This is a genomic window from Mariniradius saccharolyticus AK6, assembly GCF_000330725.2.
GTDB lineage: Bacteria > Bacteroidota > Bacteroidia > Cytophagales > Cyclobacteriaceae > Mariniradius > Mariniradius saccharolyticus.
Genome location: NZ_AMZY02000001.1, coordinates 173,015 through 228,093, shown reverse-complemented (window position 1 = coordinate 228,093; position 55,079 = coordinate 173,015). Strand labels below are relative to the sequence as shown.

Annotated in this window: 49 protein-coding genes (1 of these 49 cut by a window edge); 18 read left to right on the top strand and 31 right to left on the bottom strand. The window is 47.0% G+C overall.

Annotation, left to right across the window (positions count from 1 at the left end):
• Positions 1-229: 229 nt before the first annotated feature.
• The 5 genes from C943_RS01005 to C943_RS21220 all read left to right on the top strand — a co-directional run bounded on the left by C943_RS01005 (position 230) and on the right by C943_RS21220 (position 4,272).
• Positions 230-973, top strand: coding sequence for a hypothetical protein (locus tag C943_RS01005; RefSeq protein WP_040478422.1), 744 nt, complete (start codon positions 230-232; stop codon positions 971-973).
• A 4-nt stretch (positions 974-977) separates the two neighbouring features.
• Positions 978-1,418 (top strand): DUF5675 family protein, encoded by a 441-nt coding sequence (locus C943_RS01000; RefSeq protein WP_008623449.1) that lies wholly within the window; start codon positions 978-980, stop codon positions 1,416-1,418.
• Complete coding sequence (locus C943_RS00995) at positions 1,406-1,633, top strand: hypothetical protein (protein ID WP_008623447.1); 228 nt, start codon at positions 1,406-1,408, stop codon at positions 1,631-1,633. Before C943_RS01000 ends, C943_RS00995 begins: the two co-directional genes overlap by 13 nt.
• Positions 1,634-1,964: 331 nt before the next feature.
• A complete protein-coding gene (locus tag C943_RS21900; protein ID WP_157198373.1) occupies positions 1,965-2,159 on the top strand; it encodes a hypothetical protein in 195 nt (64 codons plus the stop codon).
• A gap of 1,348 nt (positions 2,160-3,507) precedes the next feature.
• Positions 3,508-4,272, top strand: coding sequence for a hypothetical protein (locus tag C943_RS21220; protein WP_008623443.1), 765 nt, complete (start codon positions 3,508-3,510; stop codon positions 4,270-4,272).
• Positions 4,273-4,285: 13 nt separating this feature from the next.
• Here the strand turns inward: C943_RS21220 and C943_RS00980 are convergent, their stop codons facing one another.
• From C943_RS00980 to C943_RS00965, 3 genes are all read right to left on the bottom strand, one after another.
• Entirely contained in the window at positions 4,286-5,230 is a 945-nt protein-coding gene (locus C943_RS00980) for an ATP-grasp domain-containing protein (protein ID WP_245545492.1), read from the bottom strand.
• 575 nt (positions 5,231-5,805) lie between these two features.
• A complete protein-coding gene (locus C943_RS00975) occupies positions 5,806-6,960 on the bottom strand; it encodes an ATP-grasp domain-containing protein (RefSeq protein WP_008623441.1) in 1,155 nt (384 codons plus the stop codon).
• Between the two features lie 830 nt (positions 6,961-7,790).
• Entirely contained in the window at positions 7,791-9,182 is a 1,392-nt protein-coding gene (locus tag C943_RS00965) for an exopolysaccharide biosynthesis polyprenyl glycosylphosphotransferase (protein WP_040478409.1), read from the bottom strand.
• 387 nt (positions 9,183-9,569) lie between these two features.
• On the opposite strand from C943_RS00965, the gene C943_RS00960 reads away from it, so the two are divergent.
• Positions 9,570-10,916 carry an MptA/MptB family glycosyltransferase gene (locus tag C943_RS00960; protein WP_051069456.1) on the top strand — a complete coding sequence of 449 codons (1,347 nt, stop codon included), beginning with the start codon at positions 9,570-9,572 and terminating at the stop codon, positions 10,914-10,916.
• Positions 10,917-11,031: 115 nt separating this feature from the next.
• Here the strand turns inward: C943_RS00960 and C943_RS00955 are convergent, their stop codons facing one another.
• The 4 genes from C943_RS00955 to C943_RS00940 form a co-directional block, all read right to left on the bottom strand.
• Positions 11,032-12,249, bottom strand: coding sequence for an ATP-grasp domain-containing protein (locus tag C943_RS00955; protein ID WP_008623436.1), 1,218 nt, complete (start codon positions 12,247-12,249; stop codon positions 11,032-11,034).
• A gap of 2 nt (positions 12,250-12,251) precedes the next feature.
• Positions 12,252-13,676, bottom strand: coding sequence for a leucyl aminopeptidase family protein (locus tag C943_RS00950; RefSeq protein WP_008623435.1), 1,425 nt, complete (start codon positions 13,674-13,676; stop codon positions 12,252-12,254).
• A gap of 166 nt (positions 13,677-13,842) precedes the next feature.
• Entirely contained in the window at positions 13,843-15,021 is a 1,179-nt protein-coding gene (locus tag C943_RS00945; protein WP_008623434.1) for an alpha/beta hydrolase, read from the bottom strand.
• A 176-nt stretch (positions 15,022-15,197) separates the two neighbouring features.
• Positions 15,198-15,914 carry a 16S rRNA (uracil(1498)-N(3))-methyltransferase gene (locus C943_RS00940; protein WP_008623431.1) on the bottom strand — a complete coding sequence of 239 codons (717 nt, stop codon included), beginning with the start codon at positions 15,912-15,914 and terminating at the stop codon, positions 15,198-15,200.
• Between the two features lie 174 nt (positions 15,915-16,088).
• Between C943_RS00940 and C943_RS00935 the strand changes: the two genes are divergently transcribed.
• Positions 16,089-16,385, top strand: a complete 297-nt coding sequence (locus C943_RS00935) for a hypothetical protein (protein WP_008623430.1) — start codon at positions 16,089-16,091, stop codon at positions 16,383-16,385.
• Here the strand turns inward: C943_RS00935 and moaCB are convergent.
• From moaCB to C943_RS00910, 5 genes are all read right to left on the bottom strand, one after another.
• Entirely contained in the window at positions 16,382-17,299 is a 918-nt protein-coding gene (gene moaCB / locus C943_RS00930) for a bifunctional molybdenum cofactor biosynthesis protein MoaC/MoaB (protein ID WP_008623429.1), read from the bottom strand. The genes C943_RS00935 and moaCB overlap by 4 nt on opposite strands.
• 249 nt (positions 17,300-17,548) lie before the next feature.
• Positions 17,549-17,995, bottom strand: coding sequence for a molybdenum cofactor biosynthesis protein MoaE (locus C943_RS00925; protein WP_008623427.1), 447 nt, complete (start codon positions 17,993-17,995; stop codon positions 17,549-17,551).
• 2 nt (positions 17,996-17,997) lie between these two features.
• On the bottom strand, positions 17,998-19,089 hold the full coding sequence (locus C943_RS00920; RefSeq protein WP_008623426.1) for a HesA/MoeB/ThiF family protein: 1,092 nt from the start codon (positions 19,087-19,089) through the stop codon (positions 17,998-18,000).
• A 170-nt stretch (positions 19,090-19,259) separates the two neighbouring features.
• Positions 19,260-20,978, bottom strand: a complete 1,719-nt coding sequence (gene lysS, locus C943_RS00915) for a lysine--tRNA ligase (RefSeq protein ID WP_008623425.1) — start codon at positions 20,976-20,978, stop codon at positions 19,260-19,262.
• A 212-nt stretch (positions 20,979-21,190) separates the two neighbouring features.
• Positions 21,191-22,381 (bottom strand): proline dehydrogenase family protein, encoded by a 1,191-nt coding sequence (locus tag C943_RS00910; protein WP_008623424.1) that lies wholly within the window; start codon positions 22,379-22,381, stop codon positions 21,191-21,193.
• A 149-nt stretch (positions 22,382-22,530) separates the two neighbouring features.
• Here C943_RS00910 and C943_RS00905 point away from each other — a divergent pair, with 149 nt between their 5' ends.
• From C943_RS00905 to C943_RS00870, 8 genes are all read left to right on the top strand, one after another.
• Positions 22,531-23,607 carry a bifunctional 3-deoxy-7-phosphoheptulonate synthase/chorismate mutase type II gene (locus C943_RS00905; protein WP_008623423.1) on the top strand — a complete coding sequence of 359 codons (1,077 nt, stop codon included), beginning with the start codon at positions 22,531-22,533 and terminating at the stop codon, positions 23,605-23,607.
• Positions 23,608-23,932: 325 nt separating this feature from the next.
• Positions 23,933-25,030 (top strand): chorismate mutase, encoded by a 1,098-nt coding sequence (locus C943_RS00900; RefSeq protein ID WP_040478500.1) that lies wholly within the window; start codon positions 23,933-23,935, stop codon positions 25,028-25,030.
• Between the two features lie 86 nt (positions 25,031-25,116).
• The gene (gene aroB / locus C943_RS00895) at positions 25,117-26,169 is read left to right on the top strand and encodes a 3-dehydroquinate synthase (protein WP_008623419.1); all 1,053 of its coding nucleotides are present in this window, start codon (positions 25,117-25,119) and stop codon (positions 26,167-26,169) included.
• Positions 26,169-27,395 carry a 3-phosphoshikimate 1-carboxyvinyltransferase gene (locus C943_RS00890; RefSeq protein WP_008623418.1) on the top strand — a complete coding sequence of 409 codons (1,227 nt, stop codon included), beginning with the start codon at positions 26,169-26,171 and terminating at the stop codon, positions 27,393-27,395. The genes aroB and C943_RS00890 overlap by 1 nt, the downstream gene beginning before the upstream one ends.
• Before the next feature lie 157 nt (positions 27,396-27,552).
• Positions 27,553-27,921: a DMT family protein gene (locus tag C943_RS00885; RefSeq protein WP_008623417.1), complete on the top strand. Its 369-nt coding sequence runs from the start codon at positions 27,553-27,555 to the stop codon at positions 27,919-27,921.
• Positions 27,918-28,781 (top strand): prephenate dehydratase, encoded by an 864-nt coding sequence (locus C943_RS00880; RefSeq protein ID WP_008623416.1) that lies wholly within the window; start codon positions 27,918-27,920, stop codon positions 28,779-28,781. Before C943_RS00885 ends, C943_RS00880 begins: the two co-directional genes overlap by 4 nt.
• The gene (locus C943_RS00875) at positions 28,778-29,920 is read left to right on the top strand and encodes a pyridoxal phosphate-dependent aminotransferase (protein WP_008623415.1); all 1,143 of its coding nucleotides are present in this window, start codon (positions 28,778-28,780) and stop codon (positions 29,918-29,920) included. The genes C943_RS00880 and C943_RS00875 overlap by 4 nt, the downstream gene beginning before the upstream one ends.
• Positions 29,921-30,288: 368 nt before the next feature.
• Complete coding sequence (locus tag C943_RS00870) at positions 30,289-31,137, top strand: prephenate dehydrogenase (protein WP_008623414.1); 849 nt, start codon at positions 30,289-30,291, stop codon at positions 31,135-31,137.
• Between the two features lie 443 nt (positions 31,138-31,580).
• Here the strand turns inward: C943_RS00870 and C943_RS00865 are convergent, their stop codons facing one another.
• Together C943_RS00865 and C943_RS21215 are read right to left on the bottom strand one after the other, a co-directional pair.
• Positions 31,581-31,940: a hypothetical protein gene (locus tag C943_RS00865; protein WP_040478406.1), complete on the bottom strand. Its 360-nt coding sequence runs from the start codon at positions 31,938-31,940 to the stop codon at positions 31,581-31,583.
• A gap of 171 nt (positions 31,941-32,111) precedes the next feature.
• Positions 32,112-32,846, bottom strand: a complete 735-nt coding sequence (locus tag C943_RS21215; RefSeq protein ID WP_051069455.1) for a hypothetical protein — start codon at positions 32,844-32,846, stop codon at positions 32,112-32,114.
• Positions 32,847-33,214: 368 nt separating this feature from the next.
• Here C943_RS21215 and C943_RS00855 point away from each other — a divergent pair, with 368 nt between their 5' ends.
• Positions 33,215-33,916 (top strand): SIMPL domain-containing protein, encoded by a 702-nt coding sequence (locus C943_RS00855; protein WP_008623412.1) that lies wholly within the window; start codon positions 33,215-33,217, stop codon positions 33,914-33,916.
• A gap of 698 nt (positions 33,917-34,614) precedes the next feature.
• Here C943_RS00855 and C943_RS00850 read toward each other — a convergent pair.
• From C943_RS00850 to pdxA, 17 genes are all read right to left on the bottom strand, one after another.
• A complete protein-coding gene (locus C943_RS00850; RefSeq protein ID WP_008623411.1) occupies positions 34,615-35,883 on the bottom strand; it encodes an MFS transporter in 1,269 nt (422 codons plus the stop codon).
• A complete protein-coding gene (locus C943_RS00845) occupies positions 35,880-36,359 on the bottom strand; it encodes a GNAT family N-acetyltransferase (protein ID WP_008623410.1) in 480 nt (159 codons plus the stop codon). Before C943_RS00845 ends, C943_RS00850 begins: the two co-directional genes overlap by 4 nt.
• A 12-nt stretch (positions 36,360-36,371) precedes the next feature.
• A complete protein-coding gene (locus C943_RS00840; RefSeq protein ID WP_008623408.1) occupies positions 36,372-38,018 on the bottom strand; it encodes a glycoside hydrolase family 10-like protein in 1,647 nt (548 codons plus the stop codon).
• Positions 38,019-38,030: 12 nt separating this feature from the next.
• A complete protein-coding gene (locus C943_RS00835; protein WP_040478404.1) occupies positions 38,031-38,690 on the bottom strand; it encodes an N-acetylmuramoyl-L-alanine amidase in 660 nt (219 codons plus the stop codon).
• A 136-nt stretch (positions 38,691-38,826) separates the two neighbouring features.
• Complete coding sequence (locus C943_RS00830) at positions 38,827-39,273, bottom strand: Hsp20/alpha crystallin family protein (protein ID WP_040478400.1); 447 nt, start codon at positions 39,271-39,273, stop codon at positions 38,827-38,829.
• 115 nt (positions 39,274-39,388) lie between these two features.
• Entirely contained in the window at positions 39,389-40,357 is a 969-nt protein-coding gene (gene hutG, locus C943_RS00825; RefSeq protein WP_008623402.1) for a formimidoylglutamase, read from the bottom strand.
• A gap of 22 nt (positions 40,358-40,379) precedes the next feature.
• On the bottom strand, positions 40,380-41,843 hold the full coding sequence (locus C943_RS00820; RefSeq protein WP_008623401.1) for a Gfo/Idh/MocA family protein: 1,464 nt from the start codon (positions 41,841-41,843) through the stop codon (positions 40,380-40,382).
• 264 nt (positions 41,844-42,107) lie between these two features.
• A complete protein-coding gene (locus C943_RS00815; protein ID WP_040478488.1) occupies positions 42,108-42,719 on the bottom strand; it encodes a hypothetical protein in 612 nt (203 codons plus the stop codon).
• A gap of 298 nt (positions 42,720-43,017) precedes the next feature.
• The gene (locus C943_RS00810; protein WP_040478395.1) at positions 43,018-44,067 is read right to left on the bottom strand and encodes a hypothetical protein; all 1,050 of its coding nucleotides are present in this window, start codon (positions 44,065-44,067) and stop codon (positions 43,018-43,020) included.
• 146 nt (positions 44,068-44,213) lie between these two features.
• Positions 44,214-46,847 carry a valine--tRNA ligase gene (locus C943_RS00805; protein WP_008623397.1) on the bottom strand — a complete coding sequence of 878 codons (2,634 nt, stop codon included), beginning with the start codon at positions 46,845-46,847 and terminating at the stop codon, positions 44,214-44,216.
• A 150-nt stretch (positions 46,848-46,997) separates the two neighbouring features.
• Complete coding sequence (gene accC, locus C943_RS00800; RefSeq protein WP_008623395.1) at positions 46,998-48,347, bottom strand: acetyl-CoA carboxylase biotin carboxylase subunit; 1,350 nt, start codon at positions 48,345-48,347, stop codon at positions 46,998-47,000.
• Between the two features lie 26 nt (positions 48,348-48,373).
• Positions 48,374-48,859, bottom strand: a complete 486-nt coding sequence (gene accB, locus C943_RS00795) for an acetyl-CoA carboxylase biotin carboxyl carrier protein (protein ID WP_008623394.1) — start codon at positions 48,857-48,859, stop codon at positions 48,374-48,376.
• 102 nt (positions 48,860-48,961) lie between these two features.
• Entirely contained in the window at positions 48,962-49,525 is a 564-nt protein-coding gene (gene efp / locus C943_RS00790; protein ID WP_040478393.1) for an elongation factor P, read from the bottom strand.
• Positions 49,526-49,555: 30 nt separating this feature from the next.
• Complete coding sequence (locus C943_RS00785) at positions 49,556-50,554, bottom strand: beta-ketoacyl-ACP synthase III (RefSeq protein ID WP_008623392.1); 999 nt, start codon at positions 50,552-50,554, stop codon at positions 49,556-49,558.
• Positions 50,555-50,871: 317 nt separating this feature from the next.
• A complete protein-coding gene (gene rpmF, locus C943_RS21655) occupies positions 50,872-51,063 on the bottom strand; it encodes a 50S ribosomal protein L32 (RefSeq protein WP_081610429.1) in 192 nt (63 codons plus the stop codon).
• 17 nt (positions 51,064-51,080) lie between these two features.
• Entirely contained in the window at positions 51,081-51,656 is a 576-nt protein-coding gene (locus C943_RS00780) for a YceD family protein (RefSeq protein WP_008623387.1), read from the bottom strand.
• Between the two features lie 376 nt (positions 51,657-52,032).
• Positions 52,033-53,061, bottom strand: coding sequence for a 4-hydroxythreonine-4-phosphate dehydrogenase PdxA (gene pdxA / locus C943_RS00775; protein ID WP_008623386.1), 1,029 nt, complete (start codon positions 53,059-53,061; stop codon positions 52,033-52,035).
• Positions 53,062-53,244: 183 nt separating this feature from the next.
• On the opposite strand from pdxA, the gene rsmA reads away from it, so the two are divergent.
• Both rsmA and mgtE read left to right on the top strand, forming a co-directional pair.
• Positions 53,245-54,027, top strand: a complete 783-nt coding sequence (gene rsmA / locus C943_RS00770; protein ID WP_040478485.1) for a 16S rRNA (adenine(1518)-N(6)/adenine(1519)-N(6))-dimethyltransferase RsmA — start codon at positions 53,245-53,247, stop codon at positions 54,025-54,027.
• On the top strand, positions 54,015-55,079 hold the 5' portion of the coding sequence (mgtE, locus tag C943_RS00765; protein ID WP_008623384.1) for a magnesium transporter. The gene runs 303 nt beyond the window's last position; the window shows 1,065 of its 1,368 coding nt (coding positions 1-1,065); the start codon lies at positions 54,015-54,017; its stop codon lies beyond the right edge, outside the window. Before rsmA ends, mgtE begins: the two co-directional genes overlap by 13 nt.

The following is a 55,079-nucleotide window of genomic DNA, read 5'->3' as shown; positions in this document are numbered from 1 at the left end:
AACCTTTTAACCTTCTAACCCAAAAACCCAAAAACCCAAAAACCCAAAAACCCCAAAACCCCCGAACCCCCTAACTTCCCCCCCCCCCCCCCCCAACCTCCTAACTTCCCAACCTCCCCAACCTCCCCAATTTCCTAATTTTCCCAATTTTCCACATAGTCCACTTTCGTTATGAATATTGGTTCCTTAGGTTCAAATTCGACCATGTTTCATTCTAAACCAATTAAAAATGGCTAGACAAACGAGTTTCATCAAATTGGAAGGGACCATGGGAGATGTGACCTTCTACAAAGGCCAAAACGGATCCTTTGCACGGCAAAAGGGCGGCGTCGACAAAGCGAAGATCCTCAATGATCCCAGTTTCCAAAGGGTCAGGGAAAATTTGGCCGAGTTTGCAAGAGCAGCTGCGGTTTCCAACATCCTCAAAGGAGCCTTCCGGGAAATCACCCTACGTTCCAAGGACCTGCGGACCCACAACCGCCTGTACACTTTGGCTGTTAAAGTCGTAAAATCCGACTTGGTCAGCAAAAGGGGCCAACGCGAGTTCATGCTGGGAGACCATAGCCTCATGGAGGAATTCCAGTTCAACATCAATGCTACATGGAATTCCACGGTATTTGCGAAGTACCTGCCTCAAAATTCGGATACCGAAGTCGGGGTGGCTTTTGAAACCTTCATTCCCGGCGTGAAAATCGCCAAGCCCACCGGGGCAACGGATGCCAGGTTCTTCCTCGTCGCCTGCGCCATCAATCCGGAGGAGAAAATCCAGCCAACGAACTTGGTTTATTCCCAAGTTATCAAGTTGGACCAAGAACCCCTGACTGGGCTGGTGTTCTCAATTCCCAGAATCATCGTAGAGAATGCCATTCAGGTGTATGCTTTGGGGATTGAGTACTTGCAGGAAGTCAACGGTGCGTATTATGCGCTTAACGACAAGTCGCACAATGCTGCCAAAATCATCTTAACCGACTAGGGCGATGTTGTTGCACCTCGAACGTGAATATTGGCCCGGAGGTACCAATGGTACCATCCGCATCGAAGGCTATAAAATCTGCCATACCGTAGAACGTCCTTGGAACAGAAACAGCCCTGATTCCTGTATTCCCGAAGGGATTTACCAACTGCATCGGGAGTACAATGAAACTTGGGGTTGGCACCTCTGTATCGAAAATGTGTCCGGAAGGGGGAAAGTGCGGATTTTGCCTGACAACTGCTCGGTCGACCGGGAACCAAAGATTGCGCCAGTTTCCAGATTGGTGGGGGAGGGCAGGGGTTCCCAGTCCAAACATGCCTTCGAAAAGTTGAAAGAGGTCATTTATTCCATCCTTGACCAAAAGGAGGATGCCTTGTTGGAAATCCGTAGTTTCCCCGACGCAGCACTCAATTTGGTCCAATTCGAACGCGCATGGATGGATTGAACCTGCAGCCGGTCCTCGAGGGATTGATATCGATCCTTTTGACCATCATCACCTACTACCTGAATGGTATTTCCCAAGAAATGAAGCAATTCAAAAAGGATTATGCCGATTTGACTAAGGTGTGCAATTGGTTGGTCGCAGAACAATTGGCCATGCGAAAAACCTTGGATGGGCTCACAACCCCAAAGACACGGCCCACGCTCAAGCCTGATTGATCGCTGACTTGAAGTCGGAACCCGGCCGTAGGGTCGGGTTCCCCTAAACCGCTTCAATACCAACCGAGCCAAACCGATGGAATGCATGGTTACCTGTGGTTTAACATCAAAAGCGATCTGTTAAAGCCACGTTCTTATCGCAACAAAAATTAACTAATCGTACTTGCAAATAAATCAAAATCATTTCTTAACTTTAGTTTAAGTTTTTAATGAACTGCCAGCTCATTTGGTGACTCCTTCTGATTTATTTTTGGGAGAATGTTTGGAAAGGGAGCGGATAGAATGGGAAAGCAGAAAAAAGAACATTTGATCAACCCAAATCTACCTCGCTATGAATAATCCGAAACCATTGTGCGTGCATGCTAAGTTAATTATGCAAATCACGGGGAGAAGCAAGTCTTATGCCTACAACCTGCTGAAAAAGATCAAAATCTACTTCAACAAGGCTCCTCACCAATTGGTCACTGTAGACGAATATGCGGAATTCCACGGGATTTCCAGGGACGTGATCCTGAGTTATCTATAAGACTCAGCCTTCTGCTAGGCGGAATTCGCAATTACGCCTTCCCAAATAAGGGAATTTGTAATTCCTCAGCTAGGCGTTATTTGCAATTACGCCTTCCTATAAAATGGAATTTGTAATTCCGCATCGGATGCCGCTCGTTCGGGGCTCACTGACCTTGATCTGGACAAAATACATTTTTTGCTCGCGCGGAGGGACGAAAGTCCGCCGGGCCGGCCCGGGCCCTGCGCGCTGATAGGATCGGACCTTTTCGACTTTTTAGTTACTTCCTGCCTATCGGCAGACAGGCTTTGTCAAGAAAAAAGTAACAAGAGAAAGAGAGAATGGCAATCCCGTCCAGTTCGGAAAGTGAGGAATGGTGCTGAGCCAATTACAAATTGGCAGAAATGGGAGGGCGGGATTGCAAATCCCACCCAGCCAGGGAAAAACATTAGGTTACACCACCAGCGCTGAATATGATTTTAACAATCCCCAACATCCCTTCCCTGTTTTTGGTGAAAACCCAAATCCATCCTTCAACTTTCCGTCCCCAAAAACCAAAACATCGCCAATTCCTGTTTCCCCGGGTTGAAACCCGGGGCTATTCAAGGTTCCACCCGCTCCGGGGTGGTTTCTCGGACTAGCCGCCTGTCCGCACTTGAAAGTTCCATGTCTGTACCTCAAACTCTACAAAATATTTGTTTAGATTGCGCGGTGGAATGAAAGTCCGCCGATCCGGCGAGGTCCTTGTGCGATAGCCTAGGATAGAACTTTCTTGTACTGTTATCCTGCTTTTCTGAAAGCAGGATTAAACTAAACCTCCGAACCTCCCAACTTCCCGACCCCCTAACATCCCAAACTCCCGACCTCCGAACCTCCCAGCTCCCTAACCGCTCAGCACCCTAACCTCCCAGCACCCAAACATCCTAACCTCCTGTCTTCCCAACTTCAAAACATCCCCCCTTTGATCTGTTTTGTCCCTTGTGGGGTTTTAAATCCAGTGATCCTCCTGTCTATGAGGTATGCGAATGGATTGTGGTATCTTCATCATTGTGAATTTATCATCTCTAGGCCAGATTTTTGGGGTCAGAAATCATTCATCATTGCGCATTGCTCATTCTTAATGCCAACAGTAAGCCACAATTCACGGATTGCCAAATTGTCTTTTCCTTTTCGTAAAGCGTATTGATCAAGCCTTGGTCTTTTTAGGATTCGAAAACCCTTCGCGGACTTTGATGCGAAATAGGAATTTTGGGATAGATGATTTTGAGATTCAATGAATTTTAAAAATTATCCGATTGTTATTTTTTTATTAAATTTTTATTTATAATTGTTCATAGTTTTTTAACTCAATTCTTAACACCCAAAATTTATGGAAAAAACCTTCTCACTTTTAGATGAGATAAGCTTTGTTGCCATTTTCAACAAAGTGAAGGAGAGCACAAACTACTTGGTTCTCGCTCTTATCCTCTCAGCAATCGTTTTGACGCCAGCGATTCTTGCCAGGAGTTTCTACGACATGTCCTATTCAATGCAAATGCGCGACCCGGTGGTGCTCTTGGAAGGGCCCTTGTATACAGGTTGGTTTTCACAATTGGGATGCGCTTTATGGTTTGTTTCCGTTGGCTTTTGCTTTTTGAGTCTGCAGCTGATTTCCAAAGATCATCCCATGCCAAGGATGAGAAGTTTTCTGATCTACTCATTGGCGCTGACCACCTTCTTGGGCGCAGACGATATGTTTCTCTTGCATGACGAGATTCTTCCCTATTTGGGTATAAAGGAAAACTTGATCGCTTTGGGTTATTTCCTGGCTGTTGTTGGGTACCTACTGCTCTATTTCAAGGTAATTTTGAAAACGCAGTATATTGTTTTAGGATTGGCTTTCTTTTTCTTGGGACTGTCCTTGTCTTTGGATAGGTTACCCGGACAAAAGATTTTCACTCCCGGAGCCTGGCAATCTGTACTGATTGAAGATGGGGCGAAAATGATAGGTATAATACTTTGGGCCATTTATTTCTATTCAGTGGCCAAGTTGACTTTAAAGAAGAAGACCATGCTGAAATATTTGGGCCTTAAAAATCGACCTATGTTAATCCCTGAATCCCAAAAAAACGTGAAATCTAAACTCTCTAAATAACCAAAAAATTAGGCTAAACTTTTTTCCGGAAAAAATCCCTGACCTTGAGGAAGGCCTCGTATGCTATCGGCAGGGGGTCATCTAAACGGTATTTTAGAGGTGTGTTATGCCATATAAAACTGGTGTTAAATATCAATCTTTTGTTTTGTTTCAAGAGTATTTTTAATCCATCGAGATTGACATATGGCATAAATTTGTACCGCTGAGGTTCAATTTTTTGCTGCATGGTAATCTGAATCAAAAGATGGGGATAGTTGATGCCCGCCATCAAGGCTGCAGTCAGAGTCGCCCAAAAACGTGGATTAATCTCGATAATGTAAAAGGTATCAGATTCTGGATGATACAGCAAATCCAAGTCTGCGATGCCACTCCATTCAAGCGACTTCATTAGGTTTTTTACGGTTTGAAATAGTTTTTCTTCGTATAGAAAATCCAATCCGATTTGGGCCGAATAAGGCTTGGAAGGATCCCAAAGGTTTCCTTTCTGGATTGTATACGCCAAAATTTCTCCTTTATCGCATAACACATTGCAGCCAAAATCCTCTCCGGTTATAAATTCTTGTAATATATATGTTTCACGTGTTCGAATTTCCTTGAAATAGCCGATCAATGATTCGTAGTCCCCGAATTTCAAGATACCTATTCCACCTCCCCCTCTCAGCGGCTTCGCCAGTAATGGGAATTTGAGCTTAAGCTCTTCTTGGCATTCCAAAAGATGTGGGGTAAAAAATGTGGTTTTTGGCCCCGGGATTCCAAAGCGTTCCAAATGCGCTGCTAATCGTTCTTTATTACGGGCAATCGTAAAATTCTGCAAAGAGGGTAAAGGGACTAGTTTTTTAGGATGTTCCAAACGATCTTTATTTTCAAGTAGTGTCTTGATTGCCACTTCCCAAATTGGCATAACTACATCAATTGGATGTTCGCGGGTAATCTTGTTGATGTTTTCGATCCAATCCAACGGATCGTTTGAGGCTTGGAAATAAAAGAATCGATCTACGTATTTCGAATGCCGTAGAGGTAGATCCTGTTTGGTAGACATGACGTACAACCTAATGTTTTTCATATGGGAAAAACAGTTCAGCAGGCTTCTCAATAAGGATCTCTCCCCGTCGGGAACCAAAACGGAAAAGGATTGGCTTGATTTATTCATACTGCAGTTTTTGTTGGTGGGTATAAGCTTCCAGTTAAGGTAGCAAAAAAGTAATTTTTAAGCAATGCTTCGTGTTTTCGAGGCACTTCTTCCCCGTTGGCGTAATCTAGCGTTTGTTGGAGCTCATGGTCGCCGTTGATTCCTTTTTCCTCTTATATAGGTTGAATCTAGTCGTCTCCCACTTAAAGGGGAATGGTTCGGTGGTGAATTCATTGATTATTGTGAATTCAACATTTTCCATTCGCTTGGGTAAGTCGTTTCATTAACGATAAAAGGAACAAAAATTGACTTGTCTGTGACACAGACCATGGTGTGGGGCTCAAGCCATGGAGATCAAGCAAATTTTGGAAGCGTTTAGGTTCAGAACAGAAAGACAATCCTTTTCACTGCTCGGGCGACTTGAATTTACCCGAGACGGTGTGTTTTAACGACCGAAATATTTGAATAAATATTCGAACAGGGTCATCGAATCTGAATTTCAAGGGGGAATTGTTCCAGATAAACCCAGGTCTGAGCAACAAGGATTTGTCTTTTTTCAGGAGAATCTCAAGACCCCTCAGGGTGACATAGGGGATTTGTTTATAGCTTTGGAGCGGAATGGGTTTTTTCATGGCCAAGAGTACCCAAAGGTGGGGGTAGTTGATGCCTGCCATCAGCGCAGCCAGCAGGGTGCCCCAAACCCGGGGATTGATCTCCACGATATAGAACGTATCGGACGCCCGATGGTACAACAAATCCAAATCGGCAATCCCGTTCCAATGCAGGGATTTCATCAGGGACTTGACTGTTTGGTACAGCTTTTCATGGTACACAAAATCCAATCCGACTTGAAAGGAATAGGGCTTTGCAGGATCCCAAAGATTGCCCTTCTGCATGGTAAAGGCCAAAACTTCACCATCCTGACACAGCACGTTGCAGCCGTAATCCTCACCCGTGATGAATTCCTGCAAGATGTAGGATTGGTTGATCCCCTTGGTTTTGAAATGTGTGGCCAAGCTGTCAAAATCCTGAAACTTGACAATACCTTTACCACCTCCAGATATCAGGGGTTTTGCCAGTAGGGGGAATTGTAGCTTAAACGCGTCCCGGTCGGCCAATGCATCGAAGGATAAAGGAATTGTTTTTGCCCCAGGGATACCATGGCGTTCGAGGTGCTCCGCCAACAAATCCTTACTACCAGCAATCGTGAAATATTGCAGCGTAGGCAAAGGAACTAACTTTTCTCTACTTCGTAAGAAATCTCTGTTTTCGAGTATGGTTTTGATTGCCGTCTCCCAGATCGGCATGATGACATCGATCTGATTTTCTTCGACAACCTTATCTATCCTTGCCAGCCATTCGAGGTCATCGCTTGCTGGAGGAAAATAGAAAAATCCTTTGATAAACCGCGAATAGCGAAATGCATGGTCCTTTTTTTCCGACATGACAAAAAGACCCACATCTTTCACTTGGGAAAGGCAGTTTAGCACGCTTCCGAAAAGTGAACAATCGCCATCAGGGATCAAAACAGAAAAGTATTCACTTGAATCGTTAAACAAGGCAGTGGTGTTTATTGTCCATGATCTTTAGTTTATGCAGTGCAGAAACCGTAACTGTTTTCAAAACTGGATTGGCATTTACAATTTACTGCTTCATAGAATACTATCGTAAAGAAACATGCTGTTGTTTAGATTGTTCTTTGGACTTCTGATGAACGGGGATTTTTTATCCTGTTTTCATAAAATACGAACGATTTTTTGCTGCCACCTTGTCGCATCCCGATTTTATGGGTGAAGAACGAGTCTCTATCTGCCAGGATTTGTAATTGCCTTCGGTGGTCTTTCTCTTCCCAGACCATGCTATTTTGCTATCCTGCTTTTTTGAAGCCAGGATTTTCTAAAAATTCAATCGGACTATTAATAAAGTACCTCGAAAACTACGCAGATTCGAATTCTAAGCAGATTTTGCCCTTTTGGGGCTTCTCACCCACTTTTGATCTCTTTTTTTTCCTTTTGTGGTTTAGATCAGCTAGCTCCCTATCTCGGAGGACGGGGATGGGCTGGTAGATCATTCATCATTGTGAATTCATCATTGTAATTTTTAACGAAGATGGTTGGGTAAGTTAATCTCAGCTGCCTTGTCATAATGCCCCTTTGGGTTCCTTGGTCCACTCTCGATTCCTTTAGTCCCATTTGTGGTTCGCGTCCATTTATCTCTCACCGTGGTCATTTTCTCCCTCTTCTCAAGGATAGGGTCGGGGTGAGTTGCGTGCTGCAGTAGAATGGCACCACTTTGGGACTTTTGGTTTTCCGTCTTAGTTGGTGGAAAAAAGCCTTTCAATGACTTGGATCTTCAAAAAAAAAAGGCCGCTTCGAGAGCGGCCTTGTATTTAGAATGCTGAATTGTGTGTCTTTTTTCCAAAAACCGTCAACCAGACGATTTTGAGGTCCAGCCAAAATGTCCAGTTTTTGAGGTACCAAAGGTCGTGGGCAGTACGTTGTTTTTTCTGTTCCTCGGTGTCCGTCGGACCTCTCCAACCATTTACCTGCGCCCAACCAGTAATCCCCGGCTTGTAGTAGTGACGGATCATGTATTTCTCCTCACTTTCCTGCATCACCTGGTTCAGGAATGTCCGGTGGGGTCTAGGGCCTACCACGCTCATTTCTCCTGTAAGGACGTTGATGAATTGAGGCAGTTCGTCGATGCTGTATTTCCGTATGAACTTGCCGATCTTGGTGATTCGAGGGTCATCCTTGAGGGTTGATTGTACCCCGTTCATTGGATTGTCGCTGTCCTTCATGGACCTGAACTTATATACCTTGAAGGGCTTTCCGCCTTTTCCTATCCTGATAGGCGTGTAGAATACCGGTCCAGGGGAATCCAACTTGATGATGAGGCCAAGTACAAAGAAGAGTGGGGAAAGGAACACCAAAACCAGGGATGCAAAAATCACATCAAATGTGTTCTTGAGCAAGTTTGGGAACCAGTTGTCCAAAGGAAGCTGGCGGACATTGACCACCTCCATGTCTCCATACTGGTAGGTCTTGAAGTTCTCCCCGAAAATCCCATGGTAATCCGGTACAAAACGTATCCTAGTCCCGTGGTAATCCGCGATATCGATGATGGATTTGATTTGGTCTTGTTGGTTGTAGGGAAGCGCAATGATGATCTCGTCCGCATAATTGTACTTGAGGTACTCCTTCAAGCCATCGAGTTTGGTGACGACGCGTTCGTTCTTACTGCCGACATGTCCCTCGCCGCAGTCAATGAATCCCTGCACGGCAAAACGAGCGTAACCGTTAGACTCCATAAAAGAAGCTACTTTCTTTGCCAAAGTTCCCGAACCGGCAATCAGCGTTGTGCTCATCTTCGCCCTGCGCTCCACTATCGGTGTATATAATCTGATTACCAAAGAATTGGTAATGATGCCAAGTGAAGGAATGCCCGCCAATACCGCGATGAACAGGTTCCTGACGTCCTTTGGAAAAGTGAAAAGCAAGTACACGATGCCGATGATTCCGGCCAAGATGAAATAGGTCTTGAAGTATTTGGTCATCCTGGATCTGAAGAAGCTTCCGCCCGTCCAGTCGACATATAATTTATTGGAGTATCCTATGATGAGCCAAGAAGCGATTAACCCCAAGAGGAAGACCACTTCCATGCGCTGGAAATCGACGTCGTTGATTCTGTAGAAGTAAAGGGAAATGAAGAATGCAAGCGATAGACTGATAACGTCCCAAAAGACTAAGATTGGAATGTTTGATTTGTGTAAGTTTGTCATAACCGTTAAAAATAAGTTTACAAGATAGATTAGGTGTTCTCAGGGTTTCTGGTAAAACAAAATTGAAAGTTCAAATGGTTATCTTAGGCTTCTATCGGGTTTCAAATATACAATTATTTGTATTTCAAAACTGTTAATTCGCCTTTAATTAATTGTGACCTTCAATTCCATTGAGTGATTTCCTGATCCAAATGTAGGAACAAAAATGAAAACAAAAAATAAAATGCAAAAAAAATAATGTGAAATACATAAAAAAATATTCAAAAGTAATTAGTTGAATTTTTCAATTAAATAATGAAATGATTCAATTACTGGCATTTTCTATCGACGCAAGCTTATTTTTCCAAGAAATTAAGAAATCAGAACTTACTAAATGTTAAGTATTTTATGAATTTGATATCCAGGAACTTAGCGCCATTTCCCCGTGGTTTGACTCCGGCTTTGCTGGTTCTGGTATATGGGATTTGTCTTTATTTGTTAGCCTATCACGTGATTCGGGAGGAATTTGGGCAATTGCTCATGCTTTATTCAATATGCTTTTTGATTTCTTTGATTTTCTATTTCAAGTATGAAGAGTGGGGATTTTCTTTTGGCAGGCTGCTTTTGGCCGCTCTTTGCTGTCGGTTGCTGTTTTTGTTTTCCATTCCCCAAATGTCCGATGATTATTTCAGGTATTTCTTTGATGGACATCTCATTTCGAATGGTATCAATCCCTACTTTTTTACTCCCAATATTGCCGTGGAGATGCTGCCAATTGATAGGGAGGATTTGTGGGGGGAATTGTTTGCTGGTATGAACTCAAAAAACTACTACACCATATACCCACCCCTTCACGAAGGAATATTCTACTTAACCACGGTTGGGGCAAAATCGGTGATGGACTCGGTTGTTCGCCTGAGGCTTACACTGATGCTGTTTGATTTAGCGAATATCTTGCTACTTCGGAGACTACTCCGAAATTACGGGATCGGTTCCAGGGCTGTGGTGCTGTACGCATTTAGCCCCATGGTGATTTTGGAACTTGTCGGAAATTTACATTTCGAGGGGATTGTATTGACCTGCCTGTTGGTCAACCTTATATCTCTTCAAAAGATGCAGATAGGCAGGGCTGCGTTTTCCTGGGCATGTGCGATCGGATTGAAGTTGGTCCCGCTGATTTTAGCACCACTTTGGGCATTCAACTTGGAGAAAAGAAAGCTTATTCGATTTGTCGCGCTTGCTATCTTGGTTTTGGCGGTATTCTTTTCGCCTTTTCTAAACCTAAGGGTGTTGGATAATTTCCTCGAAAGCTTCCGACTTTTTCAACAAAAATTCGAATTCAACGCATCGGTGTACTACCTCGTCCGAGAGGTTGCGATGTGGTTTGTTCCCTACAATCCAATCAAATATGTGGTTCCGTCCTTGGGTATGATTTCACTCGGTTTGATTATTCTGATCTCGACAAGTGGCAGGGAAAAGGACCCAAGACATCTGCCCCGGAAAATGGTTTGGATTTATATTGTATACCTGATTTTTCAGCCTGTTGTACACCCTTGGTACATTATCCCCGTTTTTGGTTTGGGCATTGTCGCACGGGAATGGACCCCGATCATCTGGTCCGGCTTGGTTATTTTTTCCTATTCTGCCTATCAAACTTCACCGGTGCAGGAACAGCCGGCTTTCCTTTGGTTACAGTACGGGCCGTTGTTTGGCTACATGGCATATCGATTTTTGTACCGGGGCCGACTTTTGTAAACCGGCACATAGGATCAACACATACTGGTTTTCCCAATTGCGTGTGTATACCTGTGCTCCGGTTTTGACTTGGTTCATTTTACTTTGTACTTCGTACATTGGAAAATTCATCCTTTCAGTGAAACTTCTTCACTTTCTCCTGTTCAACTACCGTAGAAAAATCTGTACTGAGTCTGGCAGCATAATTATCGAGCAAATACATCACGCGATCGTGCTGGGGAGACGTGACGACAAGTCCTGCATGATAATCTAAGGGCACACGGAAACAGACCTCGGGATCATCAAATCCGGAAAGGTCAGGATCTTGGAATTTGGACAGCGTAAGCACGATTCCTGCATATCCCTTTCTTACTTTTGGAAGTTCGTATGCCTTTTCTTTGGCTTTGGCATCTTCAATTCTTGCCCATTCCGCCCATAGGTTGATGTCGGTGGCAGCTTCCACCATTTCTGCCAAATGCGCCCCCCCGACGCGGGATGAAGTCTCCAAAAAGTAGATTTTGCCGTCCTCTTTGTTTTTGATAAACTCTGTATGCGCCGCGCCGTCCTTCATTCCAAAGGCTTTCATCACTTGTTTGTTGGCTTCCCTGATTGCTTTATCGTCATGTGTTCCGTAGGGAACATTTGCCGAGCGGAAGATTCCCCCGCCCTGTGAAATTTCCATGGGGGTGGCCAAATAGCGGGAAACAGTACAGAATATGTTTTTCCCGTCCAGATTGAGCGAGTCTGCATGATAAACGTCCCCGGGCTTGAACTGCTCTACCAGATACCGCATGCGGTTGTCGCCCAGTTCGTGGATATTTTGCCAGAGGCTTTCTTTGTCAAACACTTTGATAATGCCATGGGCGGAGGCTTCGGATCGAGGCTTGAGCACCCAAGGGGCGGGTATATTATCGGCAAAATGATTGATTTCGGCATCATTAAAAAGTGCGGAGAAGGCAGGGACAAGTACGCCTGCTTCCTGTGCCCGCATGCGCATCGCGAGTTTGTCACGGAAATACCTGCCGGTTGTCTGTCCCATCCCTGGAATCCTGAGGTTTTCGCGCAGGAAGGTCGCTTTTTCCACATCATAGTCATCCAAGGCAACGATCCTGTCTATTTTTGTGTCCTTCATGATGCCAGCCACTCCCAGTAGCAACTTTTCCAAGTCCCAGTCCAAATCCTGTCCAGGCATGAAAAACATCTCGTCGATGTATTCCCTCGGCCAGTTGCTGTCGCGTAACTTTTCGGAGGTGACTAAATAGACGGTATTGCCTGCTTTCTTGAGCGCAGTGAGAAATGCGTTTCCCTTGAAATAATTGGAAATGCACAAAAAGGTGCGGTGGCTGTCTTTCATGGCTAAAGATTTTCGATGAATTTAAGCATTAATTGTACGCCAAAAGCCGTGGCATGCTTCGTTTTTGCAAACTCCGAGTCCCCAAACGCAGTACCGGCAATATCAATATGTGCCCAAGAGGGATGCTCCATCGTGAAGTATTCGAGGAATTTTGCTGCCGTTATCGCCCCGGCATAGGTCTTGCCATGGAAATTCTTGATATCGGCGATCTCACTGTCCATCTCGCTTTGGTAGGAATCCCACATCGGTAGCGGCCAGAGTTTTTCCCCAATATAGGCACCGGCTTGCTGCAGGTTTTGGGAAAGGGAATCTGATTTGGTAAACAGACCTGCACATTCGTAGCCAAAAGTTCCGATCACACTTCCCGTTAGCGTCGCAAAATCCACGACTGTATCGGGCTTGAAGTTTTTGATCAAATAGGAGAGGCCATCCGCCAAGATCAACCTTCCTTCGGCATCGGTATCGATGATTTCGATCGTCTTTCCACTGTAGCTTTCTATTACATCAGAAGGGAGCAGGGAATGGCTGTCTACCGCATTTTCCACGCAGGGAATCACCGCGGTTACGTCCGCTTCCACGGCCAAATCCGCCACCAAATGAATGAATCCCAATACAGCTGCCGCACCAGCCATATCACTTTTCATATGCACCATGCCTTGGGTTTTGATATTCAATCCGCCCGTATCGAAAGTGACGCCCTTACCCACCAAGCCAAGATGCTTTTTGGCATTTTTGTGCCTGTACTTCATGATGATGAATTGGGGTTCGCGCTGACTTCCTTGGCCAACAGCCAGGAAGGCGTGAAGCTTTTCCTTTTCGGCCTTTGATCTACCCAATACCTTGACTTCCATGCCAAGTTTTTTGCCGCTTTCCTTCGCCCATTCCGCCAAATATTCGGGGGTCACCTTGTTGGGTGGAAGATCAACCAGCGTCATGGTTTTCACTTGGGCATCGGCGATCTTTTCCGCCCGCTCGATGACGTTTTTCGTTCCCTTTAGCGTGCTATGGATCGCTAGCTGAACTTTGCCCCAGTCCACGGTAGGAGCGGTCGATGACTTGAAATGCCCCAGCCTGTATGTTCCGAGGATTAGGCCTGTAAGTGCAGCTTCCAACAGGTCATAGTCGCCAAACTCGGGGGCAAATAGCAGGACTTTTTGATCGAAAAGCTCTGCCTGCTTGGCTGTCAATCTCCGAAAAGATGTTTGGATGGATTTGTAGTTCCGCTCTTTGCCCAATCCGATAAGTGCAAATGTGATCTCTCCTTCTGAGAAGATATGTTGGGAGTCTTTTTTAGCTGAAAATAGGACTTTCGGAACCTGCGTTCCTCCAAAGGCTTCGGGTATTTGGATGGATTCCTCTGATTCGAAAAAGGGTATCAGGACAAGTCCCTTGAAATTGTCAATTGATTTACTGACTGAAATTTTCATAGATAGCAGGAGTGGTAGGTAAATATTTGCCTAAAATATCTATTTGGCCATTAATTCAAAAACGATTTGAAAAGTTGGTTTTGTGAAAACTCCAGCTATTTCGGTCAAAAAATCGATAGGTGCAAAATTGCAGGTCACGGTCTGGTAAGAATACCTGCAATATGTTTCAAGCCGTTTCCTTTGCCGTGTCCTCCAAGTCGTCGGTGCCGGCCCTATCGCTGAAAAACAACCATTCTATGGCTTTTGGGAATTCGTCACTCCAGTAAGTTTCGTTGTGCTTGCCTTCCGGATTGACGCTCACCTGGATTTCAAGGTTCTCTTTGAGCACTTTTCTTTTTAGGAGGCGTTTCTTAAGTTTCTTGACTTCTTTGAGCATGGTTTCGCTTTCGTTGGCACCAGCATATAGATAAATGCGCGTCTGCATCGGATCAAAAATATCCAAGAAGCTGAATTTAATCTTGGGGATCACCCACAGACTGGGTGAAAAAATCATCAATTTGCCATAAACCTCAGGATACATAATGCCTGCCAGGAAACTAACCAGACCACCCATCGAACTGCCACCGATACCGGTATGTTCACGATCGGGAAGGGTGCGGTAGGTCTTGTCAATCAATGGCTTCAAGGTATCTGTCACAAAGCGGATATACTTTTTCCCATCTCCTTGTCCCAAAATGGTACGCCCGACATTGTATTCCAACACACGCTCCTTTTCTCCATGTTCGATCGCCACAATGATGATGTTGCCAATGCCGTATTCAGCCATGACGGCGAGCTTTTTGTCGATTTCCCAGTTTCCGAACGGCGATTTTTCATTGAATAAGTTCTGCGCATCCTGCAGATAAAGGACGGGATATCGGGCGCTGTTCTGCTGGTAATCGTGGGGGAGTAGTACCCAAACCCTTCTTTTTTTGTTCAATTGGGGAATTTCCACTTCCTTCGAGAGTATCTGGACCTTGGGAAGAAAGCGGTCTTTGTACGGAAGCCAATTGTGGCGCCAACGCTCCACAAATTCCTCCTGCACGCCCACTTTGAGTTTGGTGTACCTATTTGGTGTACGGCTGCCGTATTTATCGATCTCTACGTCTGACCAGTCGCCTTTCGTAAACTTATAGGCAAGTTCCTCAGGATATTGGAAATCCTGCGGAAATTGGAAAATATAAAGTCCCTCGCTGACCTTTTGCATCTGGAAATGCCGGTCCTGCGTCGCCCAATTGTTGAAATTGCCTGAAATATAGACAGGCCTTTCGTCGTCTTCTGGGGTTTTGAGCCTGATTACAAGGCCAGTATGCGGGACAGGAAAATCAGCGGGTGCGGGTGAGATGCCAGTTTTCGTGTGAGTCATTGATAAACGTATTCCGGCCTATATGGAATGTCGGTAAAAATAGCCTTTTGAATTTTCGAATCGAAGGAAATCAACCAAATATTTCCAAAATGTTAACAGAATGCCTGTATGGCTTAATTGGGCTGGGTTGTTAGTGTTGAAACTTTTGCTGTCTTGATGTAAAGCAGATTTGCCCATTAATCCCTGGATATGGCGTTCAAAAGTTGGAGTGTATGGACTGCGGCCAATCCGGCAGTCTCGGTCCTCAGCCTGCTTTGTCCCAAAGAACAAGGGTGAAAATGATATTTGAAGGCCAATTCCAGTTCCTTTGGGGAAAAATCCCCCTCTGGCCCGATAAGCACCAAATAGGCTTTGTTAACTGTAGCCTTTTCGAACAAATGACGGTCATTTTCCTTGTCCACGTAGGCGATAAACCGTTCGTATGCGTCGTATCGATGGTCGCTCACCAATTTCTCCATGGGCATCACCGGGTTAAGTTTGGGGATCCGTGTTTTCACACTTTGCTTGCAAGCTGCGATGATTTTTTTCTCCAGCCGATCCAATTTGATCATGCTCCGCTCCGAATGTTCGGACTGAATCAGGCTGATTTCATGGATGCCGATCTCGGTTATTTTCTCCACCATCCATTCCATCCGGTCGGCGTTTTTTGTGGGGCAGATTGCCAAGTGGATGTAGAAATCCTCCTCTGGCGTAAAATGACGCGATTCTACCGATAGCTTCGTCTTTTTGGGGTTGGCATCTTGAATGACACATTGGTACAAATACCCCTTTCCATCTGTAAACGATACGCGCTCTCCCTTGCTTTTCCTCAACACTTTGATCAAGTGGTTGGATTCCTCAGGATCCAAGTGGAACGTGTTTCCTTCGATATTTTCGGCAAAAAACAGTTGCATGGTTTTCTTTCAAAAGTAACAAAACCAAATTCAATTCGGATTCGCAATTTTTCCCTGACTTCAAAAAATCCAACATGCGTTCATTAATTGATTAATTTAGATTATGATTTGTATTTTTAACATTAATAAAAATTTATGAGTTAGGTTTCTGAAATTTGACAAAAATATGCCGACATGGAAAAATCCACAATGACCCAACAGACCGAAGAGGTTTTGGACCTGATTAATGGAACCTTTGACAGCGAAGACGCAAAGGAGATCCTTCGAAATCTGTTTGAGTACAAGATCAACTACCATAAGCTTCGGAATTTCAATTCCCAAATCCGCTTTGGAGAGCAGGATGACCATTCTCTCGAAAGGGCCCTTGAACTGAAGCAGGCGCTGGGTCAGATGATCGAATTCTTCGGAAAGGAACAATCCAAGGCCTACAAGATTACAGCCAAGGTTGTCATCGAACCGATTGCTGATTAAGCACCTTCATGACGGGTGCCTTCCATCACCCGAAAGATATGAAGTATCGCAGGGAAAACCGCGTCGATGGACTCTGAGGCTCCCTTGGTAGATCCAGGCAAAGCAAGAACGAGCGTCTTACCGATTAGCCCGACTACAGACCTGGAAAGCATTGCATACGGTGTACGTTGTTGTCCGTAGACGCGGATAGCTTCTTCGACTCCGGGTATTTCCTTGTCCAAAAGTGGTCTTATCGCCTCAGGGGTGACATCCCTTGGAGACAGCCCGGTACCTCCTGTAAAGATTACCACGTCGCGCCCCATTCCTGCAAGGTTTGAGAGCGATTGTTGGATGATTTCTTTCTCATCTGGTATGATTTTGTAATCCACCACCTTCAGGCCGTATTTTTCCAACTTTTCAATGATGGCCTTTCCCGCCTTATCTTCATTCTTGCCGGCGGCAATACTGTCGGAACATACGATGACGGATGCACCTAGGCCTTCTGTGCCTTTTAGAGAATAATCTGTTTTGCCTCCTTTTTTTTCGATGAGTTTTATTTGCTCGATGCTAATGTTTTTGTCAATTGGTTTGAGCATATCGTACATCGTGAGTGCAACAACCGATGCGGTATGCATGGCTTCCACCTCGACACCTGTCTTGTAAATGGTGTGGATTTCGGCAAAAATGTATATGCTATTCCCCTCAATTTGGTAGCTGATGCCTGTGTATTCGATTGGTAGCGGATGGCAATCGGGAATCATGTCGGCCGTGCGTTTTGCAGCGAACAAACCTGCGGTTTTTGCCATTTCGAACACATCTCCTTTGGGGACTTTGCGGTCCACCAAAGCTTGGATGGTCTCCAAAGACCCGACTTTCACGATCGCTTGGGCAATAGCCCTTCTAAGTGTGGATGATTTATGTGTGATGTCAATCATGTTTCCGCTTTGGATGCCGTTTTTCGTAGCTTACTTTTTAAATCCACAATCTCTTTAAGTCAGAAGGCTTCATTTGTATTGATAAATCAGGTATTTCGAAATTTGGTCACCAGCTAGGCGATCAGACTTTGGCATTTTGGGAAAGATCCAAGTCGTCTCCCAATCATCTCAGACATTCCCCACCGATAACCCAATAACCAATAATCTCCCAACTTCCCAACCTCCCAAACTTCCTAACCTCCCAACCGCTCAGCGATTTTCCTTCCAGACGTCGGTGCCATTTTCCACGATCTCCTTTCCCCAAACCGGCACTTCCTTTTTGATGCGCTCTACCAGTTCCTCGCAAGCATCGATTGCAGCCTTACGGTGTTTGGAGGAAGTAAATACAAAAAGGCAGATTTCGCCGACTTTGACTTCTCCAAGACTATGGTAGATGTGCATACAGGTCAAGGGATACTTGGCAAAAATGTCCTCGCGGATTTCGAAGGCCTTTTGCAAGGCCATTTCTTCGTAAGCGGAGTATAGGATGGATGTCACTTTGCCGTCTTCCTTTTCGTCGGCCCTTACTTGGCCCAGGAAAATGCAATGGCCTCCGATGTCCGTCTTGCTGCTGTGGTTGGCGATGGATTGGCCGATCTTTTCAGGCGAAATCGGGCCCTGTACAAAAATGTTTTTTGGAGTTCGTTGCTTTTCCATAATTATCGATTGTAGATCGGGGAATCCTGCGCCTCAATGCCTCCGGAGATTGAATGGATTCTTTTTCCGGGAAACTCCCGCTGTAAGATTTTCAGGGCCTTCAAGCTGCGGATTCCACTTTGGCAAAATAACAACACCAATTCAGAATCCCCAACCACATTTTTATTGTCTTCGATTTGGGAAAAAGGCATGGAGCGATAAGTGAAGCCATTCAGGAGCGGACGCTCGTCTTTTTCCCTCACATCCACCAACACGGCCTGCGAATAGTTATTCATCAGGCCTAGGGCTTCCGCCCAACCCAATGTGTCGCCATCCCCACATGCCACCGCGTAGTCCGTATCTTCCAGCTCGCCCCGATCTTTTGGCCTGTTGATTTGGGATTTGGGATTCTTGCTAAGGGAGACTTCGTAGACGCTGTGGTCGAGGAGATTGTAGAAAAGCAGTTTGTCAACCAATGGTCTCCCAAAACCTGTGAGCCATTTGATGGCTTCTGCTGCTTGAAGCGTGCCAATGATGCCTGGCAAAACGCCCAAAACACCTGTTTCGCTACAATTGGGAATCTCGTAGGCCGATGGCAAATCGGGATAAATGTCCCTGTAATTGATACTTTCTGGACCGGATGCGTTGAGGATGCCTACCTGACCTTGGTGCTGGAAGACAGCCCCGAATACGATAGGTTTTTGAAGTAGGACGCAAGCATCATTTACCAAATACCTCGTCGGAAAATTGTCAGAACCGTCCACTACCAAGTTATATCTGGATAAAATCATCCAAACATTTTGTGTTGTGAGAAATTCCGGAATGGCTTCCACCTTGATGTCCGAATATTTGGTCTTGATTGCATGCGCCGCGACTTCTGCCTTATTGAGTCCAATGTGGCTTTCTCCAAATAACACTTGGCGGTTCAGGTTGGAAATCGAAACCTCGTCACCGTCCACAATGCCGATATGGCCCACACCAGCCGCTGCCAGGTACAACAGTGCCGGACAACCCAAGCCACCCGCACCAATCACCAAGACCTTGGCTTTCGCCAACTTTTCTTGGGCTTCCTTGCCAAATCCAGGTACTATGTATTGTCGTTGAAAACGGTCCATTTTACTTTCCTGACCACAGTATATGTTTGCCCTATTTTGATTTGTTGCAAATGATACGGAGGCATCAATTGTCGGAAATAAAAAAAGGGAGCCCTTTGAAAGGCTCCCCCAAGTTATCCTTTTCTGTTGTGAAATAGAAAGCGGGGAAGATGAATACTTCGGTCAATCCACTATTTCAGCCACGCCTCGACCTCCTCCTTGCTTGGATTCGGCACTTCGAGTTTCAGTTTTTTCCTTCGTCCACAGACATCGTTGAACAACTTGTTAGGGTCTTGTTCCTTCAGTTGCTCAATGGTTTGGATATTCAAATCCCTGATGGCCGGAATGAGTCCTCCCGGAATACCCAGTGCCATGAAATCTTCATCCGAAGCGATGCTGATTTTCTTCTCAGGACGCATTTGCGGGAAGAAAAGCACTTCCTGAATCGTGGACTTGTTGGTCAGAAGCATGGTCAATCGGTCGATACCGATCCCAAGGCCCGAGGTTGGCGGCATGCCATACTCCAAAGCACGCAGGAAATCCTCGTCCATGGCCATGGCCTCATCGTCGCCCCTTGCAGCAAGTTTCAATTGCTCCTCAAAGCGTTCCCGCTGAACGATCGGGTCATTCAATTCGGAATACGCGTTGGCGATTTCCTTTCCGTTGACAAAAAGCTCAAAACGCTCGACCAAGCCTTCCTTGGATCGGTGCTTTTTTGCCAAAGGAGTCATCTCTACCGGATAATCGGTGATGTAGGTTGGCTGTATGAGGTGTGCTTCCACTTTTTCACCAAAAATCTCATCGATCAACTTCCCTTTGCCCATCGAGTCGTCCACATCGATGCCCATGCTGTGGCAGGTAGCCCTGAGCGCCACTTCGTCCATTTCGCTGACATCCACGCCTGCATATTCCTTGATGGAATCAAACATGCTCAAGCGTCTGTATGGCCCTGCAAAGTCAATGGATTTGTCGCCGACCTGCACTTTGGTCGTGCCGTGGATGGATTGGGTGATTTTCTCCAATAGATCCTCTACCATTTCCATCATCCAGACGTAATCCTTGTAAGCCACGTAGATTTCCATGCCTGTAAACTCAGGATTGTGCGTACGGTCCATCCCTTCGTTGCGGAACATCTTCCCGATTTCGTACACACCGTCAAACCCACCTACGATCAGCCTTTTCAGATACAATTCATTGGCAATACGCAGGAAAAGCGGCATGTCCAAGGTGTTGTGGTGGGTGTGGAATGGTCTTGCCGCCGCCCCGCCATGGACCTGCTGGAGAATGGGCGTCTCTACTTCCAACCAACCATGGTCGTCAAAGTATTGACGCATTTTGGAAATAATGCGCGAGCGGGTCACAAATACATGCTTCACCTCTGGATTGACCGTCAGATCCACATAGCGTTGACGGTACCGCAACTCAGGATCCGTGAATCCATCGTACACGTTGCCATCATCGTCACGCTTGACGATCGGAAGCGGTTTCACGGACTTGGAAAGTATCTTCAATTCCGTCACATGGAGGGAAATTTCCCCTGTCTGTGTGGTGAAAATGTATCCTTTGACACCGATGAAATCACCGATTCCCAGCAATTTCTTGAAGACAGTATTGTAAAGTGTCTTGTCCTCTTCAGGGCAAATATCATCTCTTCTTATATAGATCTGTAACCGGCCCGTCGCATCTTGGATCTCGGCAAATGAAGCCGAACCCATGATCCGCCTGCTCATCAGCCTGCCAGCAATGGAGATATCCTTGTAATCGGTTTTGTTGTTTTCGTAGTTTTTATGGATGTCTTCGGCTGTGACATTGATGGGGAAGGATGCCGCAGGATAGGGGTCTATCCCCAGTTGCATCAATTCTTCCCGGTCTTTCCGCCGTTCCAGTTCCTGTTCGCTCAATAATTGCATTATGATTTAGATATGAGATTTAAGATGTGATATATGAGACGTGATATATGAGACGTGAGATATGAGATAGGAGAAAACGAGTTCAATTGTCAAAACCCCTTAAAACCGATTACAAAATTGTTCTACTACCATCAGCTTTCCATGCTTTGACCAGATTCCTCAGCTATGGTCTATGGACTATTCACTAATGACTTTTAACCATTTACCAATCCCTATTTCCTTTTCAATTTCTTCCTCCTCGCGATTTCCCGCTTCACCAAGTCAAATTCCCGGCTGCTTTGTCCCGCCACAGATGTATTTTCTTCTGCCCGCCGTGAAAGGTAGGGCATTACTTTTTCCACGGGGCCATAGGGAACATATTTGACCACATTGTAGCCGGCCTTGGCAAGGTTGTAGGAAATATTGTCACTCATGCCATAGAGTTGGGCAAAGTACACCCGATCGTCGGAAGCGCTGATTCCGTATTTCGACAAAAGCTGGGTAAGAAGAATATTGCTCTGCTCATTGTGGGAACCCGACACCAAACCCATGGTGGCGATGTGTTCCATGCAATATTCCAAAGCTGCATTGTAGTCCCGGTCTGATGCTTCTTTGGTAGGCTGAATCGGGCTTGGATATCCCATTTCAGCCGCGCGGTCCCGTTCTTTTTCCATGTAGGCCCCACGCACTAGTTTTGCCCCAAACCAGTATCCCTTCTCCAAGGCGATTTGATGCGCCTTTTTCAATCGTCCAAGCATATCGTGGCGGTACATTTGGAAGGTATTGTAGACGATGCAGGATTCGCGGTTGTATTTTTCCATTGCTTCGTAGGCCATTTTATCGATGACCTCCTGAAACCACGATTCCTCGGCATCGATCAGGATCTTTGTATTAGCGGCATGTGCTGCAGCGCAGAGTTCATCCACACGGGCCTTCAACTTTTCAAAAGATTCTTTTTCGCCATTGCTCAGCTGTTGGCCAGCTTGGATTTTGGTCATGATGCCAAAATCACCCAAGCCGGTCACCTTGAACACGGCAAATGGCATATTCTCGTCTCCTGCGGATCTTTCGATCGTCTTCAGGATTTCGTTTTTGGTGGCGTCAAAGCTTTCCTCGTCGCCCTTTCCTTCTACCGAATAATCCAGAATCGTATGGATATGGTACTTGGCCAACACGTCCACGGATTTCTGGCAATCCTCAATATTCTCCCCGCCGCAGAAGTGCCCGAACATGGTTTTTTTCATCAAACCTTTGATCGGAAGACCCAGGGCAAAAGACCAATTCGCCAATTTGGTACCGACACTCACCGCAAGGTTGTTGTTGATGGTGGCGAAAATCAAGTACATTTTTTTCAGTTCTGCATCTGATTTGGAAGCGAATGCCACCTCCAGGTTTTCGAAAGATATATTGGGTTTGACTTGCATAGGACAAGATTGACGGCGCAAATATATCAAAAAACTGCCGCGGGAAGGGCATTGTTTTCACAGCAATTCAGAATAATATTTTGAATAATTGTGCGAATTTTACAAACTCTTCCACTCAGGGAGAGGTTTTTTGGACAAAGCCGTAGAAGATGAATTTGAAGCCGCTCCTTTCGGAAAATCAAGCCAGCAAGCCTTTGGTAATCGCGGGGCCTTGCAGTGTCGAAACTCCCGAGCAATTGGACCGTACGGTAGCGGGTTTGGTCGAGGCGGGGATAAGGATCATCCGTGGCGGTGTTTGGAAGCCAAGAACGCGGCCTGGCAGTTTTGAAGGGGTGGGTGATATTGCGCTTTCGTGGATAGTTGATGTCAAGAAAAGGCATGATGTCAAATTCGCAGTCGAAGTCGCTTCGGCGCGACATGTGGAACAGGCCCTTGGTCACGGCATTGACGTCCTTTGGATTGGCGCAAGGTCAACCGTCAATCCTTTCACGGTCCAGGAAATAGCAGATAGCTTGAAGGGAGTTGACATTCCCGTATTGGTCAAAAACCCGGTCAACGCAGATATTGGGCTTTGGATCGGAGCCTTGGAACGTATCAATAAAGCGGGGATTGAAAGGTTGGCTGCAATTCACCGCGGTTTTTCCAATTTCAATGAAAAGCTATATAGGAACAGTCCGATGTGGCAGATCCCGATTGAATTGAAGACCCGCTTCCCCGAATTGCCCATCATCAACGACCCCAGCCATATCAGTGGACAGCGGCACTTGGTCCCTGGCATAGCCCAAATGGCTTTGGACCTGAATTTTGACGGACTGATCATCGAGTCCCATGTAGACCCGGATGCGGCTTGGTCCGATGCGGCGCAGCAATTGACTCCCGGCGATCTTTCCACATTGTTGAGAAGTCTGCACCTTCGTTCCGGATTCTCTCCCAACCCGAAGTTTGCCTCCCAATTGGAATTGCTGCGCGAGAAGGTGGATGAAATCGATCGGCAGTTATTGGAGACATTGAGCCGCAGGATGCACCTTGTAGAGCAGGCAGGGGAGTACAAGAAGGAAAACAACGTCGCGATCTTCCAACTCGAGCGTTGGAGGGAGATTTTTGAAAGTCGACCTGAGTGGGCGAAATCACTCAAACTCAACCCCGCTTTTATACGGGAAATTTTCCAACTGATCCACGCCCAGTCGATTGATGTACAGGAGCGGATTTTGGGCAAAAAAGACTAGAATCAAATCAATCATCTGGAGGTATGCGAAATAAAATTCCGTCCGGAACAGGCAAAGTATGTTTTTTGGATTTGATTGTTGAATCCACGGTATGATTTGTGAAAAATTAAAAATTATTCAAAAAATTGTTTGTTTTTGAAAAAGTGGCCCTTTACTTTTGGAACATGTTAATCGCAGCATTCGCCTATTTTACCTTCTTTTACTTTTACTTTCGCCTCGAAGGTCGAATCGGAGCTGCACATTGTCTGGTAAAAAACTAAAAAATATAAACAGCAAAAAAAGCCCGGTTCGAAAGGATCGGGCTTTTTTTTTAAACAATCAAATCATGAACGACCATTTACAAATCAAAGATTGGGGCTTGGGAATCGAAGGCCACGTCATCATCGCAGGGCCCTGCAGCGCCGAAACGCCTCAGCAAATCGAGCAAATCTGCTTGGACATGAAGAAGGAAAACATGGTACCCGACATGTTCCGGGCCGGAATTTGGAAACCAAGGACCAGGCCAGGAGCATTTGAAGGCATCGGCGAAGATGGCTTAAAGTGGATGGAGATCGTTCGTCACCACCTCAACATTCCGATTACCACGGAAGTTGGGAACGCCGCACATGCCGAACTGGCACTCAAGCACAAGGTCGATGTGGTGTGGATTGGAGCCAGAACGACCGTCAATCCATTTGCGGTACAGGAAATCGCCGAGGCCCTTCGTGGTACCGATATCCCAGTCATGATCAAAAACCCGATGAACCCTGATCTCCAGTTGTGGATTGGTGCCTTGGAAAGGATGCATGCCGTGGGTTTGAACAAGCTTGCAGCGATTCATAGAGGGTTTTCTGACTCCTATGACAAGCGATTCCGCAACAAACCCAATTGGTCCATGCCTATCCACCTGAAGAGGGAGTGGAAAGGAATGGAAGTCATCAACGACCCCAGCCATATTGTAGGTAACCGTGAGGGGATTTTGGAAACCGCCCAGCGCGCCATCAACTTTGGTTTGGACGGCTTGATGATCGAAACGCACCACGATCCCGACAAAGCTTGGTCAGATGCCAAACAACAAGTGACACCGGCTAGGTTGAAGGAAATCCTTTCCCAAATCGACTTCAAAGATACCTTGGGTGCAGAGCAGCCAAGCGAACGTCTCAACGACCTCAGGACTGCCATTGACCATTTGGATGACCAATTGCTTGATATCCTTCAGGAAAGATTCTCCCTGATCGATCAAGTTGGCGCCTACAAGCGCGAAAACCATTTGACTGTATTCCAGTCTGACCGTTGGAAATATGTGATGGAATCGCGTACCCAAAAGGGAATTGCCAAAAACCTCAGCGAGAAGTTCATGAAAGAACTGCTCTACTGTATCCACGAGGAGTCGGTCAAAAGACAGGAAAAGCAACTTCGAGAGGCAGATCCAGTCAAAAAATAGCATATCGCCAAAACAGCCAAAGGGAATGCATATCCATTTGGCTGTTTTCTTTCCCTTGAATACAGAGACCGCAAAATTCCCCGATTTTGGAATCAGTCCTTTTTTCCAATAATGTCAGAAACGATTTGCCGGAAATCCTTCGGCAATTCCAGTTCTCCCGCTTGGGAGTGATTACCGATAGCAATACTTTCAGGCATTGCTATCCCTTGGTGAAATCAGTTCTACCAGATCATGCAGTGTTCAGTTTTCCCGCAGGGGAAATCAACAAACACCTCGGGACCTGCCAAGACATTTGGACTTGGATGACAGAGGAAGGCTTTGACCGAAAGGCACTCATCATCAACTTGGGTGGAGGCGTGACTGGTGATATGGGAGGCTTTTGCGCAGCGACCTACAAGCGGGGCATCCGTTTTATCAACATACCTACAAGCCTGCTATCGATGGTGGACGCCAGCGTGGGCGGAAAGTTGGGCATTGATTTCAAGGGATTCAAAAACCATATCGGTGTCTTTACCGATCCGGAAACCGTAATCGTGGCGAGCGAATTCCTCAAGACCATTCCCCATGCGGAGTTGCGCTCAGGCTATGCCGAAATCATCAAGCATGGATTGATCCAAGATGCGGCCTATTTCTCAGTTTTGAAACCTGTCGAGTGGGAAAGCCAAGCTTGGGATGCGCTGATTCGAAAATCAGTCGGCATCAAAAAGCGAGTGGTGGAACAAGACCCCAAGGAATCCGGCCTGCGCAAAATCCTCAATTTTGGCCATACAATCGGACATGCCTTTGAGTCTTTTTATTTGGATACTGCCACACACCTACTGCATGGGGAGGCCATCGCCATTGGCATGATCTGCGAGGCTTGGCTTTCCAATCGAAAATCAGGGCTTTCTGTCGATCAATTGCAGGCAATCACGGATTTTTTGCTTTCCGTCTACGGTCATTTTGACGTGAATTCAGGCGATATAGAAAGCATCGTCAATCTTTGCCTGCAGGATAAAAAGAATGTGGGCGCGACGATCAATTTTTCACTGCTGCGTGCGATGGGAGATTGCACCTACGACGTTCCCTGTTCGGTCGAGGAAATATCCGAGGCCATCCAGTTTTACCAATCCATTTCACAAAAAGCATCAAAATCCTAATGGATACCCTGTTGGAGACAAAGACATTACCCCAGATTTCGGCCTTTAGGCCAACCGTCATTCCCTTGCCTTCTTCCAAAAGCGAAAGCAACCGCGCCTTGGTCATCGACGCACTGACAAAGGGAAAAAATAAGCTGCACAATCTTGCCGAGGCTCGGGATACCCAAACGATGATTCGGCTATTGGGAGAAAATCCGCCTATTTATGATGTGTTGGATGCAGGGACGACAATGCGGTTTTTGACCGCCTATGCTGCAGTGACCAATCAGCACAAGGTCATGACGGGTACGCCACGCATGTGCGAGAGGCCCATCGGGATATTGGTAGAGGCGCTGCGGGAAGTCGGGGCAGAGATCCACTACATGAATGTGGAAGGTTATCCGCCTTTGGCTGTGCATGGCATCAAGGAGCAAAAATCCAACAAAATCAAGATGCGTGGGGATGTTTCATCGCAGTACATTTCTGCAATGCTCATGATTGCCCCGGTTTTGCCGATGGGTTTGGAACTCGAACTCGAAGGAAAAATCGGGTCGAGGACCTATATCCAAATGACTTTGGAGCTCATGCGTGAGTTTGGCGTGCAGCATACTTGGGAAGAAAACACCATCAAAGTTCCCCACCAGGCCTATCAGTCGACAACTTTCCATGTGGAAAGCGATTGGTCGGGAGCTTCCTATTGGTTCAGTCTTTTGGCTTGTGCGGATTCGGGAGGTTTGTTTTTAGAAGGCCTGAAGGAAAACAGCCTACAGGGTGATTCCAAAATTGTGGAAATCATGGACCGCTTGGGGGTGCAGTCCCAATTTGAAAAAGGTGGCGTCCGCTTGACCAAGCAGCCTGTGAAGGGATTGGCTTCCTGGGACTTTACCCATTGCCCTGACTTGGCGCAAACCGTCGCCGTCAACTGTGCGATCATCGGGCAAAAAGCGGTATTTACCGGATTGGAAAGCTTGCGGATCAAGGAAACCGATCGGATTTTTGCCTTGCAACAGGAATTGGCAAAGTTCAACGCACAACTCGTGGAGGAAAAAGAAGGTGCGTTTACTGTCATTCCCTCCGTGAAAATGCCGCATGAAGTACGGATCCGCACCTACGACGACCACCGGATGGCGATGGCATTTATGCCCCTCATGACCAAAACCAGGGTCATTATCGAAGATCCAGCCGTCGTCAATAAGTCGTATCCAAGTTTTTGGAAACATGTGGGCTTGGTGGAGAAGGAGATGTGAGAAGCGAGAGGCGAGAGGCGAGAAGCAAGAAACGAGAGACGAGAAGCGGGAAGCGAGAAGCGAGAGACGAGAAGCGTAGAACGGGAAACCCAATAACCTTATAACTTTCCAACCTTTTAACCCAATAACCAATAACTCAATAACCAATACCCCCCCCATGAAAGCCCTCCTCACCATCTCCCTCCTCATTTTGTCCAATACCTTCATGACTTTGGCATGGTACGGACACCTGAAGTTCAAGGAACTCAAATGGTTTGAGAATCTTGGATTGATTTCGATTGTGCTGATTAGCTGGGGGATCGCATTTTTTGAGTACATCTTCCAAGTCCCGGCAAATCGGATCGGGTTCCGCGAAAACGGCGGACCTTTTTCCCTGGTACAGTTGAAGGTCTTGCAGGAAGTCATCACCTTGGTCGTGTTCATGATTTTCACTTTTCTGTTTTTCAAAAACGAGAGCATCAAAGTCAACCACCTGATTGGATTCGGCTTTTTGGTCTTGGCGGTGTATTTTATCTTTAAGAAATGATACAAAAAATCGCCATCCAAGGTATTCCCGGTTCGTTCCACCATCAAGTGGCGCTCAATTGTTTCGGCAATGAAGCTGAAATCGTGGGTTTCAGGACATTTGAGGAAGTTGCCAAATCCGTGGCCAATGGACATTGCCCCTATGCCGTGATGGCGATCGAGAATTCCATCGCAGGGGCGATTTTACCCAATTATGAGTTGATCGACCGGTATGGTCTGTGGATCATGGACGAGTATTATTTGCCGATTTCACATAACCTGATGGCTTTGCCTGGGCAGAGAATCGAAGACTTAACCGAGGTCCGTTCGCACCCCATGGCGCTGTTGCAGTGCAAGAAGTTCTTTCAGGACTATCCAAAAATCTCCCTGATCGACGATGTGGACACCGCGTCCGTTGCCCAAAGGATAGGGGAGGAGTCCCTAGTAGGAATCGGCGCCATCGCCAGCAAAACCGCCGCGGCGATTTATCATTTGGAGATATTGGCAGCCGATATTCAGACGGTGAAAAACAACTTCACCCGTTTCATCCTCCTTTGCAGCGAACGAAAACCGGCAGATTTCCTTCCCAATAAAGCTTCGCTCAAACTGACCATTTCCAACGAAAAAGGAAGCCTCGCCAAATTGCTGACGCTGCTGAGTGCCCACGACCTGGACTTGAGTAAAATCCAGTCCATTCCCGTGATCGACGAGCCTTGGAATTATTCCTTTTTCATCGACACCGTGTTCGATACCTATGAAAATTACCGAAGCGCCTTGGCGGCTGTCCGGGCCCATGGTGGCGGCATTAAGATTTTTGGGGAGTACAGAAGCAGAAAAGAGGAGGCAGGTATGGTTTTTCAACCCAATATAGCATCAAGATGAAAGGCTATTCCAAACGCTTGGCTGATGTGCAGGAGTATTACTTCTCCCAAAAACTCCGGGAGGTAGCTCAATTGCAGGCGGCGGGAAAGCCCATCATCAACATGGGCATCGGCAGTCCCGACTTGCCACCCCATCCCTCAGTCGTGGAGGCCTTGGCTGTGTCGGCGGGGAAGCCAAATTCCCACGGCTACCAAGGATACCAAGGAGTCCCGGCCCTGAGAGCGGGTTTTGCGGATTTTTACCAGAGATTCTACGGTGTCGCACTCAATCCAAACTCCGAAATCCTTCCCCTGATGGGATCCAAGGAAGGCATTATGCATATCTCGATGACTTTTTTGGATGCAGGAGACGAAGTGTTGGTTCCCGACCCGGGCTATCCGACCTATCGCTCGGTCGCGGCATTGCTCGGCGTGAAGGCGGTTCCCTATGCACTAAAGGCTGAGTACGCTTGGAGGCCAGATTGGAAGGAAATCGAATCCCGGGATCTTTCCAAAGTGAAAATCATGTGGGCCAATTACCCGCATATGCCGACGGGTGCGCGGGCGGACTTGGGGGTTTTCGAGGAAATTGTGGCTTTTGGAAAAAAATACGGTATGCTCATCGTCCATGACAATCCCTACAGCTTTGTCTTGGAACCAAAGCCGAAAAGCATACTCCAAGTCGCCGGGGCGATGGACGTCGCCCTAGAACTGAATTCCTTGAGCAAGACATCCAACATGGCCGGATGGCGTGTCGGAATGCTGGCGGGCAAGCCGGAATGGATCCAAGCCGTGACCAAGGTCAAAAGCAACATGGACTCAGGAATGTTTTTGGGCATTCAGCAGGGTGCGGTCGCGGCCTTGGGACTGGGACAGGATTGGTACGACGCCTTGAACCGGACCTATGCCGAGAGAAGGAGGCTGATTTGGGAATTGGCCTCGAAGTTGGGTTTTTCCTATGAAAAAGAAAGCGCAGGGATGTTTGTCTGGTGCAAAATCCAAGACGGAAAATCCGCCGAGGCATGGGTCGATTACCTGCTGCATGAGAAATCGATCTTTGTCACACCGGGGACCGTATTCGGCATACAGGGACAAGGTTATATTCGATTTTCCCTTTGCGTGAGCGAGGAAAAAATCAAAGAAGCAATCGATCGGATATGATGTCAAGGATAGCTCTTCCGTCTTTCATTAGATTTCTCGTTCTTACTAATGACAAGAATCCCAATATCAATAGTTCAACCCCTTTGGGGTTGATTCAAATTTGCATCACACTATACCCCGGGTTAACACCCGGGGCTATTCAAGGTTCAACCCCCGTTGGGGGTTTGAATCTGCTGTCATTACCTTTCTTTAAATGCCAAATTTTAAGAACTCGGAATGACAAAGACAAACGGTCTCCCTTCCATCGTGTATTCGTCTCCCGTAGCAGGTATTCCAATAGATTCCTCGTTCCTCAGAATGACAAAGACAACGGGTTACCCATTCATCATTCATCATTGTAAATTCTTAATTCATCCCTTATCCATTTTATGAAAAAAATACACATCGTCGGTTTGGGTCTTTTGGGAGGCTCTTTTGCTTTGGCACTGAAGAAAGCAAAACCGGAAATCAAGCTCACCGGATTTGACTCCAATCCCAAAAACCTGGAAGATGCCCTGACGCTGGGTTTGGTGGACGAAGCCAGAAACCAGGCAGATTCCGATACCGACATCATCATATTGGCGACGCCTGCCAATACCTTGCGGGCACTTTTGCAGGAGACCCTGGACCGCATTGGTCCCGAGACGCTGGTCGTGGACTTCGGTTCGGCCAAGGAACTCCTCTGCAAATCCGTGGAAGACCATCCCAAGCGTGAGCAATACTTGGCTGGGCACCCGATTGCGGGCACGGAATACTCCGGACCGAAGGCGGCAAAGGTGGACCTACTGGACCGCAAAGTCTTCATCATTTGCGAGATGGAGAAAACCAATATCCACCTCAAAGCCAAGGCCTATGAGGTCTTGGAAGCCTTGAACATGAAGCTGCGCTTTATGGACCCTGAGGAACACGACAAGCACCTGGCCTTTGTATCCCATTTGTCGCATATTACTTCCTTTATGCTGGGCAAGACCGTGCTCGACAAGATGGAAGACGAGAAAAACATCTTCGATATGGCCGGTTCGGGGTTTGCGTCGACGGTGCGTTTGGCCAAGAGTTCCCCGGCGATGTGGGCCCCCATCATGCAGGAAAACAAGAAGAATATCCTCGAGGCCATGAGCCTTTATATCGCCAACCTGTCCAAGTTCCGCGACAAGATCATCGCCGATGACTACGAGGGTATCTACCACGAAATGGAAAAGATCAACAAGATCCGGGAGATTTTGGATTTGGGGGGATGAGGGGAAGGTTGTTGAGTTGAAAAGTTATTCGGTTATAAGGTTATAAAGTTATTGGTTCGAGGTGAACTGATAGGGGTTCAGTGAGAGTCCGTTAAAGGATTTAATCGAAATAATTTCAGCAAAAATTATATAGCTATGCCTTTATTCCCATGGAAGAAGTTTAGTTGGAAACTGATGGTTGGAATGGCCATGATACTTATTGTTGGTTTGATTTTAGTTATTGTCTTTTACAGATAAAAATCATTGAAGGTCCAAACTTTGCGACCCTTGCTTAAGGGTTAGCAGGGGTATCGACCGTTGCGGTTTTTGAGCTTGAAGTCCAATTACAAATTCTACCCAGCCACGACCGAAAGTTTATACTATACTTAGGCGGGCCAAAAAGTCGGTGAAGGAAATATTGGTCTCCTGAAATTCCGTCTTCTAACAATTGTTTATGTAATTCCCTAATTGCCAATTAATTCTAATGTCCATTCAATATTTCCCTTTCTTTCTTTGCATAACTCAATGCTTCCCATTCCATAGTTGTAACAAAGTGAATATTCTACGTTTCGGTTTTCAATAAATTTTTTTAAGTCAGTGGATACTGCAAGCATTTTCGAGAATAATTGCTTTGTTTCGGTCAATTCGTTTATGGCTCTTGTTTTTGATATGTTCTTAAGTTCATGACTCTCTACCCAACCTGAAACGAAAAAATTATTTTGATTGTCGCATCCAAATGTCAAGTCGCCAACTTTAAAAGAGTGTCTATCTGAAAGCAAAATGATTGCATTTTTAATCCTATCTGTTAATTCTTTATCGTTCATCTGTGTTATTTGTTGGTCGTCCTTTAAAATGCCCTATAACGGCCACATATATGAAATGTTGGGGATTGCGGGCGATATCACTGTCTGCCGTTACAAAAGTTGGTGCGGGGCAGAAAGTTTCGCATAAACACCTAACCACCAATATTTTATATATGATGTTGCCTGTAGTTTTTATTCTTTAATCTCTATTTTGTTAATATCAGAAATCATTTGATTCAATAGCTTTACCCTAGTCACTTTGTATTCACCCCACCTGTCTAACAAGAGTTGAGTCATTTCTCTTTGCAATGCAATTTTTGTCAATCCAGCTAATTCTTTATTAATTACTCCTTCTAAAACAAATTGTCCAAAACCAACAGCGATAATTGCATTATCTATTCCTAACAAATAAGTCCCGCCCATATCTCCAGTTGCTGAATTAAACGATTGATAAAAGAGTGCTTCGTCAAACTCTTTCCCTTCTCTCTCTGCCATTTCTTTAAAATGTTCTTTCATTGCTGGAATTTGGTCTTGAATGGATGAATTATCAATCGTATTATTTCCACTTATATATTCATTAATTTTCATCGTATCAAGAGTATTCCAATCAAATGGAGGAAATCCCCATTCATTGATAAGCTCTTGTAGATATTCTATTGGTGATTCAGTCTTATTTTTAAATCTCCATTCTCTAAATCCATAAAATGCATCAGAACCATCATCACTCCCGAATGGAGCACTTTCTTCAATAGGACTCCAATAAAAATCAGCAGTCAATAATTCTTTTGCTTTTGGATGTGCATTCTCTGGAGATAGTTCAAAATTATCCATATAAGTTATTTTTGATTTATTATTATTGGTCTGACCACAACTTTGTCCAAGTGTTATTGAACTTATCAGTAATATAAAAATGTATCGCTTTCTCATGGTTTCATTAGATTACAGGCAACTTGTATATTCCCGAAACAAACCTTCGCTTTTGGCCCCGGATTCAGGTGGATAGAGGAAGGTTTATCTCGTTTTTACCCACCTCCTAAGATAGTAGATTTTGGATACAGGTTATAAAATGCTCTCTTGATTTGCGGATTGTTTTTTTAAAAAAGGCAAGTATATCCGGTAAAAGTGGTGTCCTTGCCTGCGCCATCCGATTTCTCAAATCCCAAGTCTTGAGTCTAGAGTCTTATGTCTCCCGTCTCAGATCTCCCATCTCTTTTCTTAATTTCCGTTAAATCCCACCCTTTCCCCAAAACGGGCCTGGATTTTGAAACGTCTGGGAAATAAACGAAACTTAGACCATGAAAAAGCTGATTTATATTCTCCCGCTCTTCTTGTTGGCATTTACGGCCTTTGCCCAAAAGGAAATCCCCCTCATCGAGGTGGAAGGCGTCAGTGAAGTCTCCGTCATGCCCGACGAGGCTGTTATCCAGATCAACGTGGTCGAGAAGGCCCTGAAGGTGGCCGATGCGACCAATGGCCTCAACAAAAAAACCAAGTCAATCGAGGATGCTTTGAAGAAGACCAAAGTGAAGGATTATGTCTTCACGGTGGACAATTACTTCGTGAATGTGAACCGTATCTGGACCAACAACTCCTCCAAGGACAGCGGCTATGTGGCCAGCCAAAACATCAAAATCAAGCTGAAAAACACCGGCGACAACTTGGTCAAAATCACCGAAACCCTCCATCAGACTGCGGATATGGGCTTTCAGGTGCAGTTTGTAGTCTCGGATGAATTGCGTAAGTCTACCGAGAAACAGCTTCTCGAACTGGCCCTCGCCGATGCCAAGTCCAAAGCCGAAACGATCGCCAAGGCCATGGGTATCCAAACCATCAAGGTATTCCACATCAGTTACGGCGCACCTGCCAACAACTACCCTGTGGTGCTCCGTGGCGCAGCGAAGATGGAAGTGGCCGCCATGGATGCCTACGAATCCCCGGTTTTCAACCCGGATGTACAGAAGATTTCCGATCGGGTGAGGGTGGCGTATACCTTCTAGCCCACTCAGTACCCCGTAAAATACCAAAACCAGTTCAAGATTATCAAAAGTCTTTACTTTGTCACCCCGACGGAGGAGGGGTCTAATGTATTAAACTGGTTAGATTCCTCTCTACGATAGCGATCGGGACCTACCAATGACAAGAATCCCAAATTCAATAGTTCAACCCCTTCTGGGTTGAGGGTCATATTTCAATTTCTTCAAATCCCCGGTCCACGATAATTATCGGGAGAAACCCGGGGCTACTCAAGGTTCAACCCCCGTTGGGGGTTTGAATCTGTTGTCATTGCCTTTCTGCAAATGCCAAATCCTAAAAACTCGGAATGACGAAGAATGGTCTTCGGGAAGACGGATGGTCCCTTTGTTCTTAATTCAGGTTCAGGGTTTTCAAAACGTTTTACTTTGTCACCCCGACGGAGCAGGGGTCTATTGTACTAACCTGCTTAGATTCCTCGTGACTACTAATGACACACTTATGAATCGTCACCCTGAGGTCCCGATTGTTATCGTGGAGAAGGGTCTCCTCAATTCAGGGGATGCTTCCCTCCGCAAGCTACGGTTCAGCATGACGGGCGGCAGCTGTAATTGCCCTCCCGTAAATGCCAAATTTTAATAACTCGGAATGACAAAGACAACGGCTCCACCCTTCATCCTTTACCTTTATCCCTTCATCCCTCAATCCCTTATCTCCCAATCCCTCATCCCTCTTTTTTCTTCCCAAACTCCCTCGGAAACTTCACATAGCGAACTAACCATATTCCTGGGACGGCCGATGCCACGACCCAAAGGAAGAATCCTTCGTACCCAAGCCACTCCTGGACAAATCCGCTTGCCATGCCTGGCAGCATCATGCCCATGGCCATGAAGCCCGTGGCGAGGGCATAGTGGGAGGTTTTGGCAGGTCCATCGGCGACATAGATGAGGTACATCATAAAGGCTGCAAAGCCAAATCCATATCCCAATTGCTCCGTCACGACGACCGCACCTGCCCAAAAAGCGGATTCGGGCTGTAAATAGGCGAGGACATAGTAGAGGAAATTGGGCACGTTGAGGGACAAAATCATGGGCAGAAGCCATTTACCCAAGCCATCCCGGGAAATGACGATGCCGCCAATTATTCCTCCCAAAGACAAGGCGATGACGCCAAAAGTCCCATAAATCAAACCCACGTCGGTGGTGCTGAGGCCGAGGCCTCCAGCTTCACGGGTGTCCAAGAGGAAGGGAGAGGCGATTTTCAACAACTGCGATTCGCCCAAGCGGTACAGCAGGATAAATGCCAAAGCTATCCCGATGTCTTTTTTTGCGAAAAACGATACAAACACCTTCCCAAAGGTCAGGCTTTCTTCTTTTACATAATTTGCCTGTGTCTCAATGTTGGGTGTGAGCAGCCAATTGACAAGGGTCAATACAAACATCAGCCCCGCCACGACAACCATCGTCAGCGACCAAGCCTGGGTATTGTCGCAATACTTTACCTCCAGCCAACCCGCCAGAATCACGATCAATCCCTGTCCGGTGACCATGGCCACGCGGTAGAAAGTGCTCCTCAGCCCGATGAAAAAGGATTGTTGGTCTTCCTTTAGCGCCAGCAGATAAAAGCCGTCCGAAGCGATGTCGTTAGTTGCGGAAGCAAAAGCGGCCACCCAGAAGCAAGCCAAGCTCATGACAAAAAACTGATTCGTGGGCAAACTCAAGCCTACACCCAGGAAAGCCGCTGCCAGCACCAGTTGCATCCCGAGAAACCATTTCCGCTTTGTCCCATACAAATCCACCATCGGGCTCCAAAGTGGCTTGATGACCCATGGGAGGTACAAAAAACTGGTATAAAGGCCAATGTCCGAGTTGTCGACGCCGAGCTTTTTATACATGATGACCGACACGGTGATGATCAGTACGTAGGGGATACCCTCCGTCAAATAAAGTAAAGGCACCCAGTACCAAGGATTGTTGCGTGGGGTCTTGCTCATGGTTTTTTCCTCAACAGGTTTTCGTAAATGCTGTATTCCGAGCGATCGATCACCACTGCGCCGACGGCATTTTTGTAGAAGTCAGCAGGACCCACGCCGCCGATGATGGCGTAGGCATAGCCCATTTCCCGAAGGGCTTGGAGGCTTTTGACCAACAGGACCTTGCCAATGCCTTTTCCCCGCATGCTTTCCAAGGTGCCTGTGGGCCCAAAGAAGTTCTTGGCCGTAGCTTCGTAGCAGGCAAAACCCAGTATCTCATTTTCCCGCTGCGCAATGAAGCAATGAACAGGAAGATGTGAAAAAGCCGCATCGACTTCATTGGCCCAATACTGCCCAAAATGCTCCATCACCCAGTTTTGGACAAAGGACTTCTCCGGCGGAATGGGTCTACGGAAAATGATTCTCTCCTTTGCAAGCTGACTTTCCGTCTCCGAAATATCAGGAAGTTCCAAAAGGCGGACGAGCATGTCTTTCATCGCAACAAAAGGTTAGGGTTTGCTGTGGATTTCAAAAACCATCGGTTTGGATTCCTTGCCATAGATATCCAAGAAACTGATGGCGACAAATTTCTGGTTGAAAGGACTCAGCACGGGAATGAGTTGGCGGTTGCTGTCGTCCAGGTAAACCTTCTGGAATGTAGCTTTCCCGCTCCGTTTTTGCAAGTCGGCCAAGGTTGGTGCGGTCTGCACAAGCGCAAATCGATAGTCCGGTGCGATGCTTTGCCCAAACACAAATGCAAACCCATCACCATGCGGTAGGAGTTGCGGTGCTGAAAATGCAGGGGTGTTGGCAGTTTCTTTGGAAATCAAAGGAGGCAAAACGGGCCCTTGGTAATGGTTTTGGTGGAGGAGTTCAGCCACGTCGCGGTTTTTGACATACATGGACTTGGCGCTGAAAAAGGCATTTCCTGAGATATTGGGCGTGATTTTGGAAAGACCAACCTGTGTTGGGATTTCCATCGGATTGTTCCAGGCTTGGTCGGCATTGTCGCGGATTTTATAAGGGCCGTTGCCAATGTAGATCTTGGTATTGTAGTGGTTTTTGGACCACCAATCCACCAATATCCGGTGCGAAGCCAAGTTGTAATCCATACTCCAGTAGAGTTGTGGGATGAGGTAGTCGATCCAGCCGTTTTTCATCCAAGTCAGCACATCGGCATACAGATCGTCGAAATTGGTCTGACCGGCACGGGTATTCGAGCCGGTGGGGTCTTTTTCCTTGTTGCGCCACACGCCAAAGGGGCTGATGCCAAACTGTACCCACGGCTTTTCGGCCTTGATGGTGGTATTGACCTCCTGCACGAGCATATTGACATTTTGCCTGCGCCAATCGTCGATTTTCTGCCCCGGCTTGCCGTATTTCCGAAATGCCGCCTTGTCGTCAAACTCCAGGTTGGGGACTTTGTAAGGATAGAAATAGTCGTCAAAGTGGATCGCGTCGATGTTGTAGTTTTTGACCACTTCCTGGATAATCTGCACGAGATGGGCGCGTACTTCGGGAAGGCCCGGATTGTAATAGTACTTGGTGTCGTACTTGACCATCCAGTCTTTGTGGCGGAAAAAATCATGCTGTGGACTCAGCAGGTCTTTGTCCAAATTCATCGTCGCGCGGTAGGGATTGAGCCATGCGTGGAATTCCATCCCCCGGCGGTGTGCCTCCAAAATCATCCAAGAAAGCGGGTCCTCGGTCGTGTCGGGCTTTTGGCCTTCCTTGCCTGTCAGGTACCGCGACCAGGGAGCAAAGCGGGAAGGATAAAATGCGTCTCCGGAGGTCCGGATTTGGACGATGACGGCGTTGAAGTTGAGGGATTTGTAATAATCCAACAGGCTGATGAATTCCTCTTTTTGGCGTGCATAAGGCAAGGTGCCCGAGCTCGGCCAATCGATATTGGCGACCGTAGCGATCCACACGCCCCTGAATTCCCTTGGGGCAGGGGCGACTTCCACATCCAAAGCGGTGTAGAATTCCCTTGGCTGGGGTTTTGGCTTTTCGGGCTCCGGTTTGGGGGATGGTTTTTGTGTATTTGGTGGACTGACGGGGGCGGGGACCTTGGCGGTTTTGCAGGAAAACACCACCAAGGAGAAGATCAATAAGAAGCTAAATGTGGAAATCTTTGGTTTTGAAAAGAATATCATCTAGAAAATGGATTAGGGGGTACTTTTGAAGGAAAGGTCGGATAGCTTTTTTCGCAGCCGTTTCATGAACTTGTCACCGGGGTCTTGTTTTTGGGTGATGTAGTTGGGGTCGGTTTCCTTCCAAAGGGGTGTGCCTTGGAAGGCATAGTATTCATGATGGCCGATGACGTATTCGAGTTTGTGTTTCCTGTGGAGGTAGCGGATGAGTTCCGCGTTCGCCTTGACCTGTGCCTTGGTCAGGGGCGCATCCGGACCGCCGATGTTTTCGATGCCGATGGCCATATAATTCAGCCCGATGGTATGTCTTCCAAAAGTGGTGTCCGGCAACAGTCTGAAAATCGTCCCATCCCGATCGACGAGGAAATGTGCGGATACGTTCAGCCTACTTGCTGCCGTCAATTCCGGCCTGCCTGCAAGATGCACGGGATTGAATACATCAAAGGTCGTTTCCAAGGTATTGATTGCTGTCCAGTGGACGACGACCATTTTGGGTTGGATGGTGGCGTTTTCCTGCAGGATTCCGTGTCTTTTCTCGAGGTACTCCAGCGATAATTTTTCCCGCTCCTCATCGAAAATGATCGGTTTCTCAAAAATGCGGAAGGTTTGGGCGTTGGCCAAGGTAGGCAGGACCCATAATACCGTCCAGGCGATCACGCGGCAAATTTTTCTCATGGTGCTGGATGTCGAAACTGAGTTTCAAAATAAGTCAAATTATCCAAATTTGACCCTGCGTTTTTTTAATTTCCATCTGGTAGCAACAAAAAGCCCCGGCCAATTAGACCGGGGCTTCGCCTACTGAAAACAACAACTAACCTACGGTAATTGCCTTTTTGGGCTTTGTGCTTTCAACGGATTTTTTTGGGACCACCACGTGGAGAATACCATTTTCGTACTTGGCGTCAATGCCATCATCCTTCACATACTCTGGGAGACTGAAGGACCTCCTGATGCTAGAGTAGGAGAATTCTTTCTTGCGGTAGTTTTCCTTTTCTTCCTCCACCTTGTTTTCCTTTTCGGCACTGATGTGGAGGATACCATCGCTGACCTCGACTTTGAAGTCTTTTTTCTCAAAGCCGGGAGCGGACATTTCCAATTTGAATTCCTTCTCGTTTTCAATCACGTTGCAGGAAGGAACTTCAAAGGATTTTGCGGGGAACCAGTTTTTTTCATCCCAGTCGAAGGGGTTTTCGGTTCCGAAGAAGTCTTGAACCACCTTTGGCCAAAAACTTCTGTCACGTTTAGTTATAGAGCCCATGGTTAGAGTAGTTTAGATGTGTTATTGGATTTTTTTAACAAGTGAAAATTCCAAAAAAATAATCCAAAATACCGTGACAATGATCACATTTTCAGGTGATTGTGGTCAAGAAAAATCAGTCTTTTTGATGGCCAAAAAGTCGATCCAAAACCTGCTCACTACATCTTGCAGCCAACCTCGCCGTGGCATTGTCTTGGTCAAACTGTGGATTCAATTCCACTACGTCCATGCAAAGCAGTTTGCCGGAATCAGCGATCCAATTGAGGACTTTGGAGGCGAGTTCCGGCGAAAAACCCATCGGGGAAGGTGCACTCACTCCCGGTGCAAAAGCCGATGAAAAACCGTCCAAATCGATACTCAGGTAGATTTTATTGACATCGCTGCAAAAATGGTCCAAGGCTTCTCTGATGTAGTCCCAGTTACTGATCGAAAAATCCTGCATCTCAATCCATTGGACTTTGAGGGCTTTTGCCGTTTTGAACAATTGTGGTGGATTTCCTGCCCTTTGGATACCGAGGCAGAGATAGTGGAAGTCCTTTGGGTATTCTTCAGATAGTTGAAAAAATGGAGAGCCCGAATGTCCTTTTCCCAAAAGCAGGGGCCGCAGGTCAAAATGCGCATCCAAATTGATGATGCCTAGTTTTTCTCCTTTGCTGAGACAATATTGCATCGTGGCCTGCCCATGGGCATAGGCCAAATCATGCCCACCACCCAATAGGAGGGGAAAGGAATGGGATTGGAGTCTTTCCAGTACCCATTCCTTCACCCAAATTTGTGTTTCCTCCAGATCGTCCCCGACCGTGCCAATGTTGCCAAAGTCGTAAACGGGAATCCTGTTGTCCAAATGAAATCCCATTCCTGCCATCATTTTCCGAATCGCGTCGGGGCCATTGGCACTGCCAGGTCGTCCTGAATTGCGCCGCACGCCCGCATCCACGGGATAGCCCAAGATGGATATGCTTTTGCCTGTACCATGGGGCTTATCCGACGGCTTTTGGCATTTCACTGCTTGGTGCCAATATTGGATAGTCTCAGCGGACCTTCCGGCCCATAGACTTTGGGAAACAGGCTCGTGGCTGGGCATTTGGATCGGATTTCAGGGAAAATCAGACTTCAAATCCCTTTCTGTATTCCCGGCCGACAAACTGATTGGCGTCCTCAAAGTTGGTGATGCGCATGTTGTTGCCATCCCACAGCAGTTTCCTACGGCCGTAAAACTCCATTTGCCCCTGTGCATTTTGTCTGCGGAGCATGTAGCTTCTGATGGCCAGGTTGCCCATAAGGACGGTTTCTGTCATTGGACCCGCATAGTCGAAGGAAGAAGTAAGCGCCTTGTGTTCCGCGCTTCCAAATCCGGCTTTGCAGGCATCCACCCACTTGCGTTGGTGGCCGTACTCTGGCTCTGGGTTGTCGGTTTTTTCTGGACCGAATTCGGTGGTGCCGTCATTGAGGAACAGCTTCGGCATCAGCGGCGAGCTGTCGTTGATATTTGTCGAAATCACGCCGTTTTCTCCGATGATGAGGACTCCATTGGCGGAATTTGCGCCGCCCATGTCCATATCGGCAGGAATAATTGATGGCCGCGACGGCCTTATGCCCCCATCGCTCCAGGTCATTTGGATGGGGGATTTGCTCTTGGCTGTCGCCGCAAAGTTGATCGTGATGAAAGACGAAGCAGGGCAGCCTTCGGGATTGTAGTCAGGGGTCCACATTTTGGTGAATACGGTCCCTACGCTGCATTCTGCATCCAAGGGGTAGTGCAGTCCCAAAGTCCTAAAGGGAATATCAATCAAGTGGCAGCCGACATCACCAAGCGCACCCGTGCCGTAATCCCACCATCCCCGCCAGTTGAAGGGATGGAGATTGGGTGTGTAGGGAATCTCAGCCGATGGGCCAAGCCATAGGTCCCAATTCAGGTCATTTGGTTTTTTGCTTGGGTCAGGTTGGGGAAAGGCAAATCCCTGAGGCCATACGGGACGGTTGGTCCATATTTTCACTTCAGCGATTTTGCCCAATTTGCCCGAATCCACCCATTTTTGGACCATGCCGAGCAGTGGATTGGATGCACCTTGGTTGCCCATTTGGGTGACGACTTTCTTTTCCCGAGCGAGTTCGGTCAGCAGACGGGCCTCACGGATATTGTGCGTGAGTGGTTTCTGTACATAGACATGTTTGCCGCGTTCCATGGCGTATTTGGCAGCGGGGCCATGCACGTGGTCCGGCGTCGAGATGGTCACCGCATCGATATCCTTTTCCTTGTCGAGCATTTCCCGGTAGTCGGCATAGAGCTTGGCATTGGGGAAATTGGCGATGGACTGCTTGGCGGAGCCCGAGAAGTCCACGTCACAGAGGGCGACCACCCGCTCCCTGCCGTTGACGGAGGCGTTTTTGATATCGGAAATTCCCTTGCCTCCGGCGCCGATGGCCGCGAGATTGAGTTGGTCAGATGGGGCAGTGAAGCCGACACCGCCCAGAACATGTCTTGGGACGATAAAAATCGAGGAGGCAATCGCCGCGTTCTTGATAAAATCCCGTCGTGACTGTTCTGTAGTCTTTTTGGATGGTTTCATGGGTAAAATTTTATTGACTTAATGATGTTGGAAGATAGGGGCTGAGGGAGGAAAAAGCAATTGAATTTTTCTGATCAATTACTTGACCATCATTCCCATTCACACAATGGGTTCGGAAAACGTGAAAAAAACACACAATCGGAATCAATAGTGTGATTTTTGGCGAGAACACCCAAATGATCTGTTAAGGAGGAGTCTTTTCCTGAGTATTAAAATCACCCCTTGGATTCGATCCAAAGGATGAAGGTTTGCAAAGTTTACTTCCTATTCTTCCCCAAGTTTCCGGAAGGAGAATTTATAGCCCTGGATCACGGCGATGGCGTAGAAAACGAGATCGATTCCACTGAAGGTCTCCATCATGACCTCAGGCAGGTAGGAATAGTCGAACAGGAAAAGTGTCTCGATGTATCCTAAGTTTTCTTGATTGGCGAGAAAGCCGATCACGCTGAGAAAATTCCCCAATAAGCAGCTCGACAATGCAACGATAGCGCCACTGATACCGAATATTTGGTCGATTCCTTTCCCCATCTGCCGAATTGCGAGTCCCACGCCGAAGCCAATGGCTAGGGCCATGTACCCGATTTGGAAGCCGGTCGCTACGGTAATTACTCCCCACAGGATGGCGCCCAAGGATCCGGCAATGATACCTGCCGAAAGGCCTAGAGGCAGATTTTGTTCACCCCGCAGTTCGGATAAAGGAGCTAAAAAACGTCCATTTGCCTCCTGTAGTTTGACGTTTCCGTCTTCGGAGAAATCAGGGCATTCGATCTCGAAAGCAGCGACTTCCCCGGTGAGGGCACAGACTAGTCCATGTTCGGCATCAAAGCGTCTGTTTTGACATTGCCGGCAAAATTGCAATTGTTCTTCTCTTGTCATAGGATTTGGAAATGGAATAAATGAAGATTTTGGTTTCACAAAAAAATGCTCTTGCGCCAAGTAGGTGATCAGCTGTAAAAGAATCTCTTGTGTGTGATGCCTAAGATTGTAAAAATCGCGATTCAAGTCAATAGCTTGTGTGGGCTATTTTTAGTTTTTAGGGAAAAAGGAATTAAAAAATAGAACGACCCTTTTCCAAAAGGGTCCATTAACGAGCAATAGATGGTGAACAGTGTATTCCCAAGCTTCTAGCCTATCAATTTTTCTACTTTAGTATACTTTCAATTCACCTGATTATTTACTTCGGCTCAACCAAAATCTCAAAATCATCAAAAAATGCCTGTCCTTTTGTTCCGGGCATCATTACGGCGAACGGAATGAGGAAAATTGTTTTTCTCGTAAAATTCGGAAGCTGTAATTCCAACACATGATTTTCCAATTTACCATTCACGGGGTTAGGTTCCGTGGTCAGCGTATGGGATTCATTAATAGAGGCTCCTGTTGGGCCGATTCTTGTATCGTAAACCCTCATAGCAATTGCTACGCCGGGTCCTTCCAAATTTTCCGCGTTGACTTTTGTACGCAAAATCACCGTGGCACCTTCGGGGATATTGGGCATATCCAGCTGCCTGTAGATGTATCCTGTATTTTTTCCGTTTCCACTCGAGGTGATTTCCAAATACGGAGTGTTTGTATTTGAATGAACACCCCTTGTAATTTGGTAATTCCCATCATCATTGGAAGAGCTCCAAATAGGGTCAGGTAGTTCATTCTTGAAGAAAACGGGATCTTGGTTGAAATTTTGTCCAAAATCAATGCACTGTTCGTTGGCAGCCAATCTGTCAAATAACTCGTCTAGATAGTATTCCCGAAGATTAGGTTCATTTTCCTTGTAGATAAAAAACTGATTAAACGCATTCGTCATTATTGAAAGCGGTTTTCCGTCGCACATCAATGCATCGTCATGTTCCAAATTCAGAAATGCGTGCCCCATTTCATGAAAAAACAGATTTTCTCGTTGAATATCCGACCGATTTGCCCAATCACAGTTTTTGGATTTTGAGATAAGTACGGCTCTCTTACCTGTCTGCGGATGTCTTGTATAGCCAATTCCACAGAACGTGCGGTTATCTGAGAGCCGGATTTCATTGACATAGGCAATATCCAAGCCCGAAAAATTGAAATTATAGCCTCTCCGTTTCGCCTCCGTTTCAAATCTGTCCAGGAAAATCTTCAGGTCGGGGAATTCCTCTTGGGTGATATCAGGAGTATTTTCCTCAGACTGATCACAGGCTTGAAAACCCAAAAAGACAACAAAAATCAAGGTGAGTTTAAAAGAATGTCTCATGGCGAAAAGATATGAAAGTGTAACATGTATGTTTACACGGTTAAACTTAATTTATTGTTTTTTAACAAAAGGTAATAAAGACAAAAAACCACCACACAACTTCCTGTTGAGTGGTGGTTTCCAATTCTTTGATTTCTAAATAGCAATTAGGATAGCTTCGCCAAGGACTCTTCCAATGCCTTGATTTTGGCTTCGGCGTCGGCTTGTTTTTTGCGCTCTGTTTCGACCACGGCAGCAGGTGCCGAGCTTACAAAGCGCTCGTTTTCCAGTTTTTTCATCACCGTTGCCAAAAAGCCTTTGGTGTATTCCAATTCCTTGCTCAAGTTTTCGCGTTCTTTTTCAACATCCACTTCAGCCGCCATTGGGATAAAGCATTCGTCTGACTTGACCACAAAGCTGATCGCATTGTCGACCTTTTCCCCGAATTGGAGTTCCGAAAGGTTGGCCAGTTTTTTCAGCACTGCCTCGAATTTTTGGTACAACCCAGGATGCTTGGTATTGATGGCGAGGCTGAGGCTTTCCTTTGGGGAAATGCCTTTCGCGTTGCGTGTATTCCGGACCTGTGACACGACCTCGAATACCTGACTGGCTTCGGCAATCGGTTTTTCGTCAAAGGATTTCGCAGTTGGCCAAGACGATATGATCAAGGCTTCCGCGGTAGACCTTTTCCTCATCTGCTGCCAGAGTTCCTCGGTGAGGAAAGGCATGAAGGGATGCAGGATTTTGAGGATATCTTCGAAAAACACAATTGTTTTGTCCAAGGTCGGCCTGTCGATAGGCTGTTGGTAGGCTGGTTTGATCATTTCCAAGTACCAAGAGCAGAAATCATCCCATACCAATTTATAGGTGGCCATTAGCGCATCGGAAATCCTGAACTTGTCGAAATGGTCCTCGATTTCGGCTAGCGCCTGTTGGAACCGGTTTTCAAACCAGTCGATCGATGCTGTATTGGCATCACCGCTAGCGTTTTCGTCGATTTCCCAGCCCTTTACAAGTCGGAAAGCATTCCAGATCTTGTTGGCGAAGTTCCGGCCTTGCTCGACGAGTTTTTCGTCAAAAGGAAGGTCATTGCCGGCAGGGGAGGAGAAGAGCATTCCCGTCCTGACGCCGTCCGCTCCATAATTGGCGATCAGGTCCAATGGATCCGGAGAATTGCCCAGCGACTTGGACATTTTCCGGCCCAATTTGTCGCGCACGATTCCCGTGAGGTAAACGTTTTTGAAGGGCTTTTCACCCAAGTATTCGTATCCTGCGATGATCATCCGCGCCACCCAGAAAAAGAGGATTTCGGGGGCCGTCACCAGGTCATTGGTAGGATAGTAGTATTTCAAGTCTTCATTCGGCTTCCCGGTCGAAAACACCTCTGTATCGAAAACCGATATCGGCCATAGCCAAGACGAAAACCAGGTGTCCAACACGTCTTCGTCCTGCTTGAGCTCTTCGATCGTGAAATTGGTACCGAACTTGGCATTGGCAATTTCCAGGGCTGTTTCTTTGGTTTTGGCCACCACAAACTCTCCGTTCGGCAGATAGAAAGCGGGGATTTGGTGGCCCCACCAGAGTTGCCGGGAAATGCACCAATCGCGTACATTTTCCATCCATGCCCTGTACATGTTCTTGAACTTGGGTGGATACAACTGGATGACATCGTCCATCACCGCGCTCAATGCGGGCTTGGTGATTTCCTCCATTTTCAAAAACCACTGCAGGGAAAGCTTCGGTTCGATGACCGCATCTGTCCGCTCTGAATGGCCCACGTTGGATTTGTAGTCTTCTATTTTTTCCAACTGACCGATTTCGTCGAGCAGCTTGCCTATCTTTTTCCGCGCTATGAATCGGTCCTCACCGACAAGGATTTGGGCTTTTTCGTTGAGCTTGCCATCGTCGTTGAGGATGTCGATAACGGGGAGTTTGTGTTTGATTCCCAATTCGTAGTCGTTGACGTCGTGGGCCGGGGTGACTTTCAGGCAGCCGGTACCAAATTCCATGTCCACGTACTCGTCCTCGATGATGGGGATTGCGCGGTTGATCAATGGAATGATGGCCTTTTTTCCCTTCAAATGGGCAAATCGCGGGTCATTGGGATTGATGCAGATGGCCACGTCGGCCATGATGGTTTCCGGCCGGGTGGTGGCGATGGTCAAATATTCCGCCTCCGATCCTTCGATTTGGTAGCGGATGTAGTACAGTTTGGAGGAAATCTCCTTCATGATTACCTCGTCATCCGACAAGGCGGTCTTGCCCTGCGGGTCCCAATTGACCATGCGGACGCCGCGGTAGATTTTTCCTTTGTTGTACAGATCGACGAAAACCGAGATCACCGCATCGCTGAGGTCGGGGTCCATGGTAAACTTGGTACGATCCCAATCGCAGGATGCACCGAGCTTTTTGAGTTGCTCGAGGATAATGCCGCCGTACTTTTCCTTCCATTCCCAGGCATATTTGAGGAATTCCTCCCGGGTGATCGATTTTTTATCGATTCCCCTTTCCTTGAGCATGGAAACGACCTTGGCTTCTGTGGCGATGGACGCGTGGTCAGTCCCGGGTACCCAGCAGGCGTTTTTGCCTTGCATGCGGGCCTTTCTGATCAATACGTCTTGGATCGTATTGTTGAGCATATGGCCCATGTGCAGGACGCCCGTCACGTTGGGTGGGGGAATGACGATGGTATAGGGTTCTTTTGCGGGATCAACTTTGGATGAAAAAAAACCATTGGCCATCCAATAGGCGTACCATTTGGCTTCGGCTTCTGCGGGGTTATATTTAGTTGCTAACGACATCGATGATTTGAAAGGCTTTTCGAGGCGCAAAATTAAGGTTTTTTCCCAAGACCCTGTCGATTTGTGCCAAAGCATGTCAGCAGGTTTGGGTTTTTTCCAACAAAAAAGCCCAGACACATGTCCGGGCTCCATTTATCCTTTTTTGGTTGCCTAGGCTTTGATCACAGAGAAATCAAAGGTTTCGAGGAACTTCGTAGTGAAGTTTCCTTTTCTGAAGTCCACGTTATCCAAGAGCGCAATGTGGAAGGGGATGGTGGTTTTGATGCCATCGATCACAAATTCCTCCAAGGCGCGCTTCATCCTGACGATTACCTCTTCCCTTGATTGTCCCCTGACGATCAACTTGGCGATCATGGAGTCGTAGTTCGGTGGAATGACGTAACCCGCATACACGTGGCTGTCGACCCGTACGCCCTTTCCTCCAGGCATGTGGAGGTTAAGGATTTTGCCTGGACTTGGCCTGAAACCGTTGGCTGGGTCCTCGGCATTGATTCGGCATTCCATGGAATACAGTTTCGGGAAATAGTTTCTACCTGAGATCTTCTCACCCGCTGCCACTTTGATCTGTTCCTTGATCAAATCAAAATCCGTGACTTCCTCCGTAATGGGATGCTCCACCTGGATACGGGTGTTCATCTCCATAAAGTAGAAGTTGCGGTTTTTGTCGACCAAAAATTCGATTGTTCCCGCGCCTTCATAGGCAATGGCTTCAGCGCCTTTGATGGCCGCTTTGCCCATGGCTTCCCTGAGTTCGTCGGTCATGAAGGGAGATGGGGTCTCCTCCACCAGTTTTTGGTGCCTTCTTTGGATGGAGCAGTCCCGCTCTGAAAGATGGCAAGCCCTTCCTGTGCTGTCACCGACGATTTGGATTTCGATATGGCGGGGCTCCTCAACGAATTTTTCGAGATAAAGCCCGTCGTTTCCGAAGGCTGCACCCGCTTCTTGCCGGGCGTCGTCCCAGGCTTTTTTGAATTCACTTTCGGACTTCACGATCCGCATACCGCGTCCGCCACCACCGGCTGTGGCCTTTAGGATGACTGGGTAGCCCATTTCGTTGGCGATCTTGACGCCCTGTTCGATGCTGTCCAATAGTCCTTCCGAACCCGGGATTGTCGGCACGCCTGCTTCCTTCATGGTCGCTTTGGCGGTCGCTTTGTCTCCCATTTTATTGATCATCTCGGGACTTGCTCCGATAAACTTGATACCGTATTCTTCACAAATTCTGGAGAATTCGGCATTTTCTGACAGGAATCCATAGCCGGGATGGATGGCATCGGCGTTGGTGATTTCGGCCGCAGCGATGATCCTGGGGATATTCAGGTAGGATTCCCGGCTTGGGGGAGGTCCGATGCAGACTGCCTCATCCGCGAAACGGACGTGGAGGCTGTCTTTGTCGGCGGTGGAGTAGACGGCCACGGTCTTGATGCCCATTTCCTTGCAGGAACGGATCACCCTCAGGGCAATTTCTCCACGATTGGCTATAAGTATTTTCTTAAACACGGGATTTCGGGTTGGTTAAACAAAAATCATCCTGCCGGATCTACGAGGAAAAGCGGCTGATCGTACTCCACTGGAGATGCATTTTCAACAAGGACTTTTACGATTTTGCCGGACACCTCGGATTCGATTTCATTGAAAAGCTTCATGGCTTCGATGATGCAAACCGTCTGACCGGCAGACACGGAGTCGCCTACATTGACAAAATTCTCTGAATCCGGATTGGGAGTTCTATAGAATGTACCAATCATCGGGGATTTGATCTCCACATATCGGGAGCTGTCTTCTTTTGCAGGAGCGGGAGTAGGAGCAGGAGATGCCACTGCTACTGGTGCCGCCGCAACGGGATGGGGCATTGCAACCGGCGCTGCCATAGGAAGCGTCTCAACCTTTACCGTTGGGGCTTCCGCGTATTTTTTGATGGACAATTTGAATTCTTCGGTTTCGATTTTGACTTCGGCGAGTCCCGAATTGGAAATGAAGTCAATTAAATCCTGGATTTCTTTTGCTTTCATGATTTTAGATTTTTGGACCCATTGGCTATGATGGATCCTGGTGAGGTTGGTAATCAAACAAAGAAGCTATGTAATTTAACCAAATCACATAGCTTGTGGAAATTATTTTACTCTTTCGGAGTAAGAACCGTCTCTTGTGTCTACACGGATCATGATATCCTGGTCCACGAAAAGCGGAACCATCACGACAGCTCCTGTTTCCAAAGTCGCTGGCTTCATGGCGTTTGTCGCCGTGTCACCCTTTATGCCGGGTTCGGTGTAGGTAATCATCAATTCGACAAAAGGAGGAAGTTCCACAGAGAGCGGAGTCTCTGTCTCGGCATGTACCAAAACATCTACCATTTGTCCTTCCTTGAGCAACTTCGGCCTTTCAATGAGTTTTTCCTGAATGGAAATCTGCTCAAAAGACTCTGTGTCCATAAAATTATAACCGAAGTCATCTTGGTAGATAAACTGGTGGGGTCGTTTTTCAACCCTGGCCGTCACGACTTTTTCACCCGCCGTGTAGGTTTTGTCCAGCACTTTGCCGGAGGTAAGACTCTTGAGTTTTGTTCTCACGAATGCGCCCCCTTTGCCGGGTTTCACGTGCTGGAAATCCACAATGGTGTAGATGTCATTGTTCATTTCAAGGCACAATCCGGTTTTGAAATCTGCTGTAGTTGCCATTATTCTTGTATCTCTAAATTGGTTATTGCTTTATTTTGGGTCATATCCCCACTTGAGGTAAATCGATCCCCAGGTGAAGCCGCCGCCGAAAGCAGCGAGAATGATGTTGTCCCCTTTCTTCAGCTGGGATTCATAGTCCCAAAGACAAAGTGGTAGCGTCCCCGCGGTTGTGTTGCCATAGCGCTCGATGTTGAGCATCACTTTTTCCGGGCCGATTCCCATGCGGTTGGCTGTGGCATCGATGATCCTTTTGTTGGCTTGGTGGGGCACAAGCCATGCGATATCGTCCGCGACCAATTGGTTTCGATCCATAATTTGGGCACTGACTTCGGCCATATTGGTTACGGCAAACTTGAATACCGTAGATCCTTCTTGGTAGGCATAATGTTCACGTGCCGCGACTGTTTCCTCTGTGGCGGGCTTACGGCTGCCGCCTGCTTTCATGTGTAGGTAAGGCGCGCCGGATCCGTCGGAAAGCAAAAGGGAATCCATCACGCCGACTTCTTCTTCGGTAGGTTCCAAAAGTACCGCGCCGCCGCCGTCGCCAAAAATGATACAAGTAGCCCGGTCTTGGTAATCGATGATGGCCGACATTTTGTCTGCCCCAACGACAATAACCTTTTTATGCATGCCTGTTTCTATAAACTGGCTGCCCATTGTCAGGGCATATAGGAAGCCTGAACAAGCTGCTGAAATGTCAAAACTGTAACTTTTAGTAGCGCCCACGCCGTCGGCGATGATATTGGCGGTAGCTGGAAAGGGCATGTCAGGCGTGACCGTCGCGCAAATGATGAGTTCGATGTCCTCTGGGTTGGTGTTGGTTTTTTCAAGCAAGCCTTTGACGGCATTGATCCCGATGATCGAGGTCCCTTTGTTTTCGCCCTTTAGGATTCTCCGTTCTTTGATGCCGGTCCTGGTGACGATCCACTCGTCATTGGTGTCAACCATGGTTTCGAGTTCACGATTGGTCAGGATATAGTCCGGGACCCATCCATGGACACCTGTGATGACTGCTCTGGTTTTTTTCATACTTGCGGTTTTGAAGGCATTTCCAAGAGAATGGATACCTCAGATGCTGGCTTGTTTAAGAATGTCAAATCTTCGGTGATTAGGAGTCCCTGTTCCGAAGTCAAGGCGACAAAATTATCTAAAATGTCCATTTCCACCAAAGTTTTTTGGCTTTTGCGACTTTAGTCGAAAAATGGGCTCCTAGGGTCTGTTTTGGTATATTGCCATTCCCAAATCAATCGGGATTGTTTTTGAGGTTGCCGAACAGAACGGGCAACAAAAAAATCCATTCCGGTTTCCCAGAATGGATTCTTATATGGTTTTCAGTCGACCGTAAATTATGCAGTCGTTTCTTTTTCTTGGATCACTTGACCTTTGTAGTACAATTTGCCATCCAACCAGAATGCTCTGTGTGGCAGATGGAGTTCACCTGTGGTAGGGCATTTGTAAAGTCCTGGTGCTGTCAATTTATAGTGAGTTCTCCTTTTGTCCCTCCTGGTTGTCGAAATTTTGTGTTTAGGATGTGCCATTTCTATGTCTATTTAACTTATTCCTTGTTTTTCAATTTTTTTAATATCTCCCATCTCGGGTCAACTCGTTCCTCTGTCGGATCAATGTCTTCGGAAGGAATTTCCTCTTCCTCCTCGACTTCGTCTGAGTAGGATTCGAATTCCGCTTCGAACTCTTCATTCTCCTCTTCGTCTTCTTCCGTTCTATAATCCGGATGGATTTTTTTGGCGGGAAGGGCCAAGAGGATGTATTCGTAAATCAACTGTGCCACGTTGACGCTCGGCGTGTCTTTGGTAATCATGAAGACATCTTCGCTGATTTCCTCTTCCACAGGGCCATATTTGTAAACCACTTTTTCGTGTAAGTCCAAGGGCTCATCAAAATGCTCCAGACTGCGGTCGCAAGTAAGGTTGACCGTGCCATGAATGTGGAAATCCACCTCCATCACGGATACCGTTTTGGTGAGATTTACGTCAATTTCGATTTTGGCGCCGTTGAGCCAATCTTCTGCTTGAAAGTATTCGAAGAAATCGTTTCCGACCTCAAACTTGAAAACGTGTCTGCCATCTTTTAATCGGATGACATCGATTTCATATGCTTTGATGAGTTTCACGATCTCGTTTCTTCAATCAAGACCGCAAATTTAGAGAAATGCTCCGGAAAAATAAAATTCGGCTTCAAATAATTTACAGGCAGAAAACCCAAAGGGAATTTCAGTCCTCGACATTTAACCAAAGGCCAGAGATTTCGACTGTTGATGCTAGCCTCTTTAGTCGGATCGCTCACTTTATTTTTGTTATTGGTTACTAAGTTATTGGTGGATTGGTGCTTCTGGTGCGATCATTCGATATTCATTATTCGGTGTTCTAAATTCGACATGTCTGTCAAGCTCACCTTTAGCCTTGTAGATCGTAATGCCCAGATCGCAATTCACCGATTCTCGTACCTCCAGTCTCACATCTCATGTCTCATATCTCAAATCCCTACCCTCAACTTTCCCCACTCTCATCCCAACCACCCCTGTGGCGGATGATGTCGTAGGCGGAGAGGATGGCTTCCCGCATGGAGCCTTCGTCGGCTTGGTTTTTTCCGGCAATGTTATAAGCAGTGCCATGGTCCGGAGAGGTGCGTACTACAGGTAGTCCGGCCGTGAAATTGACCCCGGTCTCAAAAGCCATGGATTTGAAAGGAATCAGTCCCTGGTCGTGGTACATGGCAAGGATGCCGTCAAACTTCTTGTGCTGCAGCATGCCGAAAAAGCCATCGGCGGGATAAGGTCCAAATACCAATTGCCCCTTGTCTTTGTAATCTTTGATCACCGGCTTGATGATGGTATTTTCTTCGGTACCCAAAAGTCCTTCCTCGCCCGCATGGGGATTCAGACCGAGGACGGCGATTTTTGGTTTTCCTACCCCAAAATCATTCTTCAATGACTGCAGCATGATGTCAAGTTTGGATTTGATCCGATCTGCGCTCACGTGCTTGCTGACCTCGCTGAGTGGAACATGGCCAGTCACCAATCCCACGCGGATATCTTCCGACACGAGAAACATGAGGCTGTCTTTGACACCTAGCGCCTCGGTCAGGTATTCTGTATGGCCCACAAACTTCACTGTCTCGGAATTGATATTGTGCTTGTTGAGCGGAGCGGTGACAAGGGCTTCGATGCTGCCGTCTTTGAGGTCCTTGATGGCATGGTTGAGTGCCGCCAAGGCCAATTTTCCAGCTTCTTGGGTCTCCGCTCCGGGCATCACTTCGGGACTCTCCTCGACCACATTGATGAGATTGACTTTCTTGTGGTGGACTTCTTGGACGTTTTTGATCTGCATGAAGTTGAAATCCTCCAAACCGAGGTGTTTCCTGTAAAAAGTGATCGCTTTGCCGTGGGCATATATCAAAGGGGTCACCAATCTCAGGATGCGGTTGTCCATCAAAGCTTTCAAAGTGACTTCCGGTCCGATTCCGTTGATATCTCCGATACTGATTCCGATGACTGGCTTGTTTTTTCTTGGGTTCATGTATTTGATTGAAAAGAAACGTTGGAAAAAAGAGTAACACAAACAAAAACAAGCCAAAATCAGGCAACTGAAGGCCAAATCGGCTTGGCATCCATTCACCCTGCGGGTAAATTAATCCTATGCCTTTGTGATAATTCTCTTATTTTTGACCTGCAATTTATAGAAATAATTTTCATGGCGCACATCCAAAACGTCAAAGCCAAAAAACACCTCGGGCAGCATTTTCTCACCGATCTCGGTATCGCTGAGCGAATCGCCGGCAGCCTGACCGGGCATCAGGGGACCAACAAGGTCCTCGAGATCGGTCCGGGTATGGGTGTGTTGACGGATTTTTTGCTGCGCAAGGATTGGGATCTGTACCTAGTGGATGTCGACCATGAGTCCATTGTGTACCTGCATGGAAAGTACCCCGACTTGGGCGAGCGGATCATCGAGGCCGACTATCTACGCAAGGATTTCTCCCCGATTATGAATGGGCCTTACATTGTAGCGGGAAACTTTCCCTACAATATTTCCTCCCAGATTTTCTTCAAGGTCTTGGAGGAAAGAAATCAAGTGACCGAAGTGGTATGCATGCTGCAGCGGGAAGTGGCACAACGCATCGCATCCCCCAAAGGAAGCAAGGAATACGGCATCCTGTCGGTCTTGCTGCAGGCCTTCTATGATATAGAGTATCTTTTTACCGTACCGCCGGGCGTATTCAATCCGCCACCCAAGGTTCATTCGGGCGTGATCCGACTCAAAAGGAACACGACCGAGCGACTTGCCTGTGATGAAAAGCTATTCTTCCGCGTCGTCAAACAAGGCTTTGGCACCCGAAGGAAAACGCTCAGGAACTCCCTGAAGGCTTTGGGCCTGTCTGAGGAATTGAAATTGGACCCGGTCTTGGACCTGCGCGCCGAGCAACTCGACGTCGCGGATTTTGTGCAACTCACCCTTAAACTTCAGGCATCTTGGAACAAATAAAGTCATTTGAGCTGTCCAAGGAGTTTTTGGAGAGCTTGCAGGAAAACATCGAATCCCAACACAATGAGCTGATCATCCAATCGCTGGACGGGGCCAATGTGGCTGATATCGCCTCCCTGCTCGATGAGCTCAACATGGACGAGGCCATCTATGTGCTGCGGCTTTTGAACCCTTCAATGGCCGCGGATATCCTAATCGAGATGGATGAAGATCCGCTCGGCATGGTCATCAAGGAGCTTGAGCCCACGGAACTGGCCCTGCTGATCGACCAAATGGAGTCAGACGATGCTGCGGATATCCTGATCCTGATGCCTGCAAAGGAACGCGAGGATGTCATCAGTCACCTGCAGGAGCGGGAAAAGTCAGCCAACATCCTGGACCTTCTCCGCTACGACGAGGACTCCGCGGGCGGTTTGATGGCCAAGGAATTCATCAAGGCCAACAAAAACTGGAACGTTGTCCAGACCATCGAGGAGATCCGTCGCCAAGCCGAGAAGGTGGAGAAAATCTATTCGATCTATGTGGTGGACAATAGGCAGCATTTACTGGGGCGGGTATCGCTGAAGAAAATCATTCTCTCCTCGGCAGATACCAAAATTTCCGACATCTATGAAAAGGAAATTATCTCCATCCCCACCCATATGGATGGAGAGCACGTGGCCGAAATCATGCGGAAATATGACTTGGAATCGGTACCCGTCGTCAACGCCAAGAACCGCCTTGTCGGCAGGATTACCGTCGATGATATCTTGGACTTGATGCGGGAACAGACCGACGAGGATATCCAGGCCATGACCGGTATTTCGGACGATATCGAAGAATCCGACTCCATTTTCAAGATTTCCAAAGCCCGGCTGCCTTGGCTGCTGATTGGGGTGATTGGGGGATTGTTGGGGGCGAAAATCATCGGCTTTTTTGAAGATGGCCTCAGCAGGTATATCGCATTGGCTTCCTTTATTCCTTTGGTAGCTGCTACGGGCGGAAACGTGGGCATACAGTCTTCATCATTGGTGGTACAGACCTTGGCATCCAAGTCCGTGTTTGACGATACG

Excerpts from the sequence above, each read along its gene's own strand:
- C943_RS00830 (WP_040478400.1), bottom strand. The coding sequence starts at position 39,273 with ATGGGCTCTATAACTAAACGTGACAGAAGTTTTTGGCCAAAGGTGGTT.
- C943_RS00995 (WP_008623447.1), top strand. The coding sequence starts at position 1,406 with ATGGATGGATTGAACCTGCAGCCGGTCCTCGAGGGATTGATATCGATC.
- C943_RS00870 (WP_008623414.1), top strand. The coding sequence starts at position 30,289 with ATGAAAAAAATACACATCGTCGGTTTGGGTCTTTTGGGAGGCTCTTTT.
- pdxA (WP_008623386.1), bottom strand. The coding sequence starts at position 53,061 with ATGAACCCAAGAAAAAACAAGCCAGTCATCGGAATCAGTATCGGAGAT.
- C943_RS00940 (WP_008623431.1), bottom strand. The coding sequence starts at position 15,914 with ATGCAACTGTTTTTTGCCGAAAATATCGAAGGAAACACGTTCCACTTG.
- C943_RS21220 (WP_008623443.1), top strand. The coding sequence starts at position 3,508 with ATGGAAAAAACCTTCTCACTTTTAGATGAGATAAGCTTTGTTGCCATT.
- C943_RS00875 (WP_008623415.1), top strand. The coding sequence starts at position 28,778 with ATGAAAGGCTATTCCAAACGCTTGGCTGATGTGCAGGAGTATTACTTC.
- C943_RS00885 (WP_008623417.1), top strand. The coding sequence starts at position 27,553 with ATGAAAGCCCTCCTCACCATCTCCCTCCTCATTTTGTCCAATACCTTC.
- C943_RS00880 (WP_008623416.1), top strand. The coding sequence starts at position 27,918 with ATGATACAAAAAATCGCCATCCAAGGTATTCCCGGTTCGTTCCACCAT.
- C943_RS00810 (WP_040478395.1), bottom strand. The coding sequence starts at position 44,067 with ATGAGACATTCTTTTAAACTCACCTTGATTTTTGTTGTCTTTTTGGGT.
- C943_RS00900 (WP_040478500.1), top strand. The coding sequence starts at position 23,933 with ATGAACGACCATTTACAAATCAAAGATTGGGGCTTGGGAATCGAAGGC.
- C943_RS00855 (WP_008623412.1), top strand. The coding sequence starts at position 33,215 with ATGAAAAAGCTGATTTATATTCTCCCGCTCTTCTTGTTGGCATTTACG.
- C943_RS00925 (WP_008623427.1), bottom strand. The coding sequence starts at position 17,995 with ATGGAAAAGCAACGAACTCCAAAAAACATTTTTGTACAGGGCCCGATT.
- C943_RS00845 (WP_008623410.1), bottom strand. The coding sequence starts at position 36,359 with ATGAAAGACATGCTCGTCCGCCTTTTGGAACTTCCTGATATTTCGGAG.
- C943_RS00820 (WP_008623401.1), bottom strand. The coding sequence starts at position 41,843 with ATGAAACCATCCAAAAAGACTACAGAACAGTCACGACGGGATTTTATC.
- C943_RS00960 (WP_051069456.1), top strand. The coding sequence starts at position 9,570 with ATGAATTTGATATCCAGGAACTTAGCGCCATTTCCCCGTGGTTTGACT.
- C943_RS00835 (WP_040478404.1), bottom strand. The coding sequence starts at position 38,690 with ATGAGAAAAATTTGCCGCGTGATCGCCTGGACGGTATTATGGGTCCTG.
- C943_RS00905 (WP_008623423.1), top strand. The coding sequence starts at position 22,531 with ATGAATTTGAAGCCGCTCCTTTCGGAAAATCAAGCCAGCAAGCCTTTG.
- C943_RS00805 (WP_008623397.1), bottom strand. The coding sequence starts at position 46,847 with ATGTCGTTAGCAACTAAATATAACCCCGCAGAAGCCGAAGCCAAATGG.
- C943_RS00950 (WP_008623435.1), bottom strand. The coding sequence starts at position 13,676 with ATGAAAATTTCAGTCAGTAAATCAATTGACAATTTCAAGGGACTTGTC.
- C943_RS00955 (WP_008623436.1), bottom strand. The coding sequence starts at position 12,249 with ATGAAAGACAGCCACCGCACCTTTTTGTGCATTTCCAATTATTTCAAG.
- C943_RS00850 (WP_008623411.1), bottom strand. The coding sequence starts at position 35,883 with ATGAGCAAGACCCCACGCAACAATCCTTGGTACTGGGTGCCTTTACTT.
- C943_RS21215 (WP_051069455.1), bottom strand. The coding sequence starts at position 32,846 with ATGAGAAAGCGATACATTTTTATATTACTGATAAGTTCAATAACACTT.
- C943_RS00785 (WP_008623392.1), bottom strand. The coding sequence starts at position 50,554 with ATGAAAAAAACCAGAGCAGTCATCACAGGTGTCCATGGATGGGTCCCG.
- C943_RS01000 (WP_008623449.1), top strand. The coding sequence starts at position 978 with ATGTTGTTGCACCTCGAACGTGAATATTGGCCCGGAGGTACCAATGGT.
- C943_RS00965 (WP_040478409.1), bottom strand. The coding sequence starts at position 9,182 with ATGACAAACTTACACAAATCAAACATTCCAATCTTAGTCTTTTGGGAC.
- hutG (WP_008623402.1), bottom strand. The coding sequence starts at position 40,357 with ATGCCCAGCCACGAGCCTGTTTCCCAAAGTCTATGGGCCGGAAGGTCC.
- rpmF (WP_081610429.1), bottom strand. The coding sequence starts at position 51,063 with ATGGCACATCCTAAACACAAAATTTCGACAACCAGGAGGGACAAAAGG.
- accB (WP_008623394.1), bottom strand. The coding sequence starts at position 48,859 with ATGAAAGCAAAAGAAATCCAGGATTTAATTGACTTCATTTCCAATTCG.
- C943_RS00840 (WP_008623408.1), bottom strand. The coding sequence starts at position 38,018 with ATGATATTCTTTTCAAAACCAAAGATTTCCACATTTAGCTTCTTATTG.
- C943_RS00815 (WP_040478488.1), bottom strand. The coding sequence starts at position 42,719 with ATGACAAGAGAAGAACAATTGCAATTTTGCCGGCAATGTCAAAACAGA.
- C943_RS01005 (WP_040478422.1), top strand. The coding sequence starts at position 230 with ATGGCTAGACAAACGAGTTTCATCAAATTGGAAGGGACCATGGGAGAT.
- C943_RS00865 (WP_040478406.1), bottom strand. The coding sequence starts at position 31,940 with ATGAACGATAAAGAATTAACAGATAGGATTAAAAATGCAATCATTTTG.
- efp (WP_040478393.1), bottom strand. The coding sequence starts at position 49,525 with ATGGCAACTACAGCAGATTTCAAAACCGGATTGTGCCTTGAAATGAAC.
- C943_RS21900 (WP_157198373.1), top strand. The coding sequence starts at position 1,965 with ATGAATAATCCGAAACCATTGTGCGTGCATGCTAAGTTAATTATGCAA.
- C943_RS00935 (WP_008623430.1), top strand. The coding sequence starts at position 16,089 with ATGGAAAAATCCACAATGACCCAACAGACCGAAGAGGTTTTGGACCTG.
- C943_RS00910 (WP_008623424.1), bottom strand. The coding sequence starts at position 22,381 with ATGCAAGTCAAACCCAATATATCTTTCGAAAACCTGGAGGTGGCATTC.
- lysS (WP_008623425.1), bottom strand. The coding sequence starts at position 20,978 with ATGCAATTATTGAGCGAACAGGAACTGGAACGGCGGAAAGACCGGGAA.
- moaCB (WP_008623429.1), bottom strand. The coding sequence starts at position 17,299 with ATGATTGACATCACACATAAATCATCCACACTTAGAAGGGCTATTGCC.
- C943_RS00920 (WP_008623426.1), bottom strand. The coding sequence starts at position 19,089 with ATGGACCGTTTTCAACGACAATACATAGTACCTGGATTTGGCAAGGAA.
- C943_RS00945 (WP_008623434.1), bottom strand. The coding sequence starts at position 15,021 with ATGACTCACACGAAAACTGGCATCTCACCCGCACCCGCTGATTTTCCT.
- C943_RS00890 (WP_008623418.1), top strand. The coding sequence starts at position 26,169 with ATGGATACCCTGTTGGAGACAAAGACATTACCCCAGATTTCGGCCTTT.